At 37.6% G+C, this 44239-nt stretch carries 41 protein-coding genes and 1 pseudogene; 23 read left to right on the top strand and 19 right to left on the bottom strand.

Annotated elements, in window-relative coordinates; translation table 11 throughout:
• Positions 1 to 71 precede the first annotated feature (71 nt).
• From A9996_RS14670 to A9996_RS14615, 12 genes are all read left to right on the top strand, one after another.
• Positions 72 to 296, top strand: a complete 225-nt coding sequence (locus A9996_RS14670) for a sensor histidine kinase (RefSeq protein WP_066436665.1) — start codon at positions 72 to 74, stop codon at positions 294 to 296.
• Between the two features lie 149 nt (positions 297 to 445).
• Positions 446 to 907 carry an IS200/IS605 family transposase gene (gene tnpA, locus A9996_RS14665; protein WP_066436664.1) on the top strand — a complete coding sequence of 154 codons (462 nt, stop codon included), beginning with the start codon at positions 446 to 448 and terminating at the stop codon, positions 905 to 907.
• Positions 908 to 1113: 206 nt separating this feature from the next.
• Positions 1114 to 2469 carry a nuclear transport factor 2 family protein gene (locus tag A9996_RS14660; protein WP_066436662.1) on the top strand — a complete coding sequence of 452 codons (1356 nt, stop codon included), beginning with the start codon at positions 1114 to 1116 and terminating at the stop codon, positions 2467 to 2469.
• Between the two features lie 25 nt (positions 2470 to 2494).
• On the top strand, positions 2495 to 6493 hold the full coding sequence (locus A9996_RS20645) for a sensor histidine kinase (protein WP_248912355.1): 3999 nt from the start codon (positions 2495 to 2497) through the stop codon (positions 6491 to 6493).
• Positions 6490 to 8745 (top strand): ATP-binding protein, encoded by a 2256-nt coding sequence (locus A9996_RS19680; RefSeq protein WP_083993971.1) that lies wholly within the window; start codon positions 6490 to 6492, stop codon positions 8743 to 8745. The genes A9996_RS20645 and A9996_RS19680 overlap by 4 nt, the downstream gene beginning before the upstream one ends.
• A 6-nt stretch (positions 8746 to 8751) precedes the next feature.
• Entirely contained in the window at positions 8752 to 10092 is a 1341-nt protein-coding gene (locus A9996_RS14645; RefSeq protein WP_066436659.1) for an ATP-binding protein, read from the top strand.
• Between the two features lie 11 nt (positions 10093 to 10103).
• Positions 10104 to 10478: a response regulator gene (locus A9996_RS14640; protein ID WP_066436674.1), complete on the top strand. Its 375-nt coding sequence runs from the start codon at positions 10104 to 10106 to the stop codon at positions 10476 to 10478.
• Positions 10479 to 10822: 344 nt separating this feature from the next.
• Positions 10823 to 11002, top strand: coding sequence for a hypothetical protein (locus A9996_RS19935; protein ID WP_146608977.1), 180 nt, complete (start codon positions 10823 to 10825; stop codon positions 11000 to 11002).
• Positions 11003 to 11538: 536 nt separating this feature from the next.
• Entirely contained in the window at positions 11539 to 12000 is a 462-nt protein-coding gene (tnpA, locus tag A9996_RS14635; RefSeq protein WP_066436656.1) for an IS200/IS605 family transposase, read from the top strand.
• Positions 12001 to 12574: 574 nt separating this feature from the next.
• Entirely contained in the window at positions 12575 to 13615 is a 1041-nt protein-coding gene (locus A9996_RS14625) for a response regulator (protein WP_211272659.1), read from the top strand.
• A 43-nt stretch (positions 13616 to 13658) separates the two neighbouring features.
• Positions 13659 to 14228, top strand: coding sequence for a Pycsar system effector family protein (locus A9996_RS14620; RefSeq protein ID WP_066436646.1), 570 nt, complete (start codon positions 13659 to 13661; stop codon positions 14226 to 14228).
• Between the two features lie 25 nt (positions 14229 to 14253).
• On the top strand, positions 14254 to 15030 hold the full coding sequence (locus tag A9996_RS14615; RefSeq protein WP_066436642.1) for a DUF1206 domain-containing protein: 777 nt from the start codon (positions 14254 to 14256) through the stop codon (positions 15028 to 15030).
• A 133-nt stretch (positions 15031 to 15163) separates the two neighbouring features.
• Here the strand turns inward: A9996_RS14615 and A9996_RS14610 are convergent, their stop codons facing one another.
• The 13 genes and pseudogenes from A9996_RS14610 to A9996_RS14550 all read right to left on the bottom strand — a co-directional run bounded on the left by A9996_RS14610 (position 15164) and on the right by A9996_RS14550 (position 28115).
• On the bottom strand, positions 15164 to 15640 hold the full coding sequence (locus tag A9996_RS14610) for a type II secretion system protein GspG (RefSeq protein ID WP_066436633.1): 477 nt from the start codon (positions 15638 to 15640) through the stop codon (positions 15164 to 15166).
• A gap of 8 nt (positions 15641 to 15648) precedes the next feature.
• Positions 15649 to 17052, bottom strand: a complete 1404-nt coding sequence (locus A9996_RS14605; protein WP_066436630.1) for a M20/M25/M40 family metallo-hydrolase — start codon at positions 17050 to 17052, stop codon at positions 15649 to 15651.
• A gap of 94 nt (positions 17053 to 17146) precedes the next feature.
• On the bottom strand, positions 17147 to 18025 hold the full coding sequence (locus A9996_RS14600) for a PPK2 family polyphosphate kinase (RefSeq protein ID WP_066436623.1): 879 nt from the start codon (positions 18023 to 18025) through the stop codon (positions 17147 to 17149).
• A 21-nt stretch (positions 18026 to 18046) separates the two neighbouring features.
• Entirely contained in the window at positions 18047 to 18607 is a 561-nt protein-coding gene (locus tag A9996_RS14595; RefSeq protein WP_066436620.1) for a hypothetical protein, read from the bottom strand.
• 6 nt (positions 18608 to 18613) lie between these two features.
• Positions 18614 to 19778, bottom strand: a pseudogene (locus A9996_RS20870) (sigma-54-dependent transcriptional regulator).
• A gap of 2 nt (positions 19779 to 19780) precedes the next feature.
• The gene (locus A9996_RS14585; RefSeq protein WP_066436617.1) at positions 19781 to 20665 is read right to left on the bottom strand and encodes a hypothetical protein; all 885 of its coding nucleotides are present in this window, start codon (positions 20663 to 20665) and stop codon (positions 19781 to 19783) included.
• Between the two features lie 389 nt (positions 20666 to 21054).
• A complete protein-coding gene (locus A9996_RS14580; RefSeq protein WP_066436615.1) occupies positions 21055 to 22368 on the bottom strand; it encodes an ABC transporter permease in 1314 nt (437 codons plus the stop codon).
• A gap of 1 nt (position 22369) precedes the next feature.
• Positions 22370 to 23296 (bottom strand): ABC transporter ATP-binding protein, encoded by a 927-nt coding sequence (locus tag A9996_RS14575; protein WP_066436614.1) that lies wholly within the window; start codon positions 23294 to 23296, stop codon positions 22370 to 22372.
• 245 nt (positions 23297 to 23541) lie between these two features.
• The gene (dnaJ, locus tag A9996_RS14570) at positions 23542 to 24669 is read right to left on the bottom strand and encodes a molecular chaperone DnaJ (RefSeq protein WP_066436611.1); all 1128 of its coding nucleotides are present in this window, start codon (positions 24667 to 24669) and stop codon (positions 23542 to 23544) included.
• Between the two features lie 43 nt (positions 24670 to 24712).
• On the bottom strand, positions 24713 to 25258 hold the full coding sequence (locus tag A9996_RS14565; RefSeq protein ID WP_394337374.1) for a nucleotide exchange factor GrpE: 546 nt from the start codon (positions 25256 to 25258) through the stop codon (positions 24713 to 24715).
• A 483-nt stretch (positions 25259 to 25741) separates the two neighbouring features.
• On the bottom strand, positions 25742 to 26656 hold the full coding sequence (locus tag A9996_RS14560) for a TIGR01777 family oxidoreductase (protein WP_066436609.1): 915 nt from the start codon (positions 26654 to 26656) through the stop codon (positions 25742 to 25744).
• 229 nt (positions 26657 to 26885) lie between these two features.
• Entirely contained in the window at positions 26886 to 27605 is a 720-nt protein-coding gene (gene mnmC2 / locus A9996_RS14555) for a tRNA (5-methylaminomethyl-2-thiouridine)(34)-methyltransferase MnmC2 (protein WP_066436607.1), read from the bottom strand.
• A gap of 3 nt (positions 27606 to 27608) precedes the next feature.
• On the bottom strand, positions 27609 to 28115 hold the full coding sequence (locus A9996_RS14550) for a DUF4920 domain-containing protein (RefSeq protein WP_066436667.1): 507 nt from the start codon (positions 28113 to 28115) through the stop codon (positions 27609 to 27611).
• Between the two features lie 114 nt (positions 28116 to 28229).
• Between A9996_RS14550 and A9996_RS14545 the strand changes: the two genes are divergently transcribed.
• Positions 28230 to 29297, top strand: coding sequence for a branched-chain amino acid aminotransferase (locus tag A9996_RS14545; protein ID WP_066436599.1), 1068 nt, complete (start codon positions 28230 to 28232; stop codon positions 29295 to 29297).
• Positions 29298 to 29385: 88 nt separating this feature from the next.
• Here the strand turns inward: A9996_RS14545 and A9996_RS14540 are convergent, their stop codons facing one another.
• On the bottom strand, positions 29386 to 29772 hold the full coding sequence (locus A9996_RS14540) for a pyrophosphohydrolase domain-containing protein (RefSeq protein ID WP_066436597.1): 387 nt from the start codon (positions 29770 to 29772) through the stop codon (positions 29386 to 29388).
• A 157-nt stretch (positions 29773 to 29929) separates the two neighbouring features.
• Between A9996_RS14540 and A9996_RS14535 the strand changes: the two genes are divergently transcribed.
• On the top strand, positions 29930 to 30115 hold the full coding sequence (locus A9996_RS14535; protein ID WP_066436594.1) for a hypothetical protein: 186 nt from the start codon (positions 29930 to 29932) through the stop codon (positions 30113 to 30115).
• Between the two features lie 165 nt (positions 30116 to 30280).
• Here A9996_RS14535 and A9996_RS14530 read toward each other — a convergent pair whose 3' ends face one another.
• On the bottom strand, positions 30281 to 32332 hold the full coding sequence (locus A9996_RS14530; protein ID WP_066436589.1) for a dipeptidyl-peptidase 3 family protein: 2052 nt from the start codon (positions 32330 to 32332) through the stop codon (positions 30281 to 30283).
• Positions 32333 to 32424: 92 nt separating this feature from the next.
• On the opposite strand from A9996_RS14530, the gene A9996_RS14525 reads away from it, so the two are divergent.
• Entirely contained in the window at positions 32425 to 33381 is a 957-nt protein-coding gene (locus A9996_RS14525; protein WP_066436587.1) for a GyrI-like domain-containing protein, read from the top strand.
• Positions 33378 to 33746 carry a fluoride efflux transporter CrcB gene (gene crcB / locus A9996_RS14520; protein WP_066436584.1) on the top strand — a complete coding sequence of 123 codons (369 nt, stop codon included), beginning with the start codon at positions 33378 to 33380 and terminating at the stop codon, positions 33744 to 33746. Before A9996_RS14525 ends, crcB begins: the two co-directional genes overlap by 4 nt.
• 227 nt (positions 33747 to 33973) lie before the next feature.
• Here crcB and A9996_RS14515 read toward each other — a convergent pair whose 3' ends face one another.
• The gene (locus A9996_RS14515; RefSeq protein WP_066436582.1) at positions 33974 to 34576 is read right to left on the bottom strand and encodes a DUF1684 domain-containing protein; all 603 of its coding nucleotides are present in this window, start codon (positions 34574 to 34576) and stop codon (positions 33974 to 33976) included.
• Positions 34577 to 34830: 254 nt separating this feature from the next.
• Between A9996_RS14515 and A9996_RS14510 the strand changes: the two genes are divergently transcribed.
• Genes A9996_RS14510 through A9996_RS14500 form a run of 3 tightly spaced genes read left to right on the top strand, consistent with a single transcriptional unit; the run spans position 34831 to position 37558 of the window.
• The gene (locus A9996_RS14510) at positions 34831 to 36081 is read left to right on the top strand and encodes an MFS transporter (RefSeq protein ID WP_066436579.1); all 1251 of its coding nucleotides are present in this window, start codon (positions 34831 to 34833) and stop codon (positions 36079 to 36081) included.
• Positions 36065 to 37036 carry a YpdA family putative bacillithiol disulfide reductase gene (locus A9996_RS14505; protein ID WP_066436574.1) on the top strand — a complete coding sequence of 324 codons (972 nt, stop codon included), beginning with the start codon at positions 36065 to 36067 and terminating at the stop codon, positions 37034 to 37036. Before A9996_RS14510 ends, A9996_RS14505 begins: the two co-directional genes overlap by 17 nt.
• A gap of 12 nt (positions 37037 to 37048) precedes the next feature.
• Positions 37049 to 37558 carry a hypothetical protein gene (locus tag A9996_RS14500; RefSeq protein WP_066436573.1) on the top strand — a complete coding sequence of 170 codons (510 nt, stop codon included), beginning with the start codon at positions 37049 to 37051 and terminating at the stop codon, positions 37556 to 37558.
• Between the two features lie 13 nt (positions 37559 to 37571).
• Here the strand turns inward: A9996_RS14500 and A9996_RS14495 are convergent, their stop codons facing one another.
• Complete coding sequence (locus A9996_RS14495; protein WP_066436570.1) at positions 37572 to 38015, bottom strand: Lrp/AsnC family transcriptional regulator; 444 nt, start codon at positions 38013 to 38015, stop codon at positions 37572 to 37574.
• A gap of 118 nt (positions 38016 to 38133) precedes the next feature.
• On the opposite strand from A9996_RS14495, the gene A9996_RS14490 reads away from it, so the two are divergent.
• The gene (locus A9996_RS14490; protein WP_066436568.1) at positions 38134 to 38529 is read left to right on the top strand and encodes a hypothetical protein; all 396 of its coding nucleotides are present in this window, start codon (positions 38134 to 38136) and stop codon (positions 38527 to 38529) included.
• 330 nt (positions 38530 to 38859) lie between these two features.
• Here the strand turns inward: A9996_RS14490 and A9996_RS14485 are convergent, their stop codons facing one another.
• Together A9996_RS14485 and A9996_RS20865 are read right to left on the bottom strand one after the other, a co-directional pair.
• Positions 38860 to 39399, bottom strand: a complete 540-nt coding sequence (locus A9996_RS14485) for a sigma-70 family RNA polymerase sigma factor (RefSeq protein ID WP_066436563.1) — start codon at positions 39397 to 39399, stop codon at positions 38860 to 38862.
• 264 nt (positions 39400 to 39663) lie between these two features.
• Positions 39664 to 39795: a hypothetical protein gene (locus A9996_RS20865; protein ID WP_262510714.1), complete on the bottom strand. Its 132-nt coding sequence runs from the start codon at positions 39793 to 39795 to the stop codon at positions 39664 to 39666.
• A 510-nt stretch (positions 39796 to 40305) separates the two neighbouring features.
• Here A9996_RS20865 and A9996_RS14480 point away from each other — a divergent pair.
• The 3 genes from A9996_RS14480 to A9996_RS14470 are packed head-to-tail and all read left to right on the top strand — an operon-like array spanning position 40306 to position 43922.
• On the top strand, positions 40306 to 42150 hold the full coding sequence (locus tag A9996_RS14480; RefSeq protein ID WP_066436560.1) for a hypothetical protein: 1845 nt from the start codon (positions 40306 to 40308) through the stop codon (positions 42148 to 42150).
• Between the two features lie 49 nt (positions 42151 to 42199).
• The gene (locus A9996_RS14475) at positions 42200 to 43579 is read left to right on the top strand and encodes an RNA-directed DNA polymerase (RefSeq protein WP_066436557.1); all 1380 of its coding nucleotides are present in this window, start codon (positions 42200 to 42202) and stop codon (positions 43577 to 43579) included.
• Positions 43569 to 43922 carry a hypothetical protein gene (locus A9996_RS14470; protein ID WP_157487225.1) on the top strand — a complete coding sequence of 118 codons (354 nt, stop codon included), beginning with the start codon at positions 43569 to 43571 and terminating at the stop codon, positions 43920 to 43922. The genes A9996_RS14475 and A9996_RS14470 overlap by 11 nt, the downstream gene beginning before the upstream one ends.
• Positions 43923 to 44239: the final 317 nt, after the last annotated feature.

Here is a 44239-nt window from a genome sequence, read left to right as displayed (position 1 = left end):
CGTACGTACGTACGTACGTACGTACGTACGTACGTACGTACGTACGTACGACGTACGCGCGTCGTCGTCGCGTGGNGATTCTAATTTCAGTAAAAGACAATGGTAACGGCATTCCAGAAAGCGCCTTAGACAAAATATTCCAACCCTTTTTTACCACCAAACCAACAGGGCAAGGCACAGGTTTGGGGTTGAGTTTGAGCTATGACATCATCAATGCTCACGGTGGCGATTTACGTGTTTATACGGAAGAGAATAAAGGAACAGAATTCGTAATTTCATTACCGATACCTAAATAATATTGAAAAGACAAAAAGTGCCATCGGCACGATACATTTAATGACGTCGGAATTCATTCCGATTCACACGCAGAGCGTGCAAAAACAAGTGCCATCGGCACGACCCATTTAATGACATCGGAATTCATTCCGATGAAAACACAGAAAACATGGCAAACACATACGCACAAATCTACCTACAATTTGTATTTGCAGTAAAGTACAGGAAAGCACTAATACACCCTATTTGGAAAGTCGAATTGAATGGTGTGATAGGAAATTTAATAAATAAAACAGGTTGTAAAACTTACATAGTAAATGGAGTAGAAGACCATATGCACTGTTTGGTAAGTTTACGGCCTTCGGTTTCGCCTTCGGAATTGATGAAAAGTGTAAAAGCAAAATCATCAAAATATATAAACGACCATAAATTGACAGCACAACGCTTTGAGTGGCAACGTGGTTTCGGCGTTTTTTCTTATAGCAAAGTTGCAGTTGACAATGTATTTAAATATATAGAACGACAAGAAAAGCACCATAAGAGGGAAACGTTCAAAGAGGAATATCTCAAATTGCTCAAAGAATTTGAGGTAGAATATGATGAAGCGTACCTATTTGAAGATTTGATATAAAAAAATGTTTCACCACGGATTGAAATCCGTGGGTATTAAATGAACCGAGCCTATGGCTCTAAAAGCAACAAAAAAGTACCATCGGCAAAACGAAAAAGAGGCATCGCCTCGACCCCATTTAATAACGTAGGAATTTATTCCTATGTACGCAGAGTGTACACCATGTAAACGGCGTACGCAACAGCGAAAGCGCAAAACAAGTAACAATGAAAGTGAATAAAAATACAGAAACCGAAGTCCTAAAAGTGTACAACACCTGGTTGCACAGCTACCTAAATGGCGATGTTGCAACGTACGACAAATTTTTAGACGATGAATATCATTTTATTGGCTCTGCAACTAAAGAAGAATTTTTAAACCGAAAGGATACCACTCAGTTTTTTGCAGATACAGGCGATCAATTTGCAGGAAAAACCGAATTGAGAAATGAAACAAAGACCCTAGAACACTTTGGCGAACTCATTTTTATCACCCATGTTTTTGATGGTTGGTTTCTTCATGAAAAAGAATGGAATTTCTATAGTAGATTCCGTTTTTCAAGTACACTACGAAAAAACAAAGATGGCTGGCGTTTTATCTACCAACATTTCTCCATGCCCGATTCCAAAACAGAAGAAGGCGAAACCATTGGTTTTGAAAAAATAAACGAAGAAAATCAACAACTTCGCGAAGCCATACAACGCCGCACGGTTGAATTAGAATCAAAAAACAGAGAACTTGAAATTGAAGGTGCGCTACAAAGAATCCGTGCAGAAGCGGTGGCTATGAAACAATCAAGTGATCTACTGGATATCGTGGTCACCATGCGTACCGAATTTATCAAACTAGGTCACGAAGCCCACTATTTCTGGCATATGATGTGGCTGCCCGAGAAATACGAAAAGGCAATGACCTCGGGCGATGGTACAAAAATTGGTTTTGTAATGGAGCTTCCAAGACATATTCACGGAGACATCCCAATGTTGGCCAATTGGGAAAAGAGTGATGATGCTATTGTAATCTACCCAATGGATACCGAAGCCGCTTTAGCCTATGTGGATAAAATGGTCACCCTTGGCGATTTTCAGAATATAGATCCGCAAGCACCCAGTGAAAATGACATTCGCCACATTGGCGGACTCACATTTATTATGGCGCGCACCACCCACGGGGAAATTGGGTATAGTTTGCCGGGTGTAGTTAAAAATCCGCCTGAAGTAGATCTCGAAATTTTAGAAAAGTTCGCTGGAGCTTTTGACCTTGCGCACCGCAGATTTCTCGATCTTAAAAAAGCTGAAAAGCAGACCCGAGAAGTAGCGATAGAGTTAGGTTTAGAAAAAGTGCGTTCACGAAGTTTGGCCATGCATAGCAGTAATGAATTAAGAGATGCCAGCGCATTGTTGTTCATTGAAATTACCAAATTAGGAATCGAAAGTATTACAAGTGGCTACGTACTTCTGGACGAAGACGAAAAAATAGGTTGGAACTATATGCCAGATCCTTCAACAGAAAAAATAATGCCTATCGCTACTGGGGTTTTTCACGATAAAACGGACAATATGAAGTCTATTATCAAAAACTAGGAAAAAACAAGAACCCGTTTTTGTATTGGATTTGGACGAAAAACAAACCATCGCTCACCAAACCTTCATTGCAGAAGAAAGCTTAAATTTTCCAATTTCAGCAGAAAAGTTGATTGCCGTTTCCCCTCCACAACTAAAACTTCACACCTTCAACTTTAAGCAAGGTTATTTATTGATTGTTGGTGGCGAAAAACTATCCACAGAACAAATTAATGTGATGCTGCGCTTTACCAAAGTGTTTCAACAAACCTACACCCGTTTCCTTGACCTTCAAAAAGCCGAAGCACAAGCACGAGAAGCACAGATTGAAATGGCATTGGAAAAAGTGCGGAGCCGAAGTATGGGCATGCAAAATTCCGAAGAACTCAAAGAAGTCATTCAGGTTGTTTACAATCAATTTATTCAACTGAATATCAACATTGAGCATACAGGTTTCATTATAAATTATAAAGAAAGGGACGATATGTATATTTGGTTGGCAGACAATCACGATGTGCCAACGCAAGTAACCCTTCCCTACTTTGATTGCGCTCATTTCAACAGTTTTAATGTAGCAAAGCAGAGGGGTAATGATTTCTTCGCTAATCAGCTTTCTTTTGAAGAAAAAAACAAATTTTATAAAGATTTGTTTGAATTTATACCTGAGGCATCTAAGGAAATAAAAGACTACTACTTTGGCCGTAAAGCCCTTGCCATTTCTACTGTATTGTTAGATAATATTGGTCTTTATATAGAGAACTTCGACGGTATCCCCTATTCCAAAGAAGAAAATGCAATTTTACTGCGCTTCGGAAAAGTGTTTCAACAAACCTACACGCGTTTCCTTGACCTTCAAAAAGCAGAAGCACAAGCACGGGAAGCACAAATTGAAGCAGCTTTAGAACACACTCGTACCCAAAGCATGCTCATGCAACATTCTAACGAACTGGATAAAACTTCGCAAGTGTTTCATGAACAACTCCATTTGTTGGGGATAGATAGTGAATTTTCCTATCTATGGTTGCCCGATGAAAAAAAATCCGAACATCAGTTTTGGGCTACTTGGTTTGAAGAGAAAAAGGGCAAAATTCAATATAAAAATAAAGCTGTTACGTATCCGCTTGACAAAACATATCCGGCCATTGCAGCCTGTTACGTGGCTTGGGAAAGTGATGAAGCTATACACGTTAATATTGTTGCACCAAATGAAGTTGATGCATATTTTGAAACTTGGAAAGAATTGTTGAGCGGTGCAGTTAAATTCAAACCCAAGCATTTCCCCGACGGATTGTATTACGTGGATGCCTATATGAAATACGGTTGCTTCGGAATCATGATAAAGCGATTGCTTTCCGAAGATGAAAAAACTATCCTGAACCGTTTTGCCAAAGAATTTGAACGCACTTACACTCGTTTTCTCGATCTCAAAAAAGCCGAAGCACAAGCACAGGAAGCAAAAATAGAAGCCTCGCTCGAAAAGGTTAGAAACGTAGCGCTCACGCTCAAAAAATCTGATGACATGCTGGATATTGCCCAAGTGTTGTACGAGCAGTTGCTGGCCCTTGGCTTTACCGATATTCGAAACGCAATTATCGATATTCATAATGACGATACCGAAACTTTTTTAGATTACGACTATTCCCACGATATGTCAAGTGCTGTCACAGAATTCTCATTCTATGGTGATCCTGTGATTGAACAGCAAATCAAAAAGGTGCAATCCAGCAATGACGCGTTTTTTGAAATTGAATTGAAGGGCGCAGCACTGGAAGAACTCATAGAAACGCGGTTACGAAATGGCGAAAAAGACGATCCACGGCTTCGGCAAATTGATCATCTTACCTATAATCTCTATTCCTTTGGGAATGGTGCCATTGGAATTTCGAATTTCGGAATTTTAAGCGATGATCAAAAGAAGATTTTGAAACGCTTCCGTAACGTGTTCACATTTGCTTATAAAAGATATACCGACTTGGCAAACGCCGAAGCACAGGCACGGGAAGCACAGATTGAAGCCGCTTTAGAAAAAGTACGTTCCCGTTCTTTGGCGATGCACAAACCAGATGAATTACAAGAGGTGGTAGCTTTAGTTGCCGAAAAATTAACGGAACTGGGCGTAATATTCGATGCCGGTGGTGTGATTCTTTGTACTTATTTCCCAAACAATAAAGATGTGGTGCACTGGATAGTTGCGCCAGACTTTTCCCATTCGGGAAGTTATTTTGTTCCTTATTTTGACAACCCCATTTTTAAAGACGCTTGGGATTCAAAAATCGGTGGCGATGCCTATTTCTCAAAGGAATTTTCTGTTGAAGCGAAGAATCACTTTTTTGAATACGCTTTTGAGCATAGTGATTATAAACATTTTCCGGAAGATTATAAACAGCATGTCCTAAATGCTGATAAACATAACCTCTCAGCTGCTTGGTCAAAAAATTCTGCCATCATTATTCCTTCGCTTACCGGAGTTGTGCCTTCTGAAAGCGAAGCTGAAATCATAAAACGTTTTGCCAAAGTTTTTGAACAAGCGTATATCCGTTTTATGGATCTTCAAAAGGCTGAAGAAAGAGCACGTGAATCGCAAATAGATATTGCATTAGAAAGAGTGCGCTCCAGAACTATGGGGATGCAGAGGTCTGATGAGTTGGCTGAAACATCAGCGGTATTATTTAAGCAAATAAAAGAAATCGCTACTGAAACTTGGAGCTGTGGTTTTTGTATTTGGCAAGAAAACGATGAAGTAGAATTATGGATGGGAGCAGATTCTGGCGGAATATTACCTCCTATGTTAATTCCGTATAAAAAAGAACCTACGCATAGAGATATTTATAAAGCTTCGCTTAATGGAGCGGTGGAATATAACAAAATCTGGAAAGGCAAGGCTTTGAAGGAACATTACGCTTTTTTAAGAACAATCCCTTCCGTAGCAAAAGCAATTAAGGTAATGGAAGATTCTAGACTCAAATTACCGGATCAACAATGCTATTATGTCGGCTTTTTTAAATATGGGTATCTGCTATTGATTACCAAAGAACCTAACAATAATCTAATCGAACTGAGTAAACGCTTTACAAATGTATTTGATCTTACCTACACACGTTTCTTGGATCTTCAGCTAAAAGAAAAACAATCGGTTGAATTGCTTGCTGAAAAAAAACGCCTTGAAACAACCCTAACCGATTTACAGGCTACCCAAAAACAATTGATTCAATCTGAAAAAATGGCTTCGCTTGGAGAATTGACGGCGGGCATCGCCCACGAAATTCAGAACCCACTGAATTTTGTGAATAATTTTTCCGAAGTGAGCAACGAGTTGATTGATGAAATGAGCGCCGAAATCGAAAAAGGTGATATGGAGGAAGCCAAACTCATCATGGCAGACATCAAATCAAATCTGGAGAAAATAAACCATCATGGAAAACGTGCTGATGCCATCGTCAAGGGAATGTTACAGCACAGCCGTACGAGTTCAGCAGAAAAAGAACCAACAGATATCAATAAGTTGGCAGATGAATATTTAAGATTGGCATATCATGGATTGCGTGCGAAAGACAAATCATTCAATGCCACTTTAGAAACGGATTATGACCAAAACATTGGGCTTGTAAATATCATTTCACAGGATATTGGAAGAGTTATTTTGAACTTGATAACAAATGCTTTTTACGCAGTAAATGAAAAGAATAAAAGCCCCCTAACCCCCGAAGGGGGAATAAATGGTTCGGAAACAAAATACGAACCCACTGTTTGGGTCAGTACAAAGCGTATTTCCCCCCTTTGGGGGCAAGGGGGCTTCTGCATTTCAGTTAGAGACAACGGCAACGGTATTCCAAGACACATTCTGGAAAAAATCTTTCAACCCTTCTTTACCACCAAACCCACAGGTCAAGGCACAGGCTTGGGATTGAGTATGAGCTATGATATTATTACCAAAGGTCATGGTGGCGAATTGAAAGCTGAAACAGAAGAAGGCCACTTTACAGAATTCACTATAAGCTTACCAACAGCAACTAATTTAGAAACCAAAAAACAATTACCAAAATGAAAACAGGTTCACTCATCTTATTGTTTTTATGCCTTTGTACAAGCAAAGTCTTAGCACAAACCCGATATCTCGATAGTCTTGACGTATTGATACGAGAGGCCAAGACAGATACCTCCAGAATCAGTTTGATAAATATCAAAACTGAACGCTTACGGGATATAAACCTAGACAGCGCCTTGGCAATAACTAAAGAAAACCTAAAAGCCGCAAAATCTTTAAATTTCACAAGAGGAGAAGTTGACATCCTATTAAACCTTGCCAATATCCAAACGAATAAAGGTGATTATAAAACTGCGGAAAAGCTTCTTTCGAATGCAGATTCACTTGCTAAAATCTTGAAAAATGAAAATCAGATCACAAGGGTTTACTCTGGTCTAGGCATATTGTACGGCACTCAGGGCAAGTACGATAGCGCTAATATATATTTTAAAAAATTGATTGCTATACAAGAAAAAATCGGTGATAGCAGTCTACTTGGTAAAAGCTACGGCAATTTGGCAATTGGCTACCAAATGCAATCAGACTATCCTCAAACCCTATTTTATCAGCAAAAATCATTGCGTATTCTTGAAGCCATGAAAGATGAGGTAAGTCAATCTACACTGTTTATGAATATTGGCATTACCTACCAAATTTTACAAGACACCTTAAAATCTGAACAAAGTTTTTTAAAGGGCATTAGGTTGGCAAATAAATATGAAAGAAAAAACGTCGCTCTCTATGGGTATTCGAATCTTGCCGGATTGTATTCAACACAATATAAATGGACGGAATCTTATAATTATGCAATGTTAGCCGCCAAGCTCGCCAAGGAAATGGGTGATGAAAGTATAGAAGCGGCTAGTATGACAAAAGCTGCAAAAGCACTCATGAACTTAGATAGGTTTGATGAGGCCGATGATTTAGCTACAACTGCTATAGCCCTGGCGGAAAAGGCAGCACAGCCGCGGGTGATTTATCAAGTCTATAGTACCTATGGTGAAATCCTAATTAGAAAGGAGCGCTATAGAGAGGCAATCCTTCCACTCGAAAAGAGTATAAAAATCATAAAAGGGATAGACGCCTACGATGAAAATATCGCAGAAACCTATGCAAATTTATCCTTATGCTATGAAAAAACAGGGAAGTACGAACTTGCCCTTATGAACTTTAAAATTTCGGCTAAAATTACAGATTCAGTGCGTGCTAGCGAAAATATTAGAAAAGCTACAGAACTAAGCATGACCTATGATTTTGAGAAAAAAGAGGCGCTAGCAAAAGCCGAACAAGACAAGAAGGACGCTCAAACTTTACGAGCAAAAAGACGTCAACTTTATCTTATCCTAGGCTTAGGAGTTTTGTTACTATGTGGTGTGATCATTGCCTTGATTCTCTATAAAAATAACAAACAGAAACAAAAAGCAAATCTTCTACTTAAACGTCAAAAATTAAAAGTGGAAAAAACCCTAAAAACTTTAAAAACAACGCAAACACAACTCATCCAATCTGAAAAAATGGCGAGTTTAGGCGAATTGACAGCAGGCATCGCCCACGAAATACAGAATCCTTTGAATTTCGTGAATAATTTCTCCGAAATCAGCAATGAATTGATTGATGAAATGAGCGCGGAAATCGAAAAAGGCGATTTGGAGGAAGCCAAATTCATCATTGCAGACATCAAATCAAACCTGGAAAAAATAAATCATCACGGCAAACGAGCCGATGCCATTGTGAAAGGGATGTTGCAACACAGTCGCACAAGTTCCGTAGAAAAAGAGCCGACAAATATCAATAAGTTGGCAGATGAATATTTAAGATTGGCATATCATGGATTGCGTGCGAAAGATAAAGATTTCAATGCCACTTTAGAAACTGATTATGATGATTCCATTGGGATGATTTCTGTGATTCCTCAAGATCTGGGACGTGTGATTTTGAACTTAATAACGAATGCTTTTTATGCAGCCCCCCTGCCCCCCGAAGGGGGGTTCAAAGACCCAAACTACATTCATAATCCGACCATTTGGCTAAGCACTAAAAGAACAAAAGAATCTATTTTGATTAGTGTGAGGGACAACGGTCCTGGCATTCCAAAGGAAGTTTTAGACAAAATATTCCAGCCCTTCTTTACCACCAAACCCACAGGGCAAGGTACAGGATTGGGATTGAGCATGAGCTATGATATAGTAACCAAAGGTCATGGAGGGGAATTGAAAGTGGAAACCGAGGAAGGTGAAGGCACAACATTTACTATTGAATTACCCAACAAATAAAATATTATGACGACATCAAAACGAGGACTTCTTGAATACACCTATCAAAAATTTTTGGAGGTTGGTACAAGCGAAACCCTTCCACTGAAGACTTTAGATTCTATACTATTAGATAATTTAACTGGCTTCGGTACGGCTGCAGATGAGCGTGTGTTTTCAAAATCAGATTTCTATACAATAATTGAAAGACAACGAGAGCAAAGCAAAGGCTTGAATATGAAGTGGCGGTTTGTACCAATGGTGCATAGAGTTTCAAAAGACGGAAATTCAGCAGTATTTACGGATGATGTGACACTTGAAATGGACATTAATGGCGAGCCCATAAAAATGGATTTGCGTTTCACAATCGTATTGGAATTTCAAGATGATAAATGGCTCATAGTGCACTGGCATGGCTCAAAACCTGTACAGGTAGAAAGTGAAACAGACACTTTTGGTATTGATCAATGGAAACAAAGAACCATTGAGCTTGAAAAAATCGTAGCCAATCGAACAGCAGATTTGGTCGAAAAAAATAATGAGCTGGAAACAGCAATTGACGCATTAAAGGCAACCCAATCCCAACTCATACAATCCGAAAAACTGGCATCACTCGGGCATCTCGCAGCAGGCATTGCCCACGAGATTAAAAACCCACTAAATTTTGTCAATAATTTTTCAGAGTTGAATTTAGAGCTCATCGACGAAATTAAAGAAGAACTCCAAAAACTTCCAGAAAGCCCAGAAAAAATCGAAATAGAGACTATTCTCGAGGATGTGGTCACCAACCAAAAGAAAATCCATCAACATGGCACGCGTGCTGATAGTATTGTCAAATCGATGCTGCACCACAGTCGCGGTGGCAACGGCATCAAGGAACCCACGGATATCAATGAATTGCTCAAAGAATACGTCAATCTATCGTTTCATGGCATGCGCGCTGGAAAAAAACCTATCAATGTGTCTTTAGATTATCAATTGGATACTTCCATTCCGAAAGTAGCGGTGATTATGGAGGATATCAGTCGCGTCATTCTCAACCTGTGCAATAATGCTTTTGATGCGATGCACGAACGCCTTCAAAAGAAGAATTATTCAGAACATTACCAACCAAAACTGACCATCAAAACCATTGAGAAAAATAATCAGGTAGTCATTGAGATTATGGACAATGGCCTTGGTATTCCTTCGGAGCTTCAAGACAAAATTCTAATGCCATTTTTTACGACAAAAAGAGGCACGGAAGGCACAGGACTGGGACTTTCCATCACAAATGACATTATCAAAGCACATGGTGGCAACTTACGAATCGAATCAAAACAGGAAGAAGATTCATTCACAACATTCAAAATTAATTTACCAATTTAAAAGATATGGACATGAAAATTTTAATAGTAGATGATGAACGGGATGTAGAAACTTTGTTCCGTCAAAAATTCAGAAAAGAAATTAGGAGCAAAAAGTTGGAGTTGACCTTTGCGTTTTCAGGACAGGAAGCCTTGGATAAGCTTCAACATCAAGAGCCTCCAGAAGTGGTATATGTGTTTTCTGATATCAATATGCCAGGCATGACAGGTTTGGAACTGTTGCAACACATCAAGGAGCAATTCCCAAACATCAGTGTGTCCATGATTTCGGCGTATGGCGATAAGGAAAATTACGATAAGGCGATGAAATCTGGTGCGAAGGAGTTTTTTACCAAACCCATTGATTTTGAATCATTAAGAAAGGAAATCGGGACACTGATCGATTAGTTGGTATTTGTATTTTACGATGCATCGTCCCGTTAGGGATAAAATATCGGTATAACACAAACAATCAATTAACGAGCGTGCCTTTAGGTACGCCATATAAATAAGCACAAAATGATAAAAGCATATTTAATTACAACGAATAACATATCCTGTACCTAAAGGCACAGAAACCGAGTCGTTATTTATTTGCTACCGATATAACGTCCCTAACGGGACATAAATAGATAAGTTACAAATGATAAAATTCTTTGCGATGCTTTGTCCCAAAATGGAAAAAATATCGGTAGAACTTTCTCGGGAAATGAATATGATAAAATATTTAAGAAAAAATTAGCCAGAATATCATGACTGAAAATAAATGCAGTAAGCATTTACTTTACGCCATCGCAGAAATCCTCCTCGTGGTCATTGGAATTTTGGTTTTAAAAACACATCTTTTCACAATCCTCTGTCCCGTTAGGGACGTTATATCGGTAGAACAGATACAACCAATCAACCAGCGTGCCTTTAGGTACGCCACATAAATAAGCACAAAATGATAAAAGCATATTTAATTACAACGAATAACATATCCTGTACCTAAAGGCACAGAAATCATGACGGTAATATTTTCTACCGATATAGCGACCCTAACGGGACAGGAAAACAAACAAGATTCCCTCCCGACAGCTATCCGGATTACGGGACGTAACCATGGTGAAATTCTTTAGAAATATTAAACAGAACATGCTCATTAAAAACAAGTTCAGTATATATTTTATGTACGCCATTGGAAAAATCATCCTTATAGTCATTAGGAATTTGTTTTAAAAGAAAACAGGATGGTTCACGATGCTCTGTCCCGTTAGGGACCTAATATCGGTAGAACAGATACACACAATTAACCAGCGTGCCTTTAGGTACGCCATTGGAAAAATCATCCTTATAGTCATTAGGAATTTGTTTTAAAAGAAAACAGGATGGTTCACGATGCTCTGTCCCGTTAGGGACCTAATATCGGTAGAACAGATACACACAATTAACCAGCGTGCCTTTAGGTACGCCATATAAATCCACGAAAATGGCAAATACCTATACCAAAATTCATATTCAAGCAGTTTTTGCTGTTCGAAATCGCCAAAGTTTGATAAGCGCAATATGGAAAGATGAACTCTATAAATATATGACTGGCATCATCCAAAATCATGACCATAAAGTGCTTCAGATAAATGGCATGCCAGACCATATCCATATTTTGTTTGGAATGCGACCGACACAATCACTTTCAGATTTGATAAAACAATTAAAACAGGATTCGTCAAAATGGATCAATCAAAAAGATTTTGTCAACGGAAAATTCTCTTGGCAGGCAGGTTATGGCGCTTTTTCATATTCAAAAAATGATATTCCAGAAGTTACCAATTATATTAAAAACCAAGAAGAACATCACAAATCAAAATCATTCAATGAAGAATATTTGGATTTATTGAAGGATTTTGAAATTGCTTTTGATGAACGTTATTTATTTCATCCAATTGAATAATATATGCTGTACCTAAAGGCACAGAAACTATATCCTGAAATTATTTCTACCGATATTTAGTCCCTAACGGGACAGGAAAAGAATAAACGTATAACGAATCAAAACAAACAAGATTACCGATTCTGGGAAAGTAAATATGATAAAATCCGTTAGAATAGCAAGAATGAATATCCTGGCTGAAAATAAATTCAGTAAGTATATGGCCTATGCAATCGGCGAAATTGTGGTTGTGGTCATTAGGAATTTTTTTTCAAAGAAAACAAGATGGTTCACGATGCTCTGTCCCGTTAGGGACGTTATATCGGTAGAACAGAAACAACCAATTAACCAGCGTGCCTTTAGGTACGCCATAAAATTGGTTCAAAATAACGAAATATGTTAATTATCATGAATAACATATCCTGTACCTAAAGGCACAGAAACGATATCGTTAATTTATTGCTACCGATATACCGTCCCTGACGGGACATAAATAATGAAATTTTAACAAATTCAAAAATAATAAAAGAACAACAACATTTAATAAAAAAAAGAACTTAAAAAGTTATAAATTAACACTTTAATCAATTGAATTATGAGCAAGATACTGGTGGTAGATGACGAACCGGATTTGGAAGTACTGATAAAACAGAAATTCAGGAAGCAAATTCGTAAGAAAGAATACGAATTTTTCTTTGCTGAAAATGGAAAACAAGCACTCGTAAGATTATTGGAGCAGCCTAATGTGGACATCGTGTTGAGCGATATCAACATGCCTGAAATGGATGGCTTGACCTTGTTGAGCAAATTGAGCGAAAGCAGTCCTTTGATAAAATCTGTGATTGTCTCAGCATATGGTGATATGGAAAATATAAGAACAGCCATGAATAGAGGTGCTTTTGATTTTATCACAAAACCCATCAATTTTGAAGATCTTACCCTTACGATGGAGAAAACTTTGAAACATGCACAACAAATTAAGGAAACCTTAAAGGCCATTAAAGAAAACAACATTCTAAAAATGTACGTAGATGAAAATGTGCTCAACTTTATGGGTAGCCGCGAATACGAATCTACAATTATGGCCAACGAAACCATTGAAGCGACGGTTGTGTTTATTGACATCTGCGGATTTACCTCCATCAGCGAAAATGCTCCCGCCGATACTGTAGTAAAGATGATCAATTCCTATTTTGATGAAATGGTCAAGGAAATAATGGATCAACAAGGCTATATTGACAAATTTATAGGTGATGCGATAATGGCTGTTTTTAGAGGCGATTTCCATTTAGATCGCGCTATTGACGCGGCATTGGCGGTTTGCAACAAAATCAACAACCTTCCACCCATGGGAGATGAATTTCAGTTTAAGCCGAAAGTATCCATTGGAATAAAAAGTGGCGAAATGATTTCGGGTAACATTGGTTCTGCCAGTTTAAAACGGTTGGATTATACCGTTATTGGAGATACCGTCAACATTGCAGCTCGTTTACAGGATGCCGCAAAAGAGAACCAAATCATTATCTGCGAAACCTGCTATGAACAAGTTAAAGAATCCTTCCATTGTGAAAAAGTGGGAATCATCAATATGAAAAACAAAGCTAACCCTGTGACAATATACGAAGTGAAAGAATAAACTACCTAAGAGCATTACCAAAGCAAACACAAAACCCACCATCATGAAAGAACCAGAACCAGAAGAATTGTCCCAGAGACCTTTCATAAAAAACGCACACACTGAAGAACTTGTTGATCATTATTGGGGAAGCATCCAGTATATCTCAGGCCTTATAAAAGCCTCTGAACTAAAGGCGGGACTTATACTTTCATTTTATGGCATTTTATTGAATTTCGTATTCCAAAGTGCCGGAACTGTTTTTGATGTTTCTTCAAATGACATTTTGCTTTATATTTTGATCGGTGCATGGTTTGTTTGCACCGCAGGTTCCATTTTCTATTGCGTACGCTGTTTTATTCCAAAAATTGAAGGAAATTACGAAAAGAACATCTTCTTCTTTGGTGACGTTATTTCCAAATTTGGAAACATCAAAGAATTTTCAAAGACCTTTTACAATATTAGTGTTAATGAGGAAAAATTGTTCGGACAATTGGGGGAACAGATTTATATCATATCAAAAATAGCCGCCTGGAAATTCAGGAATGTAAATCGCGCCATTAGACTTTTAGCAATTGGGCTTATGCTGTTGTTGATCACGGCAGGCTATTATATGATTTTGACCTTAAAATGAAATGTAAACAGCCCACATCTTCCTCATGATTTTTAAAAAAGAAAATATTGCTCGAATTGGACTTAGCGCCATTGGTTTTGTCTACGTTTTGGTTGGCGTATTGACAGCCATGGCCGCACTAAATTTGGGAGGACAGAAAACGGGAACCAAAGGGGCTATTGGCTTTTTATCCAATCAACCTTTAGGAAAAACCCTTTTAGCGATAATCGCTTTGGGATTGTTATGTTATGTCTTTTGGCGGATGTATCAAACTATTTTTGATTCACGAAATCTGGGTACCGGTGTAAAGGCCCTTTTTACCCGGGCAGGCTATTTTACTGGTGGGCTCTTTTATGGCTCTTTGGCATTTCTGGCCATAAAACTATTTTTTGGTAGTGGCCAAGATCAAAATCAGGACGTCATAGTCGGTCTCTTGAATTCCAAGTACGGCAGTTCTGTGGCAGTTATTCTGGGGCTAATCTTAGCAGGGAAATCTGTTTTTGAAATTTATTTTGTACTCTCCAATCAATTTAAAAAAAATGTACACTCTTCAGAGATACCAGAAAAAGCAAAAAACCTCTTGTTAAAATTTGGTGTTATCGGGCATGGCGCACGTTCCGTGGTGTTCGGAATCATGTCATTTTTAACAATTAGGGCTGGATTTACGGCAAGAAATGAAGACTTGAGCACAGTAACAGATGCGTTTCAATTCTTGAAGTATGAATTTGGGGCCTTTGTTCTTGGCTTTGTAGCTGTTGGATTTATATGCTACGGACTGTATATGTTTGTAAAGGCAAGATATTTGTATGTCAATATGCACTAATTTCTACCATTTTTACAGTTTACAATATGAGAATGCACGTTCAAGCTGATAAAATTCCTGAAGGTCAATTCAAGGAGGCAATCTGTCCCTGATGCCAAATTGTTATGGCAATAGAACCTTTCAATTTTTTTTTCTATTCTATAGTAGATTCAATTTTGATATCATCCTCAGTATTTAAAAGTCCATCCTTTCCTAAAGAAGCCAAGACATAGCTTTCACCTGAACGATGCCGTTCATAAAAAAATTCGCGATTCCAATCATCCTTATGAACATCTTTCAGCAATGGATTGCCTCTGCTAATGGTGTTCAATTGTTCCGGATAATGGCCTATGGTTTGCTTCTCATGTTTTAAAAGTAATGCCACTTCTGAAAGTTTTTCGACAGTGGTTGCTTCAGTATTTGAAGCTAAGAACAAGGTGGCTCTGATGACAATTAGGATGGGGCTTAGTACCAAAACGATACTTATAATCTTTAGTGACGGCGCAAGCATCTTCTTTTTTGGAAGTGCATGTTGCTGCTCATAACGACGCTGTTTTTTTCTTCTGAGCCAAAATTTAAAATCCTTAAAAATCAGTAACACTTCCGCCAATAAACCAGCAAAAACTCCCATAGTTGTTATTAATTCTTAAAAGTGTCATTGGCCATTTCTGCCTTTATACCATAGGTATCAAAAAGGTAAACTAAAGAAGCCATAGTTGCTGCTCCCAATTCTAGTTCCCTTTTATTGACAGCATCAAAGGTATCATTGGCGGCATGGTGGTAATCAAAATAACGCTGAGAATCTGGTCTCAAACCTGCCAAAACAGTAGTATCAGATTTTAACGGACCAATATCAGCGCCACTACCTCCTTTTTCAAAATAATGGATTAAATAAGGTTTGAACAAGTCTTTCCAACCCAATACTTTATTAAAAACGGCATCGCTACAGTCAAATGAAAATCCTCTTGGCGTAAACCCTCCTGAATCACTTTCCAAAGCAAAAATGTGGTTTTCGCCTTTAGTTTTTGCCACCTCTGCGTATTTATTACCGCCTCTCAGCCCGTTTTCTTCGTTCATAAAAAGAACCACCCTAATACTTCGTTTGGGCTGGATGCCACTTTCTTTCAGCAATCTGAGCACGTCCATAGATTGCACAACACCTGCGCCATCATCATGGGAGCCATCCCCTAAATCCCAAGAATCCAAGTGGCCACCAACAACAATATACTCGTCGGGGAATTCTGATCCTGTAATTTCACCAATCACATTGTAAGATTCGACATCTGCCAATTGTTTGCAATTCTGCTTAAAAAAGAAGTTGGTTGAAGGGTCAAGAGCCACCATGGTACTCAACAATTCCGCGTGATTGGTGCTTATGGCAGCCGATGGAATACGCTGAGACACTGGCAAATCACCATAAGTCATACTTCCTGTATGTGGAAAATCATCCAATCGTAAATTCAAAGAACGTACAATCACGCCAACAGCGCCTAATTTACCAGCCTCATAAGCGCCAGAATAGCGTTGGTCAGCACAACCGCCATACGCTTCAAAGGTATTTATCAAATCGGCCTGCATGGGAAGGTTAAAAAACACAATCTTTCCCTTCACTTTATCTTTAGGCAATGCTTTCAACTCTTCAATACCCTGGACCTCGATAACCTGTGCACGTACGCCTCCGTTTGGGGTTTCAACAGAACCTCCCAAGGCGCAAATATTAACTTGTGTAGTTTTTCCGGGTAGCGTTTCAATGTAGGCAAACTCAGGTAAGCCTCTCACCCATTTTGGAACCATCACAGGCTGCAACCACACCTTGTCCAAACCTAATTTTTCAAGTTCTTCTTTGGTATATTCCACAGCACGCTCTGCACCAAAAGACCCTGAAAGTCGAGAGCCAATTTGATTGGACAAATGGCTTAACCATTCGTAACTCTTCCCGTTAGTCAAGGAATTACTATAGATTTTTTTGAGATTCTCAGCATCTGATTGCGCTGTGAGTTGTATTGAAAACATAAAAAGAAAGAGGATGAATAGATATTTCATAGAATGCGGAACTAGTTTAAGGTTAATATTTTTATAAACGGATGGCGTGAAATCATAAAAAAACTTTTAAATTTAGAAAACTGAAAGGTTACAGTTATTCGTTCTTCAATTGCTTTTTATATAAATCCAAATTAGCCATTATATCATCGTCCAGTTCGGGCTCTTTAATGTCTTTATATGTTTTTAATGTATCATATAACACGCGTGCCACTAAATATCGTGAAGTTTTTTTGTCATCACAAGGTATAACATACCATGGTGCATGTGTCTTTGAGGTTTTATTAAGAATCTCTTCATAGCAAGCCATATAATCATTCCAAAGCTTGCGTTCTTCCAAATCTCCAGGAGAGAATTTCCAATTTTTATCTTCTCGGTCCAAGCGTCTCAACAATCTGTGTTTTTGTTCCTCTTTGGAGAGGTTTAAGAAAAACTTGAATACAATGGTGCCGCTATCTGCAATGTGTTTCTCAAAATTATTGATGTCCTCATAACGTCTTTCCCAAAAAGCAGCATCTACATCGTCAACTGTATCAATTCCTGGAATGTTTTCATCTAAAATATAAGAAGGATGGACTTTGGTAACCAACACATTTTCATAATGTGTCCGGTTGAAAATACCAAATTTACCACGCGCAGGAAGTGCAATATAATGGCGCCATAAAAAATCATGTTTAAGTTCTAAATTTGTGGGCACTTTAAAACTATGGACAACCACGCCACGAGAGTTAAAATCTTTAAATACTTCACGGATGAGACTATCCTTTCCCGCAGTATCCATCCCTTGCAAACAGACCAAAACAGCATATTTGCCATGTGCATACATTTTGTCCTGAATTTTACCAAGCGCTTTACGAGTGTCTTTCAATTCATCCTTAATCTCACTTTTTGAAGCCTCCAAATCAAAAGTAGTTTCAAGGTTTTTAATGTCAATTCTATCTGTTATTTTAAAATCTTCAATATTAATAGCTCTCATGGTTTGGACCTTCTTTATAAATTATTCTTTACTTGTTTCATTGTCTTTATCAACTTCTTCATCATCTTGATAAATCAAAGGATGATCTTTTATCTCCAAACCAACAATTTTAATGATGCTACTTATAGCATTAAATAACATTAAAACTACACTTATCAAACCACCGCTTAACAAGGATGAAAGGGCTAAACTAACATAATAAATAGTAGTGTACCACGTACTAGGCACATTGTCAGCCTCTGTAATTGGAATATTCAGTAATTGAAAAAAGATGATGGCTAAAATAAAAACAGTAGTATCTATTTTTGCGATAAGGAGAACATGGGCATAATGTTCTTCAGTAAGTTTTGATTTTGTGCTTGAACTCACACTCAATAAGGTCAACAATAAGGCCAAAATAGTGGCAGAAGCCAGAGCTATTGTGTTGCACAATGTATTAATTCCTGGAAGCGAAGATTTTATCAAAACTTTAGCTTCATAGCCGCTAATGTTTCCTACAAAATAAGCGCCTAGTCCCTTTATAATAGATGAAATAATACCTCCGTAAAGCGCTCTTCTATTATATTGGGTGAGTCTGACCATATTTATTTATTTTGATGCAAAAAGATTGACATCATTTTCACTTACTTCCTTTTCTCCTAGAATTATAAGACGTTCCACAACATTGCGCAACTCTCTAATATTACCGGTCCAATCATAGTCCTGCAATTGTTTTATCGCTTTGGGAGTGAATGCTTTTTGCGTCGTTCCGTTTTCGGTGGCGATCTTATTTGCAAAATATTCTATCAATAACGGAATATCTTCCCGTCTGTCATTCAATGATGGCACTTGAATAAGGATTACCGCTAACCTGTGGTACAAATCCTCCCTGAATTTACCTTCTTCTATTTCCTTACTAAGATTTTTATTGGTTGCGGCAATAACACGCACATCTACCTTAATATCCTTATCACTCCCCACGCGTTGTACACGGCTTTCTTGTAAAGCTCTCAATACTTTTGCTTGTGCTGATAAGCTCATATCTCCAATTTCATCAAGAAAAATAGTACCGCCATTGGCAGCTTCAAACTTACCGGCTCTGTCTTTTATGGCACTTGTAAAGGCGCCTTTAACGTGTCCGAACAGTTCGCTTTCAATCAATTCAGAAGGGATGGCGGCACAATTGACCTCAATCAAGGGGCCTTTTGAACGTTCACTTTTTTGATGCAGCCAATGTGCCACAAGCTCTTTACCTGTCCCGTTTGGTCCTGTGATCAAAACCCTAGCATCCGTAGCGGCTACTTTTTCAATCATGTCTTTGATGTGGGAAATGGCTTTACTTTCGCCAATCATCTCATAATTTTTGCCTACCTTTTTCTTGAGCATTTTATTTTCAACAACCAGTTCTTTCCGATCTAAAGCGATTCTGACGGTATTGAGTAACCTGTTTAAGTCAGGTGGTTTTGAGATATAATCGAAGGCACCGAGTCTCATGGTATTGACCGCTGTATCCAAATCACCATGACCTGAAATCATGACAATTGTAGTTTCCGGTTTTATTTTTTTTGTCAGCTTCCAAGACTTCAACCCCGTCCATTTTTGGCATTTTGATATCACAAAGAACCAAATCATAGTCTTCTTTTTTTATTTTTTCAATTCCTGCCAGGCCGTCTTCTGCTTCATCTACTTGGTAGGTATTATTTTCTTCAGAAAGGATTTTTACTAAAACTCTTCTGATGCTTGCTTCGTCTTCTATTACTAATATTTTTGGCATTTTTAGTATTTAAATTTTATTCCTGTTCTAATATAGAGTGAATTTTTATCATCAATGGTATAAATATCATCTCTCTCCTTATTTCTCAATCTGTAATCATTGGAAATACTGTAAGCAGCATATCCGTAATATAAAAGGTGTTCCGTAAAATAATGCTCATATCCTAACCCTCCTAAAATAATAGTTTGGGAGATGTTTTCCGCAACCTTTCCATTGACCGTTTTATTGCCTTGTATGTTGGCGAAAAAATTATCCAATGTGACAAAAGCCTGCACATGATTTTTGGCATCAAATTTATAACGCACATTAGTTTTTGGCACCCCCAGAGTATAGGTCCAATTAGGGTGGAACTCTCTGTAATAATTCACGATTGGCAACGGATAATTTCGGCCAGGCGTGGTGGAATAATCCAACCCTAATACCAGTCTATTTGGTTTATCTGCCAAGCCCTCTTTAGTGCGATCACGAATGGCATATGCGCCAACAAGATACAAATAATCATCTGATATTAACTTGGAATCAAAGTTAGATGCCAAGCGTAGGCCTACTTTAAAACCGTATAACCAATCACTTTCTTTATGCTTGTGCAAATAACCGATAGATCCTTCAATGGTTTGAACTGATTGAAGATCTGCAGTATCAAAAGGTACATTTTCCAATTTTAGATCGAGATAACGGTAGTCGCCTCCAACAACAAGATAGCTTCCTTCTTGGATTTTTATGGGTAATTGAAAAAGGCCTCTGAACCTGTTGACGGAATTATTGGTGTTACTATTGGGAAGGTTTAAGTATTCTATTCTTAGTAAATCTGATGTTTGTGCAGACAAACTCGTACTTAAAAGTACGAATAGAACAAAGAATACACTCAGTTTTTGTTTATCAAACATAGATTTTTTTACTAATTTATGTACAGCTGAATTGCCACTAAATAAATATCCTACTGAGAAAAACGGCTACTGGAATGTTGTTCAGTATTTAAAAAATACAGATGACTTTATGAGTCTTCATGCTGAAACGATCGGTTTAAAAAAAATGTCTCTTTTAATTTTGGGAGCGCTCAGCAAACTCATTACATAATTAAATAAATCTTTCCTTTTAAAAACTTCATAAATTAACAAGACCACCATTTTCTTCCGAATATCATCAAGTCAATTAACAATTCTCATTTAGTGGGATGTTTAGAGATATCGTAAGGGTAAGAATGAGCGTCATCTTGTTTATTACCTAACAAATAACATGGACATTCTCAAAACCTCCTTGTGTATTTCGGTTGCGATTAATACTTCAACCACTTCCACAGTTCTTTGTAAGTAGGTTTTTTGCCGTACATTAAAATACCGACTCTATAAATTTTCGCTGCAAACCACACCGTAAATATAAAGGTACACACCAATAATGCAAAGGACAACAATTGCTGCCATATAGGAACACCAAACGGAATTCTCATCAACATAACCACCGGCGATGTTAACGGTATAAACGAAAACACAGTGGAAATAGTGCCGTGTGGATCTTCAATTACAGTAAATACCCCAACATAAACGGCTAAAACAAGTGGCATAATGATGGGCATCATAAACTGTTGTGTATCCGTTTCATTATCTACAGCGGCACCAATAGCAGCGTAGAGGGAACTGTATAAAAGATAACCTCCAAGAAAGAAAAACAAAAAGGCGATACACAAATTTAAAATAGGCAAATTGACGAAGCCTGTAATTAAGTCTTGCGCAATATTTTGAGCGTCTGATTCCGCCATGGCCTGATTGATCATGTCTTGTTGTGGCGATTGGATTTGCATTAAATCAATCCCAAAAATTGCAGACACAACAAATAACAACACCCCACCAAGAATGATCCAAATGACGAATTGCGTCACACCTGCCAAAGATGTTCCAATAATTTTGCCCATCATAAGCTGAATTGGTTTGACGGACGAAATGATAACTTCTATAATTCGGCTTGTCTTTTCTTCAATAACACTACGCATGATCATATTGCCATAAATAATAATAAACATGAACAATAAATAACCCGCAGCACCACCAAAGGCAAGTTTTAAATAACTGTCTATTTTAGAGGTCTTCTCACCACTGAAAGTTTCTTGTGCAATAGCAACCTTTGTTTTTGATGCTCTAATCTGCTCGATATCCACTCCCTCATTTTGGAGTTTCAAATCAGATAGGCGTTTTTCTATACGTCGTTCAAGCCCTGAAATAATGGATACTGACGGAGAGTCATCAGAGTAGAAATTAATAGATTCTACCAAATTGAGCGTGTCTGGGCTTTTCATAATGTACAACAGTCCAAAATCACCCTTTGCTCTCACAAGCTCTTTCGCCGTTTCCAGTCCCGCATCGTTGATGAGCGTATAGGTGGTATGATCAGCATTTTCAAAAATTTCTCCAACCACACCTGTTTCATCTAAAATTGAAATCGTGCGCTGTTTGTCATTATTGATTTGAGAAAGATAGGCGACAACGGCTATCAGCGCAATCATGATCATGGGACTTAGAAAAGTCATGACTATAAAAGACCTATTGCGGACTTTATTCAAATACTCCCTTTTGATGATGAGCGGTAAATGATTCATTTTAGTTATTTTTTACAGTTTGAATAAAAATATCGTTGGCGCTAGGAATGACTTCAACAAAATGATGAATTTCTGCTCTCGAGGTCAAGAAGTTCAAAAGATCATTGGAAGAGATCTCTTGTGGCAGTTTGATATTCATTTTTATGTCGTCATTCAAATTTTTGAAAGTTGCCGGGAATACATCAAATTTCTCCTTGATCAATTGGGTGAATTCCTCCGGGTTGGAAGATTGAAATCCCACTTCAAAGGTATTGGTCTTAAATTGACGCTTTATATCTGTTAATTTGCCATCCAAAACTTTGTTGGATTTATGGATGAGCGCAATATGATCGCACATTTCCTCTACAGATTCCATACGGTGTGTAGAAAAAATAACCGTGGCCCCTTCATCTCTTAACTGGAGTATTTCATCTTTAATAAGTGAGGCGTTAATAGGATCAAACCCAGAAAACGGTTCATCAAAAATTAGAAGTTTTGGCCTGTGCAGTACGGTAACAACAAACTGTATTTTTTGGGCCTGTCCCTTACTGAGCTCCTGAATTTTCTTATTCCACCAATCGCCAATATCCAACTTGTCAAACCAATATGTGAGCCGTTCTTTAGCTTCTTGTTTTGACAACCCTTTTAATTGCGCCAAATAGAGCGCCTGCTCTCCCACTTTCATTGATTTGTATAAGCCTCGCTCTTCTGGCAGGTAGCCAATATCCTTAATGTTGTGAGGTTTTAATGGAGATCCATCTAAAATAATTTCTCCAGAATCGGGCATGGTGATCTGGTTAATAATTCTGATAAGCGTTGTTTTACCTGCTCCATTTGGGCCAAGTAGTCCGAAGATGCTGCCTTTGGGAACTTCTATAGAGATGTTGTTTAGTGCTTTAAAATTTCCAAAATTCTTGGAAACAGAATTAGCGACTAATAAGTTGTTCATAAATTAGGATTTGAATGGTTGAGATTAAGATTTGTAAATATATTAAATGTTAGCATTCAGGACTGCTTGTACGCTCTAATTTTTGGATTAAAAGAATGATTCTTTCCGAAAGGGAAAGTGCCCTTAAAAACAAAACCCACCCTTAAAAAATTAAGGATGGGAAAAAATTGCTATGAAAAAGAAAAATTACCACTAATGAATTAGTGATATCCAAATATAGTCATTTTTATCAAATTACCGCTTGGTTATGAAAACATATCTTTCACTTTTTCAAAAAATGATTTATCAGAACTTTCAGGTTTAGGCTGAAAGTGCTCGTCATTCCTCATACTTTCGAAAAAATCTCTTTGTTCTTTATTCAAGGTTTTTGGTGTCCATACATTAATATGCACCAATAAATCACCTTTTCCGTAACCATTGATACTAGGAATTCCTTTGCCTCTCAAACGCAAAATCTTTCCAGACTGGACTCCTGGTTCAATCTTAATTCTCACTTTACCTGTAACCGTATCTATTTCTTGACTATTGCCCAAAATAGCATCTGGCAAACTAACATATAAGTCATAATGTAAATTATCACCTTCACGTTTTAAGGTGGCATGCTCTTCTTCTTGAATGGCCACTAGTAAATCTCCTGACATACCATTTCCTGGTGCTTCATTCCCTTTTCCAGATACCTTTAACTGCATCCCGTCAACAACACCGGCAGGTATTTTTACAGGGACGGTTTCTTCTTGAATTACCAAGCCTTGCGCATCAGCATCGGCTGGTTTTTTATCAATCATCTCACCTGCCCCACCACATGTAGGACATGGTGATGCTGTTTGCATACGGCCTAAAATGGTATTGGTAATTCGTGTAACCTGCCCAGAACCATTACAGCTTGAACATGTTTTATAAGTAGTGCCTGAAGCCTGAACTTTACGCTTAACTTTCAATTTTTTCTCAACGCCATTGGCTATTTCCTCTAAGGTCAAAGTAATTCTAATTCTCAAATTACTGCCCTTAACACGTCTTTGTTGACCGCCAAAACCGCCACCAAAACCAGAAAATCCGCCGCCGCCACCAAAGCCGCCACCAAAAATGTCGCCAAATTGGCTGAAGATGTCATCCATATTCATGCCACCGCCGTTGAAACCGCCACCACCACCTTGGAATGCTTGATGACCAAATTGGTCATAACGAGCTTTCTTTTCAGGATTGCTCAAAACTTCATAAGCCTCTGCAGCTTTTTTGAACATTTCTTCTGCCTCCTTGTCGTCAGGGTTCTTATCGGGATGATATTTTATAGCCTTCTTTCTGTAAGCCTTTTTTATATCAGCCGCCGAAGCGCTTTTATCGATTTTTAGTATGTCGTAATAATCTTCCTTCATTGTATAGTATTTCTAATCAATTCCTAACTAATCACTCGCTTGTTTAAAATCCTGTAATTACCTTAGGGAAACGGATCACTTTATCGCCCAATTTGTACCCTTTTTCAATAACGTCTACAACCTTACCCTTCAAGTCATCAGAAGGTGCGGGGATTTGGGTAATTGCCTCATGCAAATCTGCATTAAAAACGTCACCTTTTGCAGTGCCAACCTCTTCTAAACCTTTGATTTCAAGTGTGTTTTTGAATTTATTCCGAATCAATTCTACACCCTGCAGGAGTTCTTTGTCCTCTGTCTTCGAAATCTCATTAAGCGCTCTATCGAAATCATCCAATACAGGTAAAAGTGACAGGATCACTTCTTGGCCCGCTGTTCTAAATAATTCCATACGCTCCTTAGAGGTACGCTTTTTGTAATTTTCAAAATCTGCAAACAGTCTTAAAAACTTATCTTTTTCTTTGCCCAAGTCTTCTTGCAACTGCTCTTCAACAGTTAACTCTTCAGCTTGGGAAGTCTCATTTACAGTGTCGTCTACGTTTGATTCAACGTCTTCAATCTTATCTTTTTTGCCCATGTTTTTGAACTTCATTTTAAATCTTCAGTTTTCAATTGGCAAAAGTACTGCCATTAATCGCAAAATGTCATAATGTCATAAACTATTTTGAAGCGCTTATTTTTATAAGTACTTAAGAAAATTTTTAAAATCGAAAGCGTAAATAAATTTTAAATTAAAACCTTAATATTCTCACCTTGAGAATATCGCTTTAAAAAAATTAATTCGATGTAGAATGAAGGAAGCATGAAGGAAGCATGAAGGAAATAAGAGCAACTAATTTCAGGATAAATTTACTTGGAAGAAAGCCGTATTTTTCGGCAACAGGCAGAAATAAGAGTTTATAATTTTGATTTCACAGCTGAGTGGCTGAATAATAAGTTTAGCAGGAATCATTATTTTTTAAGGTTGGTGAACGAAGAAGGCTTGGCTGCTTCTTAGAACTGCTAAAAACCATCTCTGTTTGTGGTGCTTTAAAGTTATGCAATTCAGAGTTCAGAAATCAAAAGATCGTTCCCCTTAGTTTTTTTGAAGCAGATCCTCCAATGCAGGCTGGATATTGGAATAGGTGAAATCAAATCCGTTTTCTTCAATTTTTTTAGAGCTGACACGCTGACTTTCGAACAACAACATGTGCATCTCACCCAAAGCCAACTTCATAGCGAACTCGGGTATGTTTGGCAAGAATAACGGTTTATCCAGCGCTTTCGCGACGGCTTTGGTAAGTTCTGTATTGGTAATGGGATTTGGCGCAACGCCATTATAAATGCCTTCCAACTCATTTTGGATGATATGTACGAAAATCTGAGACAGGTCATGCACATGAATCCAGGATTGCCACTGATCTCCAGATCCAAAAGCGGCACCCATTCCTAAGACGGTAGGTTTTACTATTTGTGGAAGTGCTCCTTCTTTGTCGTCCAACACCAACCCAATTCTAACTTTTGAGACCATTAATCCCAATTCTGAAAACTCATCTACCGCACTTTCCCATGCCGAAACAACGTCGCCTAAAAAAGTCGGCGATACTTTGGCACAGGATTCTTCATAATATTTGGTGAAAGAATGAGGGTAGAAACCAATAGCGCTTGCTGAAAGAATATGTTTAATATGATGATTTTTCAATTTTGAGAGCGCCTTTTTTAAACACTGAAGCGAATCAGTCCGGCTTTCAAGAATCACTTTCTTATAGCTTTGGGTCCATCGTTCTGAGATGCTCGCACCCGCCAAATTAATGATGGCATCCACATCTTCAAAACATTTGGCATCTATTGTGCCCTCTTTAGGATTCCAAAAAAATCCCTTATAATTATCTTGGAATTTAATTTTTTCTTTTGAAGTTGTCAAATAATGCACTAAAATCTTTTGCTCATGACATCGCTTTACAATCTCCTTACCTATTAACCCTGTAGCTCCCGTAATTAAAACCTTCATCTATATTTATGCTTTTTATAAAGTTAGCTAATGAACATCGTATTATTTACCTCTTTACATTAGGTTTAACACAATTAACATATCATTGATTTTTGTGTTGATCCAACTGACTGATTTACAGCTTCAACATCATATTTGAGCCATGCCGAATAGTCGCCCATCGCATTTGAGCTACTTCGAATGCTTCGTTGCTCTCAGCATTTGAGCTGCGTCGAATGCTTCGTTGCTCTCAGCATTTGAGCTGCGTCGAATGCTTCGTTGCTCTCAGCATTTCTCTTTTTCCGGGTGGGCCAGGCAGTTTCTCCACACTAAAACCAACCGCTTGCATCGCGCGTCGCACGCTTCCCTTGGCGGCGTAGGTGACCAAAATTCCATTCGCTTTTAAAGACTCGAACATAATTTTGAAGATCGTTTCCGTCCAAAGTTCAGGTTGTACACGCGCACCAAAAGCATCAAAATAGATCAAATCAAACTGGCTTTTATCAGTAATGTCCTTGAATAATTTTTGTTGTTTATGAAGTTTAAAATCTGGGGTCAAACTAATATCAGTTTCCCATGCGCTACTGTGCATTTCCTCAAAAAGCGCTTTTTTATCATGAGCCTGGAGTTCTTCAACATAATTTAATGCCTCCATTTCTTCTAGAGCAATTGGATATGCTTCCACACCCCTGTAATGAATAGCAACATGATGTTTTTCCGCCTCCAACAAGGTCAAAAAACAATTCAGTCCTGTCCCCAAACCGATTTCTAAGATTGCAATAGTTTGTGAAACATCCTTTAAAGTCTCTTTAGAAAACCCATGAGTATCAAAACAAAAAAGCAAACCATGCTTGATATACACGTGGTTTGCTTCTTGTATCGCACCATGAATAGAATGGTATTGTTCATTCCATTCTTCAATTTGGATGGTTTTAGAACCATCTGCCGTGGTAATAATGTGACGTTGCAAGTACTATTCTCCTTTTAACAATACACCATCAGCCTCAAAAGAAAAGGTTTTCTTAGGCTCAGTGATTGCTGCTATGTCTTCAGAAGATTGTCCTGCATCTTCGGCATAATGGCGTTGCTCATCTACAGGTACTTCATTTACAAAAGCTTTTCCGTTAAGCACCACTTCTTTACCGGCAATATCTTTAGGCATAAAAAACCCATAATCCTTAAATTTTACCATCACTTGATTGCCATCTTCAAGGTTGACTTTCATCCAGCAACCTTTTGACTGACATACCTCATCTACTTTACCTATCATTTTAGTAGATATGGTGTCTCCTATTGACATTGATTTATACGCTTCGGCCATATCTGAAGTAGATCTTGCGCCATCAGCCGTGATTTCATCACCTATGGATGTGTAATTGACCACTTCATTTTCCACCTCTTTGACTTCTGTTTTTTTATCCTCAGTTTTACAGGCCAAAACTGATAACATAAGTCCAAAAATAACAAGCAATTTCTTCATAACAGATTGATTTCTAAAAATTTTATAGTCACAAATATAACTTTTTTTTAAAATAAACATTAGGTTTTTTATACTGCAATAAATGACTAAATTTGCAACAACAAAAAAAATAAAATGACTGAACATACCTCACACGAAATCGATGTCGAGAAGTTAGAAACTTCTAAAATAAACGCCGTCAATTTTGATAATTTGACATTTGGTAGAACCTTTACAGACCATATGTTTATATGTGACTTTGAAAACGATGAGTGGCAAACTCCAAGAATAATTCCTTATCAAGCAATGACCATGGAACCCTCTGCACGTGTGTTCCATTACGGGCAGGCTGTTTTTGAAGGAATGAAGGCTTACAAAGACAAAGACGGCAAAGTGTGGCTGTTTAGACCTGAAGATAATTATAACCGTATCAATAAATCGGCTGCCCGTTTGGCAATGCCAGAATTTCCTAAGGATTATTTCTTCAAGGGGCTTACCAAATTGCTACAAATTGATAGTGCGTGGGTAAAACCAGGAAAAGGTAATTCTTTATATATCAGACCTTTTATAATTGCGACAGACCCTGCAATTTCTGCGTCCCCTTCAAGTAATTACAGATTTATGATTATTTGCTCTCCGGCCAAAGCTTATTACACTGATAAAATAAAGGTATTGGTTGCTGAAAAGTATAGTAGATCTGCCAGTGGTGGTGTTGGTTTTGCTAAAGCTGCCGGCAATTACGCTGCGCAATTTTATCCAACCAGTCTCGCTCAAAAAAGAGGTTTCCAACAAGTCATCTGGACGGATGCCGCTACGCATGAAAGATTGGAGGAAGCGGGCACCATGAACGTGTTCTTTAGAATAAACGACACGTTGATCACCGCGCCTATAAGTGATCGTATTCTAGATGGTGTGACACGACGAAGTATCATTCAATTAGCAGAGGATAATGGGATTACAGTAGACGTCAGACCAATAACTGTGGTGGAACTTAAAGAAGCCTCAAGAAATGGTTCTTTAAAAGAAATTTTTGGTGCAGGAACTGCTGCAGTAATCAGTCCGATTTCAGCTTTTGAACACGGAGAAGAACTTTTTGAACTTCCAAACATTGAAAATTCATACGCTGATTCCTTAAAAGACAACATGCTCAACATTCAGCACAATTTAACTGAGGACAAGCACGGTTGGAGATACGGAATATAAAATTCGAATCAAAAATTCCAAATTTAAAATTCCAAATTCCATTAGTCAAACTTTTGGAATTTGGAATTTTTTGTTTGGGGCTTCTTCGTTATGAATTGAGTATGTCCTGAATATTTGGGACAAAGTATTTGGGGCCTTTTAAAACTTTCCCGTCGTCCCGGTAAATAGGCTCTCCATCTTCTCCTAACTTGCTCATATTGCTTTTTTGGATCTCATCAAAAACGGCTTCAATTTTATGTTGTAAGCCATGTTCTATAATGGTACCGCATAAAATGTAGAGCATATCTCCTAAAGCATCAGCCACCTCCACCAGATCATTAGCATTGGCAGCTTCCAAATACTCCTCATTTTCCTCTCTCATTAGCTTATAGCGGAGCAAGTTTTTCTCCATCCCTAAATCAGCTTTTGGCGTTTCTCTATGGCCGATTTTAAATGCGGTGTGAAATGTCTTTACCGCTTCAATCTTTTTCTTCATAATAAAAATTTTTTCTATGATTTAATTGGATCTCACACCCATTATGACCCGCAATTAAGCAATTGTTAAGATCTTCAGAGCAAAAAAAATACATTTTAGGATAACCTTATCTAGTATTAAACTAGGTTTGATTAATTTTAGTCATAAAAATAGTTCTATGTTTACGAATGGTCAATTGATTTTCGGAATTTTATTTGCTGTCGTGTTTGCCATTGTAATAATTTACAGCTATCGTAAAGATTTAAAACTCCACAGAAAATACTACAAAGGAAGCATCTGGGTGCTGATTGCCTTTATTTCTTTTATTTTGATGATAAGCGCCGTGAAGTTTATTTTTATATAATCACTGTTTTAGGTGATGACATTTTATAAAATAACGCCATAGACCTTCATATTTTAGGCATCGCACTGTTTGTTATTAATGTCCTGTTTTTATCTTTGGAAATACTAAAAACACAAAGCAGGATATGTAAAATATCCTGCTTTTGCTATTAGAGATTTTTTAAGACTAATTGTCTACTTTCAAAAAGCTATGTGTTTTACTATAATCCAGCATTTGTCTTGAGAAAGACTCTGGCTGGGTTACTTTTACTTCAGTAATCTCACCATTAGCGTCCATTTCTGGTACCAATACAGGATTTACAAATCCGCTATAAGGTGGATCCGGGAACTGTTCATTTCTTTTCAAAATTTCCTGATGCAATGTTTGATCTACCTTAACCCCATAAGTTTCCACTAAATTTTCAACCGCTTTGAAATCACCTTCTGATTTGATCCGTTGCGTTTCACGTAGCAACTGACCGAACAAGTCATGCAATTTCTCATAATCGTTGATGTTATAATAGGTTTTACCATCACGCGTCATCTTTTCGATAACATTGTCCTTTTGCCCTTTCTCAAAAACCCAAGCACTCACCCACTGTCTATTTCTCATATGGGCTTCTTCAACATCATCACCCACATTCAAACGGATTAACTGTGTCATCAATCCGTTACGGATATAGCCATCATAGGCAGCCATGCCCACTTTTTTCCAATCATCAACCAAGCCCAATTCCTGCAATTTTGGGTTGTACAAGTAATAGAGTCCTACCAAATCAGCACGTCCTTCCTCTAAGGTAGACGCATAATTTTTAAGTGTTTCTTTGGTTTCTCCTACACCCGGATTCAATTGACCCGACGCATGACCAATCACTTCATGTAAAGCAGTGTGCAACTTATCACTTACTTGGCCGTATTCTTCCTCCAATTGCAATTCTTGCTCGTCATTGACAAACTCCTTTAATCGGCCAGTACTTCCTGCATTGTTATAGGCATTGATGATATTACCAAGGGAAACCGATTTGCTTCCTACTTCAGCTCGAATCCAGTTGGCATTTGGCAAATTCACGCCAATTGGCGTGCTAGGGGACGCATCTCCCGCTTCGCCAGCAACATTTACAACCTTGTAAGTAACGCCAACCACGTTTTTCTTTTTGTGTTCCTCAATTAAAGGTGAATTGTCTTCAAACCATTGTGCGTTATCAGACAGTACTTTCATCTTTTGCGACATGTCAAAATCGTTGATTTGAACAATGCTCTCATAAGAACCACTGTACCCTAACGGATCATTATAAACTTCAATAAAGCTGTTGATATAGTCTACATTCCCTGAGGTGGCCGCAGTCCAAGCCACGTTATAATCATCCCAAGTTTGTAAATCTCCTGTTTTGTAGTATTTGATCAACAAGCCTAGCGCGTCACCCTGTGCTTGGTTTTCAGCCACACCTTGAGCCAATTCCAACCATTTTACGATTTCGTCTATCGCAGACCCATAAAGTCCGCCAGATTTATAAACCAGTTCTTTTAACTGGCCATTTTCTTTTATCAATTTAGAATTCAGTCCAAAAGACAATGGTTTTTCTGGGTTAGGCGATTTTTTATTTTTGTAGAATTTCTCCACATCAGCATTGGTCACATCTGGTCCGTAGAAATTAACTGCAGATTGTGCCACATTATCAACCCCTTTGCCCTGATTTACTTTTTTCGAATCTTTGTCGTTAAAAATAACCTCAAAAGCTTCCCCTTCCAATGTCGCATTAGTTTCAGCTAACAAGGTTTTTAAGTAGTCCTCTGAAAAATCTGGCTTTATTTTATCGTTAGAATAGTGATGGTGAATCCCATTACTAAACCACACACGTTTTACATAGGTTTCAAAAGCCTTCCAATCGTCTGAAGATTTATCCCCGTTATGATTCGCATAGATAGTTTCCAATGCGGTTCTGATTTTAAGGTTGTGACGGTAATTTTGATCCCATATAATATCACGACCAGCTAAGCCGGCTTGGGTTAAATAATACACCAGTTTTTGTTCCTTTAATGTCAAGTTTTCCCAGCCTGGAATTTGGTAACGCAGAATTTTAATATCTGCAAATTGCTCCACGTTATAATCAAATTGCGCATTGCTTTCTTTGTTATCACGAGCGTCCGCAACGGCGTCAGGTGTTGTTTTTGATTCGTTCTTGCAGGAAAAAGTTAAGCTCATTGCCAATGCAATTCCGAATATAAGTTTTAAGTTCATCAGTTCAATTTTAAATTAATGTACTACAAATGTAATATTTATTAAGATAGTGTAAAATTGTCTATCTTTGATTAACTCTACAAAACCAAAGCATGAAATTTTTAAAATACCTCCTATTCTTACTGTTAATTGCCTGCATTGGATTGGCTTTTTATATCGCTGTCCAACCCAATTCTTTTAAAATTACAAAAAGCACTACCATAAATGCACCAAAAGCTGTGGTTTTCAACGCCGTAGCTGATACCACTGCCATAGACAGGTCTTCATTTTGGAAAACCTCCGAAACCTTGCAAAAAGGAAGCTCTTACGCTAATGATTCCATCACTCAAACGTTTACCAGCGGACGCATCAATACATCAGACCTCAAATGGACGTTTCAATCCAATCCCGATGGCTCCACCAATGTAACACGCACGCTACAGGCCGATCATTTATCTTTTATGACGAAAGCCAAATTTGCGCTCTTTGGAGATAACCAAGATGAACTTGCAGAACAACTCAAAACCGATCTTCAAAACCTGAACCAGCAGGTTATTGAAAGTATGGCGGTATATGCCATTACGGTAGATGGTGAGACAGATTATGGCGGCGGCTTTTACATGTACAAAACCATGTCTTCTACTGGCGGCAACAAGGGCGCTACCATGACAAAACAATTTGAAGAAATTGCGGCATTTATGAACAGTCATAACATGACTGCTAGCGGGATGCCATTTACTATTTATATCGAAATGAATCCTGATAATGGCGATGTCATTATGAGCAATGCCATTCCTGTAAGTGAACGGGTTCTTGTGGCAGAAGACAGCAACGTGTTAAGTGGCTACATGGAACGCACCAAGGCACTCAAGGTAACTTTAAAAGGCAATGCTAACAATTTAGACGAAGCGTGGGCAACTGCTCGAAAACATTTAGCAGATCAAAATATGGAAGCTTCAGAAATGAGCCCTTTTGAGGTGTATACGAATGATCATGACACGCTTCCCAATCCTGCCGATTGGATTACTGAAATCTATATTCCTATTAAAGAAAACACAGAGGTCTTGTGAAGCAATTACTACTAGTTTTTGTTGGTGGTGGATTTGGTAGTGTCCTTAGGTTTATTATTGGAAAATATCTAAACGACAGTAGCAACGGCATTCCTTATGGTACTTTTGCAGCTAATATTTTAGGAAGTCTTTTGATTGGGATCATCCTTGGATTGGCGGTTAAAAACAACACGCTTTCCGAAAACCAAATCTTGTTTCTTGCCACAGGATTTTGTGGCGGATTTACAACCTTCTCAACCTTTGCTTATGAAAACCACCTCTTTTTAAAATCGGGGGATTTTATGAGTTTCGCTATTTATACCATCGCCAGTTTTGTGGTTGGTTTTTTGGCTGTATTTGGAGGGATGTATTTGGTGAAAAGCTGAGTTGTTCCACAGAGTGTCACAGAGAAGACACGGAGTATCACAGAGATATTTGTTGCATTGACTTTAAAAAAATTTCCCGCAGATGGCGCAGATTTTCGCGGAGTTTCATTCAGAACGAGTAAAAACCTGATGACTGCCTGCCCGTCCGTAGCATTTGCGAAGGCGGGATGACCGATGACTGCCGACTGCCGACTGCCGACTGCCGACTGCCGACTGCCGACTGAAAACTACTTCAAATAAGACCTAACCCCTGCCCTAACCTCAATCCCAACATAATTTTCGCGAGGCACAATCGGGCACGAATATTTCTCGTTGTAGGCACAATACGGATTATAAGCGGTATTGAAATCGATAGTCATCAGGTCGCCTTCAGGGATTTTCAAATCAATATAACGTCCGGCGCCGTAGCTTTCTTCACCATTGGTATCATCTAAAAAAGGCAAAAACAGGTAATCCTCAAAACCTTCTTCGTTCAATAGGTCTTGGTCTTGGTATACATTTAATTGAAAAGATTCATTGTTTATAGTGAAGGTGATTTCACCATATTTCATAAAAACAGCAAGTCTGTCTGTTGTGGTTTTCATTTTGAATGGCTTTTCTTCAGTAGTTCTTTTGAAGGTTGCGGCAACTACATAAGAAGAATCAAATTTAAAAAAGTCCAAGCCTTTAAAATCCTTTCGCTCTTTATCTTTTAAAGGCGATTTTGAGGCATCCTTAAACTCTCCGTTAAGTTTTACCTGAAATTCTGTTTCGCCCTGAAGAGGTTGTTTTCCCTTACCACATCCCCATAAAACAATAAATCCCAGCAACAATACATATAGCGTTTTCATAAAAAATAATTGATTTGTAAAAATACAACTTTAACTAATTTTCCCTAGCTTTGAACAGCAATTAAAAAAACAATCATGTCTAACAATACCGCATCATATAAGCAAATTAGGACCTCTACTGTAACAAGTCCGACCTTTGATATGCAATGATGATGTGAACATACATGTAATCAATATATAAAAGTCCGACGCTAACGTCGGACTTTTTACTTTTGCATGTTGTCAAAATAATTTTTATCGATCACCAACCAACAATGAAACTGTATAACTTCTTTTATTATTCCCTGGGGCAAGCTTACCTCGATACCTTTAGAGGACTCTCTAAAGAGGTGTGGTGGTTGGCATTTATAACCCTCATCAACCGAGCGGGCACCATGGTCATCCCATTTCTGTCTTTATATCTGACTACTAATTTGAATTTCACCTTAGATGATGTGGCGTGGATCATGACTGCCTTTGGCTTTGGCTCTTTGGTAGGCTCATGGATAGGAGGAAAACTTACCGATAAAATAGGCTATTACAAAGTCATGGTCATCAGTTTGGTATTGAGCGGCTTTCTATTTATCGGCATGCAATATTTAGAGACCTTTCAAACCGTATGCTTTGGGGTATTTGTACTTATGGCCGTGGCAGATATGTTCAGACCTGCCATGTTCGTGGCTTTAAATGCGTATAGCAAACCAGAAAACAAAACACGAAGCGTTACACTTATTCGGTTGGCAATTAATCTGGGGTTCTCAATGGGACCAGCGGTTGGCGGACTTATCATTACCACAATGAGCTACGGTGGCTTATTCTGGATAGACGGATTTTCTTGTATGCTTGCAGGGTTACTATTGCTAAAAGTACTGCATCCCAAAAAATCAAAAGCGCTGGATACAGAAGTCAGCGCAAGTCCGCTATCGGCTTATGCAGACAAATCGTTTATTATTTTTCTTCTGGCGATGGTCATCTTTGGGATTATTTTTCTGCAGTTTATTTCAACGATTCCTTATTTTTACAAGGAAGGCATTGGCCTTTCGGAATTTGAAATTGGACTGCTCATGGGCTTGAACGGACTCTTAATATTTATTTTTGAAATGCCGCTCATCAAATGGTTCGAAAACAAATCGTTTACAAAAATTGGGTTGATGATTTTTGGACTCATTTTGACCAGCATTAGTTTTCTCTTTTTGACCATCAATCCTTGGCTTGGCTTTATCATCATCAGCATGTTTTTATTGACATTTGGGGAGATGATTGTGTTTCCGTTTTCAAATTCTTTCGCATTGGATAGAGCAAAACGCGGACTCAAGGGCGAGTACATGGCGCTGTACAGCATTGCATTTTCAATAGCGCATATTTTTGCACATAATTTAGGTTTTCATTTAATAGACGCCTTAGGTTTTCATAACACATGGATCATCATGAGCGTTTCAGGCCTTATTGGCATTGGACTTTTGATCTATCTAAAAAAACAAATGAACCCCGCAAAACATTTACAAGAACATGACAACATCCTATAAAGTATTAATTATTGGCGCAGGACCCATCGGCATTGCCTGTGCGTTAGAATGCAAAAAAAGGAATTGGGACTATGTGGTTCTTGAAAAAGGCGCACTCACCAATTCGCTATTCAATTACCCAAAAAACATGAGCTTCTTTTCAACTTCAGAAAAGCTTGAAATTGATGCCATCCCTTTTATCAGCACAAACCCTAAACCTAATAGAGATGAAGCGCTGGAATACTATAGGCGTGTGGCAACTTCTAACAAGATCAACATTCATTTATACGAAGCAGTCAAGGGTATAAAGAACGTAGACGATCACTTTATAGTCACGTCTTCCAAAACTGAATATCATGTTGATAAAATTATCATCGCTTCAGGTTTTTATGATATTCCAAAATTATTGGATGTGCCTGGTGAAACGTTACCAAAAGTCACCCATTATTATAATGAAGCACATCCGTATGCCATGCAAGATGTGGTGGTGGTTGGTGCCAGCAATTCGGCAGTAGATGCCGCGCTCGAGATTTGGCGCAAGGGCGGCAAGGTGACGATGGTGATTAGAGGTACAGAAATTGGCGACCGGGTCAAATATTGGGTCAAACCGGATATTATCAACAGGATTAAAGAAGGCAGCATCAAAGCCTATTACAATTCTGAAATCAAAAAGGTGACAGAAACAGACATCACCATTGCTACCCCAGACGGCGATATCACCTTTGCCAATAATTTTGTGGTGGCGCTGACTGGCTATCGGCCTAATTTCAAATTTTTAATTGATGCCGGAATCCATTTATCCGATGATAAAGCGCAACTGCCGGAGTATGATCCAGAAACTATGGAAACAAATGTCCATGGATTATATTTGGCCGGCGTTATTTGTGGCGGCATGGAAACCCATAAATGGTTTATTGAAAACTCCAGGGTTCACGCCAAATTGATTGCCGCGCATATTGAAAAATTAGACGCCTAAAAAAGACAAATTATGCAACAATGGGAACAACTGCCTGTATATCAAAAGGCACGAGAAATTATGGATCTTGTGGGCTCCATTATCGATTCTGTGGAAAAAACTGATATTGAAGTGAACGACCCCATTGAAGCCGAAATGATCCAGCACAATCTCAAATATATGGGCATCAACGCCGGGACGATTCCTGCAAAGATAGCAGGCGCCTCGTCTGAAGATATGCTCTACGATATTAAAATGGAAAATGCAGCCATCATCAGGAAAGCAGCAAGAGAGTTGATTACTGATGCGAGAGGCCTACAAATGCACGGTTATCCTGACACGGAATATTTGGATCTCTTACGAACAGAAGTGGACGAATTTAGGGTGTTGTTTGCGGAATGGGTAAAGACCTTTGATTGTTGGAACTATGTGATTGACCGATGGGGACTTTTTAATCCGCCAGGTGTGAATTACGATGACGTCGATCCTGACGATGACATCCCTTTTAATTTTGAAGATTTTGACGGTTTAGACGATCTTTAAATCCTACACCCAACTATTTTATAGGCCGTACTTGATTGTATTTGATCACATGGGATAATACAATTTGTGTTTTAGTCTCCCCATACACAATGAGCTGATCAATAAAGCTTTCCAAGTGCTTTTGGTTTTTAAGGACCACTTCCATTACAATGTTTTCATTGCCGGTTATCCGGTAGCAGTTCAACACCTCATCATAGGTTTTCACTTTTTCCAAAAAGGGTTTCAGCATCCCCATAAACGCTCTTAAAGTGATAATGGCCTTGAGTTGGTAGCCTGCTTCAAAAGGCGACACAAATGCGTGGTAACCTTGGATGATGCCAGCATCTTCCATCTTTTTAATCCGTTCAGAAACCGCGGGAGAACTGATGCCCACCTGTCTGCCAATTTCAGCATTGGATAGGCGTGCATTGTTCTGCAAACACTTCAAAATCTTCCAGTTAAGCGTATCGATACTCATTTTAAAGAAAATTAACTTTATTACCTTAATTCTTAAAGCAAATATACAGTTTTGCTTTAATATCAATTGTAATACGTCTGAATTTGTCTGTAAATTTGTTAAATTGCTTTAAAGAAACATGTTGTACCCCATCCCATCGCACCTATCCGATTTGCCTATCTATAAAAAGGCTCTGGATATTATTATACTATCTCGAAGCATTTCTACGTATTTAAATCAGGATTTAGCATACTTAAAACCAGATGGTTCAGAAGATGATCACATTTATTTTTCTGGAGATATCGTGCAACAGTCAACCTCATTGGCTCCTGAAATTGTCAATGCAGAACTGGAACGTCATTCCGACAAAAAATACAAACACATCGCTTCATTGGAACGTTTGACCGCACTGCTTTATAAAAATTGCAAACGTTTGGAAAAAAGCCATAGCAACGGAAGAGATTACCTGCCGGTGTTGCGGAGTGAACTGAAAAAGTTTAGACGGTTGCAGCACACTTGGATGATGAGCTTGTAGATTTGTTCAAATTCCAAAAAACTAAAATTCGAAATTCCAAATTCCAATCCTTGGTTATCAAGAACCTGCATTAATTATACTCAACCGCAATGGTCTAAAGTGCTAAAGGCCTTAAAACAGACTGAAAACCTTTACATTCGTGTAATTCTTTATGAGTACTTGCAGTAGTATTATCAGGTCACGACTAAATCCGTGAAATCCTGCCTGCAGGTCCGTGAAATCTCCTTCCCACCAGCAGTCCGTGAAAATCCGTGAAATCCGTGTCAAAATTTTCAGAAACGAGACACACTAAAAACTGCGTCTTAAATCAATATGACACCAACCTACCCCTTAATGACAAATTTTACACTGTTCCCGTTCTTTCAACTCGCCCACCAAATACCCGCTGTCATTGATCTTAAAGTCACAACAATCCACAAAACCTTGTGCAATCAATTTTCTGCCCCGTTGAATTTGAGATTTTACGGTAGCCAACGGCACCTGTAACTGCTCCGAAATTTGGGCTTGCTTTAAACCTTGAATATCCGCTAAAATCAGCGGCGTTCTATATTTTTTTGGTAAGCTTTTAATGATGCCGTGCAAACAATCTTCCCTGGTGTGTTCTGTAGGAATGGGTTCAGAAGCAAGAGTGTCTTCGGTAACGGGATTCTTTAAATCCTGGTTTCTAAAATAATCCATCACGGTATGCCGGGCAATGGAAAACACCCACGATTTTAATTTAGCAGCATCTTTTAAAGTCTCCAGTTTGATATGGATTTTAATAAAGGTGTCCTGCAGCACATCATCAGTAACCGCGGCATCTTTAATTTTGCTAAAAATAAAGTGCTTCACGTCTTCTGCATAGGCATCCCAAACTAGTTTTGTTTTCATAACCCCAAATTAAAAAGAGTCCACTTTAGTCTAAAATTACTAAAACGGACTCTTATGATTCATATTTTAAACTAAGCTTAACAGTTGCAGCCTTTGCAGCTACAGTTTTGACAAGTACATGCCGCACAATTTCCTGTTTGGCAACTGTCACAATTACAAACGCATTCTGTATTTTTCATGGTGTCTATATTTAAAGTTCATCTAATAGACGTGAGAAGGTTTAAAAAGATGCATTTGTGATGACCTATTTTTTTGATGGTACAATCAATCCAAATCTTTCCAATCCACAATGAGGCTTTCTGCCATGTGATATTTTTCAGATTTAATCGTGTTAAGTAACCAGTCAAAATAATTTTGAGATCTTCTTTTAAAAGTGTAGTGTAGTGTTGTTTCCATAAGTGCTTCATTTTTAGTTAATACTAATTACTGGTAAATAGCAACCCTACAAAATTAGCTCAGGAAACGGATAGCCACACAATTTGTGAAGACAAATTAGTTGATTTGCATTTTTAACTCGCTAGAATGCATTGGTTTACAAAAATTAACGACCAAAAGCACGGGGATGATATTTGAAAACTAATGTCTCTGAGATCTAGAAGGTTGAAGGAATATTACCCTACAGTTCGAGATTGCGAGGCACGAAGCAATCCCACACAATCGTTAATGCAAGACACGAAGCAATCCCACACAACCGTCATTGCGAGGCACGAAGCAATCCCACGCAAACGTCATTGCGAGGCACGAAGCAATCCACCACAAACGTCATTGCGAGGCACGAAGCAATCCCATAAATTGAGCAAGAACTCATCAGAAAATTTTTACAATTACGTAGTTCTACGTATATGATATATCCTTTATTTTCACGTAATTGCTAGAGCAACACACCTACTCAATTAAATCATCCCTATGAAACTAGAAAAGATTCTTGACAAACTCGGCTCACTAGAAAAAAACTCCTTTATAAAAATCATAGACCATATAATCTCCAAAAACCCAAAAAACGCCAAGGAAATTGAAAAGATATTAAGCTCAACAGACAAAGGGCTTAAATCCGTTGACAGTCTGAATATCTCAAATATCTTTAGCTTGGTTTCACAAGAATTTACCGATCATTTAAAATGTGAATTCCAAGAAGCCAATTCCCAATTGGATATCCTAATAGACATCATCATTCGAGACGGAAATTGCCTGATGAAACAAGATTGGTTTTCTAGATTATACGATACAGAAGTCAAGAATCTAAAAGGGAAAATCAAAACCCTTACTACAGAATTAGAAAGTGATAAATCAGAATTAAGCGAATCAAGAAAACGAGACTATCGCATCTACAAAGCATGTCTTTCTACTGCCTATACAAATGACATTTCAAATAATCGTGACGCCAAAATTACGGCCGATGAACTTTCAATTATCCTGACCCTATCAAAACAATTAGGACTGTCCCAAGAAGATATTAAGTTGATTAACTATTCTATTTTACCTATCAAGAAAGAACAAATTCAAGACGTCATCAATAACTTAAAAAATATAGGTGTTGTGTTCTATTCTAAAAAGGAAAACATGATATATGTGGCTGATGAAATGGTAAGGCTCTTAAGAAAGGTTAGACAAAAAGAAGTTGCCGAAAAGTTCTACCGACGCACCTTAAAATTATTGCGAGAGCCAATCATCAACCAAATCGCCAAAGAGCATAATATCGATAGAAAACTAAGCGCTACACAAAAGATAGAAGAAATCATTAAGCAAGGTATTTCCTTTACTGATTTGCTCACTTATGATATCTATAAAGAAGGCACAAATCTTACCGATAAGAAAAAGCAGCTCAATGAGTTTTGTGAGAAAGGCTTGAATATCCAAAACCTAAAAGGAAGCACGCTCGAAGATAAAATCAAAAGCTTAATAGACCATTTCGACACCGTCGAAAAAGATGAAAAAGTAGGCATTTCCATTGATGGCTTTGATAAAATGCTCACCGAACTCAACACATCACTTCCTAAACTAAACAAAGAACTCAAAGAACAATTTGAGTTACAGGATGAGTATGTACTCAATGCAGATTATCTATTGGACTACAACATAAAACCAAGAGATATTTTAGATTTAATTACGAAACCAGACCTCTCAAAATTCATAAAAGAGAACGGCATCAAACAGCGAGGCGATGACATTTTAAACATTTTAGACCACTATAAGGATGTTGAAAACCTATATCTCGAAAACTACGCAAACGTCGGCTACCGCAACCTCAACTTATTAAAAGAAAACGGAATCTCTGTTAAGGAGAGCGAGCTGGGTTTGAAATTCGAAGAACTCACAAAAATTATCTTTAAAGGGTTGGGCTTTAACGTTGATGACAAATTCAAAAACCAACTCAACACCAGCAAGGATATGATAGATATTCTGTTGAATTTGGGCAATAATGAAGTCATCATCGTGGAGTGCAAAACAAGTAAAGAAAGAGGTTACAACAAGTTCAGCACAGTATCCAGACAATTAAAATCATATCAAAATCTAGCACTCAAAAACAATTTAAGAATCGTAAAAATCCTGCTGGTCTCACCAGAGTTCAGCGATGATTTCGTGACCGATTGCGAGATGGACACCGAAATGAATTTATCACTTTTAACGGCTACTACATTAGCCAAAATATTCGACGCATTTAAAACTTCTAAATATCAAGAATTTCCTCATGTGTTATTTAGGGATATTGTGATTAATGAGGAACGGATAATTAAGGCTTTGACTAAGTGAAATTTAAACTTGCGAAACTCATCTGTAAAATTAATAATTACATCATTATATGAACCTTAGAAAAATTTTAGAGAAAGGTTACTTTCCTAAAGAACTTCCACCTCCATTCCAAACAAAAATTTTCGCTGAAAAATATAGGTTTGTAAAAGCCAAATGGGATAAAAAAATAACTCAAGAAAAACTACTACTGCCTTCAGAAAATAGAGCAAGAGCAAATCAAAGATTTAAAGAAAATTACGGAAAATACAATAGCTCTCAACTTGGGGTTTATAATTTGGCTAAAGGAATTTATTCCAGAAGAAAATTGGGAATACCCAACCCAAAACAATTTGCCGATTTATCTAATGCCATAATTGAAAATTGGAGCTTGATACGCAGTAGTTATAAATTAAGTAATTATTCTGAAAGCACACCTATTGAATCCCGTGCTAAAAGAGCAGTTCGGACAAAAAGTACATCGTGGAACAATTTCAAATTTCAACTAATAGAAAAATCCTTCGATAAAAAAATAGAATTGATATTAGATATTTCTCAATTTTATCCTACAATATATACTCATTCAATTCCATGGGCTTTATTAGGTAAAGAAAAAGCCAAAAATCTTTATAAAATTGCAAGTTCAGATAAAGCTAAATGGGAAAGACTTTTAATGTCAAATACAGATGCTAAATCTTATCGCTCTGCGGACTACATAGATACTTTAGTTCGAAATTGCAATGATAGACAAAGCATTGGATTGTGTATTGGACCAGACACATCTTTAATTTTAGCGGAAGTAATTGCAAATCGTATTGACTTTGAAATTAATAAACGACTTACATCTATACAACATACTGGAACAAGATATTACGATGATTTTTATTTTTATTTTGATAATAGGAATGAAGCAGAGAATGCACTTAAAATAATACAGCAAGTTCTTTACGAATTCCAATTAGAAACTAATGAGAATAAAGTCAGCATTAATGAACTACCATTCAACTATATAGAAACCTGGTCTGAAAATTTTGACAGATTTAATTTTAATTTAGTCGACAAATATGAATTAAGAAATTTTTTTTCAATATTACATTCATCCATCCAGGCTAATAAGAAAAATTCATCTTGGGTCATCCATTATGCACTCAAAAAGTTTAAGTTGGGTGAGATTATTGTAGATGAGGAGAATTGGGATATCTTTCTTTCCTTCATACTCCAAACATTGATTATTGACTCAAGCACAATTGATTTAATTTTTGAGATAATTTATATATACAAGATTTATCTTGATAATAAGTCAAAACAGAAAATAAAGCACGTATTAACAACAATTATCGATGAACATTTAATACTAAATCATTCGTTTGAAGTTTCTTGGTCAATTTGGACTTTTATTACATTCCGAATTGAGTGTTCCAAAAAAAATAGTAGAATCAATATTGGCAAGTAAAGATTCTATATCTAAACTATTGTGCTTGCATTTAATTGATGAAACACTTTATGAAGGTAGAAAACCAAGCACAAATTCTCTCAAAGCTCATATCGAAAATTCCAGTTCATTTAGCGAAAACTGGCTTTTAATTTATGAGTCAATTGCAAAAGAGTGGATAGAATTCGATGATATCCATGAAACTTTAGATAATGAATATTTCAGTATGATGCTGGATTATGACATATCGTTTTATGACGTAGACAAACAGATTAGACCAAAAGTTTCTATGGAATTCGATTGGCTTGATGGTTATAAAATGACTAAAGTGGAATATGATGAAGGAGAAGAAGAATGGTATTAATAAAAATAATTAAATGAAGATTAATCCAAAAGTTTATAAAATAAACAAAGCTCATAGATTATTAAGTAAGTATCCGAAATCTGAAAGATATATGCAAAGCAATTATTTAGAACCTCGAAACTTAAATTCAATCCTAAATTTGAATTAAAAGACAGTGACTATAGAATCTATATTGAAGATGAAGTTGAAAGAGACGGAGGCATATGGAGCTTATTATATTCATTTAAAACACCAGAAATTGAATCTGAATGGAGTGAATTCTTTCCTGCAAATTTTATTGAGGGAATAGATTTTATACAACAAAAAGTATCTGTTAT

It is taken from the genome of Gelidibacter algens, from assembly GCF_001678675.1.
Lineage (GTDB): Bacteria > Bacteroidota > Bacteroidia > Flavobacteriales > Flavobacteriaceae > Gelidibacter > Gelidibacter algens.
Note: the sequence above shows the minus strand (reverse complement) of the source record. Positions and strands in the feature narration are given on the sequence as shown.

What these genes read in the sequence shown, in the direction of transcription:
- tnpA (WP_066436664.1), top strand. Translation starts at nt 446, where the DNA reads ATGGCAAACACATACGCACAAATCTACCTACAATTTGTATTTGCAGTA.
- A9996_RS14660 (WP_066436662.1), top strand. Translation starts at nt 1,114, where the DNA reads ATGAAAGTGAATAAAAATACAGAAACCGAAGTCCTAAAAGTGTACAAC.
- A9996_RS19680 (WP_083993971.1), top strand. Translation starts at nt 6,490, where the DNA reads ATGAAAACAGGTTCACTCATCTTATTGTTTTTATGCCTTTGTACAAGC.
- A9996_RS14645 (WP_066436659.1), top strand. Translation starts at nt 8,752, where the DNA reads ATGACGACATCAAAACGAGGACTTCTTGAATACACCTATCAAAAATTT.
- A9996_RS14640 (WP_066436674.1), top strand. Translation starts at nt 10,104, where the DNA reads ATGAAAATTTTAATAGTAGATGATGAACGGGATGTAGAAACTTTGTTC.
- A9996_RS19935 (WP_146608977.1), top strand. Translation starts at nt 10,823, where the DNA reads ATGACTGAAAATAAATGCAGTAAGCATTTACTTTACGCCATCGCAGAA.
- tnpA (WP_066436656.1), top strand. Translation starts at nt 11,539, where the DNA reads ATGGCAAATACCTATACCAAAATTCATATTCAAGCAGTTTTTGCTGTT.
- A9996_RS14625 (WP_211272659.1), top strand. Translation starts at nt 12,575, where the DNA reads ATGAGCAAGATACTGGTGGTAGATGACGAACCGGATTTGGAAGTACTG.
- A9996_RS14620 (WP_066436646.1), top strand. Translation starts at nt 13,659, where the DNA reads ATGAAAGAACCAGAACCAGAAGAATTGTCCCAGAGACCTTTCATAAAA.
- A9996_RS14615 (WP_066436642.1), top strand. Translation starts at nt 14,254, where the DNA reads ATGATTTTTAAAAAAGAAAATATTGCTCGAATTGGACTTAGCGCCATT.
- A9996_RS14610 (WP_066436633.1), bottom strand. Translation starts at nt 15,640, where the DNA reads ATGGGAGTTTTTGCTGGTTTATTGGCGGAAGTGTTACTGATTTTTAAG.
- A9996_RS14605 (WP_066436630.1), bottom strand. Translation starts at nt 17,052, where the DNA reads ATGAAATATCTATTCATCCTCTTTCTTTTTATGTTTTCAATACAACTC.
- A9996_RS14600 (WP_066436623.1), bottom strand. Translation starts at nt 18,025, where the DNA reads ATGAGAGCTATTAATATTGAAGATTTTAAAATAACAGATAGAATTGAC.
- A9996_RS14595 (WP_066436620.1), bottom strand. Translation starts at nt 18,607, where the DNA reads ATGGTCAGACTCACCCAATATAATAGAAGAGCGCTTTACGGAGGTATT.
- A9996_RS14585 (WP_066436617.1), bottom strand. Translation starts at nt 20,665, where the DNA reads ATGTTTGATAAACAAAAACTGAGTGTATTCTTTGTTCTATTCGTACTT.
- A9996_RS14580 (WP_066436615.1), bottom strand. Translation starts at nt 22,368, where the DNA reads ATGAATCATTTACCGCTCATCATCAAAAGGGAGTATTTGAATAAAGTC.
- A9996_RS14575 (WP_066436614.1), bottom strand. Translation starts at nt 23,296, where the DNA reads ATGAACAACTTATTAGTCGCTAATTCTGTTTCCAAGAATTTTGGAAAT.
- dnaJ (WP_066436611.1), bottom strand. Translation starts at nt 24,669, where the DNA reads ATGAAGGAAGATTATTACGACATACTAAAAATCGATAAAAGCGCTTCG.
- A9996_RS14565 (WP_394337374.1), bottom strand. Translation starts at nt 25,258, where the DNA reads ATGAAGTTCAAAAACATGGGCAAAAAAGATAAGATTGAAGACGTTGAA.
- A9996_RS14560 (WP_066436609.1), bottom strand. Translation starts at nt 26,656, where the DNA reads ATGAAGGTTTTAATTACGGGAGCTACAGGGTTAATAGGTAAGGAGATT.
- A9996_RS14550 (WP_066436667.1), bottom strand. Translation starts at nt 28,115, where the DNA reads ATGAAGAAATTGCTTGTTATTTTTGGACTTATGTTATCAGTTTTGGCC.
- A9996_RS14545 (WP_066436599.1), top strand. Translation starts at nt 28,230, where the DNA reads ATGACTGAACATACCTCACACGAAATCGATGTCGAGAAGTTAGAAACT.
- A9996_RS14540 (WP_066436597.1), bottom strand. Translation starts at nt 29,772, where the DNA reads ATGAAGAAAAAGATTGAAGCGGTAAAGACATTTCACACCGCATTTAAA.
- A9996_RS14535 (WP_066436594.1), top strand. Translation starts at nt 29,930, where the DNA reads ATGTTTACGAATGGTCAATTGATTTTCGGAATTTTATTTGCTGTCGTG.
- A9996_RS14530 (WP_066436589.1), bottom strand. Translation starts at nt 32,332, where the DNA reads ATGAACTTAAAACTTATATTCGGAATTGCATTGGCAATGAGCTTAACT.
- A9996_RS14525 (WP_066436587.1), top strand. Translation starts at nt 32,425, where the DNA reads ATGAAATTTTTAAAATACCTCCTATTCTTACTGTTAATTGCCTGCATT.
- A9996_RS14515 (WP_066436582.1), bottom strand. Translation starts at nt 34,576, where the DNA reads ATGAAAACGCTATATGTATTGTTGCTGGGATTTATTGTTTTATGGGGA.
- A9996_RS14510 (WP_066436579.1), top strand. Translation starts at nt 34,831, where the DNA reads ATGAAACTGTATAACTTCTTTTATTATTCCCTGGGGCAAGCTTACCTC.
- A9996_RS14505 (WP_066436574.1), top strand. Translation starts at nt 36,065, where the DNA reads ATGACAACATCCTATAAAGTATTAATTATTGGCGCAGGACCCATCGGC.
- A9996_RS14500 (WP_066436573.1), top strand. Translation starts at nt 37,049, where the DNA reads ATGCAACAATGGGAACAACTGCCTGTATATCAAAAGGCACGAGAAATT.
- A9996_RS14495 (WP_066436570.1), bottom strand. Translation starts at nt 38,015, where the DNA reads ATGAGTATCGATACGCTTAACTGGAAGATTTTGAAGTGTTTGCAGAAC.
- A9996_RS14490 (WP_066436568.1), top strand. Translation starts at nt 38,134, where the DNA reads ATGTTGTACCCCATCCCATCGCACCTATCCGATTTGCCTATCTATAAA.
- A9996_RS14485 (WP_066436563.1), bottom strand. Translation starts at nt 39,399, where the DNA reads ATGAAAACAAAACTAGTTTGGGATGCCTATGCAGAAGACGTGAAGCAC.
- A9996_RS20865 (WP_262510714.1), bottom strand. Translation starts at nt 39,795, where the DNA reads ATGGAAACAACACTACACTACACTTTTAAAAGAAGATCTCAAAATTAT.
- A9996_RS14480 (WP_066436560.1), top strand. Translation starts at nt 40,306, where the DNA reads ATGAAACTAGAAAAGATTCTTGACAAACTCGGCTCACTAGAAAAAAAC.
- A9996_RS14475 (WP_066436557.1), top strand. Translation starts at nt 42,200, where the DNA reads ATGAACCTTAGAAAAATTTTAGAGAAAGGTTACTTTCCTAAAGAACTT.